Source organism: Bradyrhizobium dasycarpum (genome assembly GCF_042019905.1).
Lineage (GTDB): Bacteria > Pseudomonadota > Alphaproteobacteria > Rhizobiales > Xanthobacteraceae > Bradyrhizobium > Bradyrhizobium japonicum_B.
This window is the reverse complement of the sequence record NZ_CP169574.1, coordinates 284790-340955: the sequence shown is the minus strand read 5'-3', so window position 1 is coordinate 340955 and position 56166 is coordinate 284790. Positions and strand designations below refer to the sequence as shown.

50 protein-coding genes, 8 pseudogenes and 1 riboswitch (2 of these 59 running past the window's edge) are annotated in these 56166 nt (G+C 64.0%); of the genes and pseudogenes, 24 read left to right on the top strand and 34 right to left on the bottom strand.

What is annotated here, in order from left to right; all coding sequences use genetic code 11:
• The 5 genes and pseudogenes from ACETMP_RS01615 to ACETMP_RS01595 all read left to right on the top strand — a co-directional run.
• A protein-coding gene (locus ACETMP_RS01615) for an HpcH/HpaI aldolase/citrate lyase family protein (protein WP_375159661.1) crosses the window boundary here: on the top strand, positions 1–399 show its 3' portion. The gene continues 375 nt to the left of window position 1, outside the view; only the last 399 of its 774 coding nucleotides appear in the window; the start codon falls outside the window, past its left edge; it ends in the stop codon at positions 397–399.
• 266 nt (positions 400–665) lie between these two features.
• Positions 666–1433: an acyltransferase gene (locus tag ACETMP_RS01610; protein WP_375159660.1), complete on the top strand. Its 768-nt coding sequence runs from the start codon at positions 666–668 to the stop codon at positions 1431–1433.
• Between the two features lie 201 nt (positions 1434–1634).
• Positions 1635–2253 (top strand): annotated as a pseudogene (gene rpsD / locus ACETMP_RS01605) (30S ribosomal protein S4).
• A 317-nt stretch (positions 2254–2570) separates the two neighbouring features.
• Positions 2571–2807 carry a type II toxin-antitoxin system RelE/ParE family toxin gene (locus ACETMP_RS01600; RefSeq protein ID WP_375159659.1) on the top strand — a complete coding sequence of 79 codons (237 nt, stop codon included), beginning with the start codon at positions 2571–2573 and terminating at the stop codon, positions 2805–2807.
• Positions 2808–2839: 32 nt separating this feature from the next.
• Positions 2840–3907 (top strand): threonine aldolase family protein, encoded by a 1068-nt coding sequence (locus ACETMP_RS01595; RefSeq protein WP_375159658.1) that lies wholly within the window; start codon positions 2840–2842, stop codon positions 3905–3907.
• Positions 3908–4006: 99 nt separating this feature from the next.
• Here ACETMP_RS01595 and ACETMP_RS01590 read toward each other — a convergent pair whose 3' ends face one another.
• Genes ACETMP_RS01590 through grxD form a run of 4 tightly spaced genes read right to left on the bottom strand, consistent with a single transcriptional unit; the run spans position 4007 to position 7468 of the window.
• The gene (locus tag ACETMP_RS01590; protein ID WP_375159657.1) at positions 4007–5272 is read right to left on the bottom strand and encodes a serine hydrolase domain-containing protein; all 1266 of its coding nucleotides are present in this window, start codon (positions 5270–5272) and stop codon (positions 4007–4009) included.
• Positions 5253–6539, bottom strand: a complete 1287-nt coding sequence (locus ACETMP_RS01585) for a serine hydrolase domain-containing protein (protein WP_375161812.1) — start codon at positions 6537–6539, stop codon at positions 5253–5255. The genes ACETMP_RS01590 and ACETMP_RS01585 overlap by 20 nt, the downstream gene beginning before the upstream one ends.
• A 43-nt stretch (positions 6540–6582) precedes the next feature.
• A complete protein-coding gene (locus tag ACETMP_RS01580; RefSeq protein ID WP_375159656.1) occupies positions 6583–7137 on the bottom strand; it encodes an O-acetyl-ADP-ribose deacetylase in 555 nt (184 codons plus the stop codon).
• A gap of 4 nt (positions 7138–7141) precedes the next feature.
• Positions 7142–7468 carry a Grx4 family monothiol glutaredoxin gene (gene grxD / locus ACETMP_RS01575; protein WP_028137361.1) on the bottom strand — a complete coding sequence of 109 codons (327 nt, stop codon included), beginning with the start codon at positions 7466–7468 and terminating at the stop codon, positions 7142–7144.
• 240 nt (positions 7469–7708) lie between these two features.
• Between grxD and egtB the strand changes: the two genes are divergently transcribed.
• Positions 7709–9004, top strand: coding sequence for an ergothioneine biosynthesis protein EgtB (gene egtB / locus ACETMP_RS01570; protein WP_375159655.1), 1296 nt, complete (start codon positions 7709–7711; stop codon positions 9002–9004).
• Between the two features lie 52 nt (positions 9005–9056).
• Positions 9057–10028 carry an L-histidine N(alpha)-methyltransferase gene (egtD, locus tag ACETMP_RS01565; RefSeq protein ID WP_375159654.1) on the top strand — a complete coding sequence of 324 codons (972 nt, stop codon included), beginning with the start codon at positions 9057–9059 and terminating at the stop codon, positions 10026–10028.
• Between the two features lie 11 nt (positions 10029–10039).
• On the opposite strand, the gene ACETMP_RS01560 is transcribed toward egtD, so the two are convergent.
• Both ACETMP_RS01560 and ACETMP_RS01555 read right to left on the bottom strand, forming a co-directional pair.
• Positions 10040–11221, bottom strand: a complete 1182-nt coding sequence (locus tag ACETMP_RS01560) for a low temperature requirement protein A (RefSeq protein ID WP_375159653.1) — start codon at positions 11219–11221, stop codon at positions 10040–10042.
• Between the two features lie 23 nt (positions 11222–11244).
• Positions 11245–11499 (bottom strand): BolA/IbaG family iron-sulfur metabolism protein, encoded by a 255-nt coding sequence (locus ACETMP_RS01555; protein WP_028137365.1) that lies wholly within the window; start codon positions 11497–11499, stop codon positions 11245–11247.
• A 196-nt stretch (positions 11500–11695) separates the two neighbouring features.
• Between ACETMP_RS01555 and ACETMP_RS01550 the strand changes: the two genes are divergently transcribed.
• Positions 11696–12055: a DUF427 domain-containing protein gene (locus tag ACETMP_RS01550; RefSeq protein ID WP_375159652.1), complete on the top strand. Its 360-nt coding sequence runs from the start codon at positions 11696–11698 to the stop codon at positions 12053–12055.
• 100 nt (positions 12056–12155) lie between these two features.
• Here ACETMP_RS01550 and ACETMP_RS01545 read toward each other — a convergent pair whose 3' ends face one another.
• Positions 12156–12329: a DUF1328 domain-containing protein gene (locus ACETMP_RS01545; protein WP_027525383.1), complete on the bottom strand. Its 174-nt coding sequence runs from the start codon at positions 12327–12329 to the stop codon at positions 12156–12158.
• Between the two features lie 171 nt (positions 12330–12500).
• On the opposite strand from ACETMP_RS01545, the gene ACETMP_RS01540 reads away from it, so the two are divergent.
• Positions 12501–13688 carry an acyltransferase gene (locus ACETMP_RS01540; RefSeq protein WP_375159651.1) on the top strand — a complete coding sequence of 396 codons (1188 nt, stop codon included), beginning with the start codon at positions 12501–12503 and terminating at the stop codon, positions 13686–13688.
• Positions 13689–13812: 124 nt separating this feature from the next.
• On the opposite strand, the gene purL is transcribed toward ACETMP_RS01540, so the two are convergent.
• On the bottom strand, positions 13813–16023 hold the full coding sequence (purL, locus tag ACETMP_RS01535) for a phosphoribosylformylglycinamidine synthase subunit PurL (protein ID WP_375159650.1): 2211 nt from the start codon (positions 16021–16023) through the stop codon (positions 13813–13815).
• A 184-nt stretch (positions 16024–16207) separates the two neighbouring features.
• On the opposite strand from purL, the gene ACETMP_RS01530 reads away from it, so the two are divergent.
• Complete coding sequence (locus tag ACETMP_RS01530; protein ID WP_375159649.1) at positions 16208–16687, top strand: PaaI family thioesterase; 480 nt, start codon at positions 16208–16210, stop codon at positions 16685–16687.
• A gap of 75 nt (positions 16688–16762) precedes the next feature.
• Positions 16763–17729: pseudogene (locus ACETMP_RS01525) on the top strand (DMT family transporter).
• A 13-nt stretch (positions 17730–17742) separates the two neighbouring features.
• On the opposite strand, the pseudogene ACETMP_RS01520 reads toward ACETMP_RS01525, so the two are convergent.
• Positions 17743–18169 (bottom strand): annotated as a pseudogene (locus ACETMP_RS01520) (GFA family protein).
• A gap of 165 nt (positions 18170–18334) precedes the next feature.
• A pseudogene (locus ACETMP_RS01515) lies at positions 18335–18939 on the bottom strand (TetR/AcrR family transcriptional regulator).
• A 135-nt stretch (positions 18940–19074) separates the two neighbouring features.
• Here ACETMP_RS01515 and ACETMP_RS01510 point away from each other — a divergent pair.
• The gene (locus tag ACETMP_RS01510) at positions 19075–19473 is read left to right on the top strand and encodes a RidA family protein (protein WP_375159648.1); all 399 of its coding nucleotides are present in this window, start codon (positions 19075–19077) and stop codon (positions 19471–19473) included.
• A 28-nt stretch (positions 19474–19501) separates the two neighbouring features.
• Here ACETMP_RS01510 and ACETMP_RS01505 read toward each other — a convergent pair whose 3' ends face one another.
• Together ACETMP_RS01505 and purQ are read right to left on the bottom strand one after the other, a co-directional pair.
• Complete coding sequence (locus tag ACETMP_RS01505; RefSeq protein ID WP_375159647.1) at positions 19502–20476, bottom strand: tripartite tricarboxylate transporter substrate binding protein BugD; 975 nt, start codon at positions 20474–20476, stop codon at positions 19502–19504.
• Entirely contained in the window at positions 20473–21174 is a 702-nt protein-coding gene (gene purQ / locus ACETMP_RS01500; protein ID WP_375159646.1) for a phosphoribosylformylglycinamidine synthase subunit PurQ, read from the bottom strand. Before purQ ends, ACETMP_RS01505 begins: the two co-directional genes overlap by 4 nt.
• Positions 21175–21351: 177 nt before the next feature.
• On the opposite strand from purQ, the pseudogene ACETMP_RS01495 reads away from it, so the two are divergent.
• A pseudogene (locus ACETMP_RS01495) lies at positions 21352–22367 on the top strand (magnesium and cobalt transport protein CorA).
• A 106-nt stretch (positions 22368–22473) separates the two neighbouring features.
• On the opposite strand, the gene purS reads toward ACETMP_RS01495, so the two are convergent.
• Positions 22474–22716, bottom strand: coding sequence for a phosphoribosylformylglycinamidine synthase subunit PurS (purS, locus tag ACETMP_RS01490; protein WP_028137374.1), 243 nt, complete (start codon positions 22714–22716; stop codon positions 22474–22476).
• Between the two features lie 13 nt (positions 22717–22729).
• Positions 22730–23497 (bottom strand): phosphoribosylaminoimidazolesuccinocarboxamide synthase, encoded by a 768-nt coding sequence (gene purC / locus ACETMP_RS01485; protein WP_173015815.1) that lies wholly within the window; start codon positions 23495–23497, stop codon positions 22730–22732.
• 322 nt (positions 23498–23819) lie between these two features.
• Between purC and ACETMP_RS01480 the strand changes: the two genes are divergently transcribed.
• A complete protein-coding gene (locus tag ACETMP_RS01480; protein ID WP_028137375.1) occupies positions 23820–24143 on the top strand; it encodes a DUF1476 domain-containing protein in 324 nt (107 codons plus the stop codon).
• 108 nt (positions 24144–24251) lie between these two features.
• On the opposite strand, the gene cynS is transcribed toward ACETMP_RS01480, so the two are convergent.
• The 4 genes from cynS to ACETMP_RS01460 all read right to left on the bottom strand — a co-directional run bounded on the left by cynS (position 24252) and on the right by ACETMP_RS01460 (position 28055).
• Complete coding sequence (gene cynS, locus ACETMP_RS01475; RefSeq protein ID WP_375159645.1) at positions 24252–24740, bottom strand: cyanase; 489 nt, start codon at positions 24738–24740, stop codon at positions 24252–24254.
• Positions 24741–24756: 16 nt separating this feature from the next.
• On the bottom strand, positions 24757–25680 hold the full coding sequence (locus tag ACETMP_RS01470) for an ABC transporter ATP-binding protein (protein ID WP_375159644.1): 924 nt from the start codon (positions 25678–25680) through the stop codon (positions 24757–24759).
• Positions 25681–25685: 5 nt separating this feature from the next.
• Positions 25686–26525 carry a nitrate ABC transporter permease gene (gene ntrB, locus ACETMP_RS01465; RefSeq protein ID WP_375159643.1) on the bottom strand — a complete coding sequence of 280 codons (840 nt, stop codon included), beginning with the start codon at positions 26523–26525 and terminating at the stop codon, positions 25686–25688.
• Between the two features lie 147 nt (positions 26526–26672).
• Positions 26673–28055, bottom strand: coding sequence for a CmpA/NrtA family ABC transporter substrate-binding protein (locus ACETMP_RS01460; protein ID WP_375159642.1), 1383 nt, complete (start codon positions 28053–28055; stop codon positions 26673–26675).
• Between the two features lie 160 nt (positions 28056–28215).
• Between ACETMP_RS01460 and ACETMP_RS01455 the strand changes: the two genes are divergently transcribed.
• Positions 28216–30162, top strand: coding sequence for a sigma 54-interacting transcriptional regulator (locus tag ACETMP_RS01455; protein ID WP_375159641.1), 1947 nt, complete (start codon positions 28216–28218; stop codon positions 30160–30162).
• Positions 30163–30279: 117 nt separating this feature from the next.
• Here the strand turns inward: ACETMP_RS01455 and ACETMP_RS01450 are convergent, their stop codons facing one another.
• From ACETMP_RS01450 to ACETMP_RS01440, 3 genes are read right to left on the bottom strand one after another with little or no spacing between them, the layout of a single operon-like run.
• The gene (locus ACETMP_RS01450; protein WP_375159640.1) at positions 30280–31158 is read right to left on the bottom strand and encodes a sulfurtransferase; all 879 of its coding nucleotides are present in this window, start codon (positions 31156–31158) and stop codon (positions 30280–30282) included.
• Between the two features lie 51 nt (positions 31159–31209).
• The gene (locus ACETMP_RS01445) at positions 31210–32343 is read right to left on the bottom strand and encodes an acyl-CoA dehydrogenase family protein (protein ID WP_375159639.1); all 1134 of its coding nucleotides are present in this window, start codon (positions 32341–32343) and stop codon (positions 31210–31212) included.
• 35 nt (positions 32344–32378) lie between these two features.
• Positions 32379–32921, bottom strand: coding sequence for an OsmC family protein (locus tag ACETMP_RS01440; RefSeq protein ID WP_257175433.1), 543 nt, complete (start codon positions 32919–32921; stop codon positions 32379–32381).
• 247 nt (positions 32922–33168) lie between these two features.
• Here ACETMP_RS01440 and ACETMP_RS01435 point away from each other — a divergent pair.
• Positions 33169–33817 (top strand): annotated as a pseudogene (locus ACETMP_RS01435) (TetR/AcrR family transcriptional regulator).
• A 174-nt stretch (positions 33818–33991) separates the two neighbouring features.
• Here ACETMP_RS01435 and ACETMP_RS01430 read toward each other — a convergent pair.
• The 5 genes from ACETMP_RS01430 to ACETMP_RS01410 form a co-directional block, all read right to left on the bottom strand.
• The gene (locus tag ACETMP_RS01430; protein WP_375159638.1) at positions 33992–34771 is read right to left on the bottom strand and encodes a hypothetical protein; all 780 of its coding nucleotides are present in this window, start codon (positions 34769–34771) and stop codon (positions 33992–33994) included.
• Positions 34657–36039, bottom strand: a complete 1383-nt coding sequence (locus ACETMP_RS01425; RefSeq protein ID WP_375159637.1) for a helicase-related protein — start codon at positions 36037–36039, stop codon at positions 34657–34659. Before ACETMP_RS01425 ends, ACETMP_RS01430 begins: the two co-directional genes overlap by 115 nt.
• Entirely contained in the window at positions 35940–37016 is a 1077-nt protein-coding gene (locus ACETMP_RS01420; protein WP_375159636.1) for a DEAD/DEAH box helicase, read from the bottom strand. The genes ACETMP_RS01425 and ACETMP_RS01420 overlap by 100 nt, the downstream gene beginning before the upstream one ends.
• Before the next feature lie 46 nt (positions 37017–37062).
• Positions 37063–37719 (bottom strand): Hachiman antiphage defense system protein HamA, encoded by a 657-nt coding sequence (locus ACETMP_RS01415; protein ID WP_375161811.1) that lies wholly within the window; start codon positions 37717–37719, stop codon positions 37063–37065.
• Between the two features lie 311 nt (positions 37720–38030).
• Positions 38031–39236, bottom strand: a complete 1206-nt coding sequence (locus tag ACETMP_RS01410; RefSeq protein WP_375159635.1) for a TrmJ/YjtD family RNA methyltransferase — start codon at positions 39234–39236, stop codon at positions 38031–38033.
• Between the two features lie 342 nt (positions 39237–39578).
• Between ACETMP_RS01410 and ACETMP_RS01405 the strand changes: the two genes are divergently transcribed.
• Positions 39579–40793 (top strand): NADP-dependent isocitrate dehydrogenase, encoded by a 1215-nt coding sequence (locus ACETMP_RS01405; RefSeq protein WP_375159634.1) that lies wholly within the window; start codon positions 39579–39581, stop codon positions 40791–40793.
• 156 nt (positions 40794–40949) lie between these two features.
• Here the strand turns inward: ACETMP_RS01405 and ACETMP_RS01400 are convergent, their stop codons facing one another.
• Positions 40950–42176: a cyclic nucleotide-gated ion channel gene (locus ACETMP_RS01400; RefSeq protein ID WP_375159633.1), complete on the bottom strand. Its 1227-nt coding sequence runs from the start codon at positions 42174–42176 to the stop codon at positions 40950–40952.
• A gap of 6 nt (positions 42177–42182) precedes the next feature.
• Positions 42183–44865: pseudogene (gene alaS, locus ACETMP_RS01395) on the bottom strand (alanine--tRNA ligase).
• 315 nt (positions 44866–45180) lie between these two features.
• Positions 45181–45271: riboswitch (glycine riboswitch) on the top strand.
• 144 nt (positions 45272–45415) lie between these two features.
• Here alaS and gcvT point away from each other — a divergent pair.
• The 3 genes and pseudogenes from gcvT (at position 45416) to gcvP (ending at position 49825) form a co-directional block, all read left to right on the top strand.
• Positions 45416–46562 (top strand): annotated as a pseudogene (gene gcvT, locus ACETMP_RS01390) (glycine cleavage system aminomethyltransferase GcvT).
• 9 nt (positions 46563–46571) lie between these two features.
• Entirely contained in the window at positions 46572–46940 is a 369-nt protein-coding gene (gene gcvH / locus ACETMP_RS01385) for a glycine cleavage system protein GcvH (RefSeq protein ID WP_028137388.1), read from the top strand.
• A 17-nt stretch (positions 46941–46957) separates the two neighbouring features.
• A complete protein-coding gene (gcvP, locus tag ACETMP_RS01380) occupies positions 46958–49825 on the top strand; it encodes an aminomethyl-transferring glycine dehydrogenase (protein ID WP_375159632.1) in 2868 nt (955 codons plus the stop codon).
• A gap of 125 nt (positions 49826–49950) precedes the next feature.
• Here gcvP and ACETMP_RS01375 read toward each other — a convergent pair whose 3' ends face one another.
• Positions 49951–50865 (bottom strand): hypothetical protein, encoded by a 915-nt coding sequence (locus ACETMP_RS01375; protein ID WP_375159631.1) that lies wholly within the window; start codon positions 50863–50865, stop codon positions 49951–49953.
• Between the two features lie 102 nt (positions 50866–50967).
• Positions 50968–52056, bottom strand: coding sequence for a recombinase RecA (gene recA, locus ACETMP_RS01370; protein WP_375159630.1), 1089 nt, complete (start codon positions 52054–52056; stop codon positions 50968–50970).
• 378 nt (positions 52057–52434) lie between these two features.
• Here recA and ACETMP_RS01365 point away from each other — a divergent pair, with 378 nt between their 5' ends.
• On the top strand, positions 52435–52635 hold the full coding sequence (locus tag ACETMP_RS01365) for a hypothetical protein (protein ID WP_028137392.1): 201 nt from the start codon (positions 52435–52437) through the stop codon (positions 52633–52635).
• 149 nt (positions 52636–52784) lie between these two features.
• Positions 52785–52952, top strand: coding sequence for a hypothetical protein (locus tag ACETMP_RS01360; protein WP_063831431.1), 168 nt, complete (start codon positions 52785–52787; stop codon positions 52950–52952).
• Positions 52953–53611: 659 nt separating this feature from the next.
• Here the strand turns inward: ACETMP_RS01360 and ACETMP_RS01355 are convergent.
• On the bottom strand, positions 53612–53869 hold the full coding sequence (locus ACETMP_RS01355) for a DUF2798 domain-containing protein (protein WP_375159629.1): 258 nt from the start codon (positions 53867–53869) through the stop codon (positions 53612–53614).
• A gap of 341 nt (positions 53870–54210) precedes the next feature.
• Here ACETMP_RS01355 and ACETMP_RS01350 point away from each other — a divergent pair, with 341 nt between their 5' ends.
• A complete protein-coding gene (locus ACETMP_RS01350) occupies positions 54211–54444 on the top strand; it encodes a DUF6894 family protein (RefSeq protein WP_018316629.1) in 234 nt (77 codons plus the stop codon).
• A 23-nt stretch (positions 54445–54467) separates the two neighbouring features.
• On the opposite strand, the gene ACETMP_RS01345 is transcribed toward ACETMP_RS01350, so the two are convergent.
• Positions 54468–54722: a hypothetical protein gene (locus ACETMP_RS01345; RefSeq protein ID WP_375159628.1), complete on the bottom strand. Its 255-nt coding sequence runs from the start codon at positions 54720–54722 to the stop codon at positions 54468–54470.
• Between the two features lie 104 nt (positions 54723–54826).
• Positions 54827–55126 carry a hypothetical protein gene (locus ACETMP_RS01340; RefSeq protein ID WP_375159627.1) on the bottom strand — a complete coding sequence of 100 codons (300 nt, stop codon included), beginning with the start codon at positions 55124–55126 and terminating at the stop codon, positions 54827–54829.
• 341 nt (positions 55127–55467) lie between these two features.
• Here ACETMP_RS01340 and ACETMP_RS01335 point away from each other — a divergent pair, with 341 nt between their 5' ends.
• Complete coding sequence (locus ACETMP_RS01335) at positions 55468–55932, top strand: PaaI family thioesterase (RefSeq protein WP_375159626.1); 465 nt, start codon at positions 55468–55470, stop codon at positions 55930–55932.
• A gap of 106 nt (positions 55933–56038) precedes the next feature.
• Here ACETMP_RS01335 and ACETMP_RS01330 read toward each other — a convergent pair whose 3' ends face one another.
• Positions 56039–56166: the end of an HdeA family protein gene (locus tag ACETMP_RS01330; protein WP_028137398.1), read on the bottom strand. Its footprint extends 166 nt past the window's final position; 128 of the gene's 294 nt are visible here — the last part of the coding sequence; its start codon lies off the right edge, out of view — the gene reads right to left on this strand; the stop codon is at positions 56039–56041.

Genomic DNA, 56166 nt, shown 5'->3' with positions numbered 1-56166 from the left:
TTCCACGCCCCGTTCCGGTGGGGCCAGTCGATGCCGGATTACATGGCCAGCGCCGACGACGAGATGATCTGCATGGTCACCATCGAGCATGTCGATGCCGTCAACCGCATTGACGAGATCATGGCGACGCCCGGCATCGACGTCGCGGTGATCGGCCCCGGCGATCTCGCCACGTCCATCAACAAGCGCGGCCAGATGGACGACCCAGAGCTGCTGGAGCTGATCGCGCGCGCCGAGGCCGGCATCCTCAGAAGCGGCGTGCCGATCGGCGGCGTCGCCCGCACCGCAGATCAGGCCAACGCCCTGATCGACCGCGGCTACCGCGCGATCGCGCTCGGCTTCGACTGGTCGCTATTCCAGCGCGGCATCATGGCGGCATTCGAGGGAATCAAGCTCTGAATAGCCGCAACGAGGGTGATCGGCCTTGCCGGAACCGCGGGCGCTGCTGGAGAAATAGGCTGAAGCGACTTTGCGCGCATGACGCCAAGGCCAAGCAACAAGCCATTGAAAACGATATAGATTTTGTCACTAGCAAGCCGGCAGCCTCGCCAGGCGCCGTGATGCGGCGAACCAGCCGCCCCCAAGCGGGTTGGTTCATGCTAGAGCGAACGGGCGGGCCCCGCTCGCTGCCCATATTTTGATCTTTGATTTGGAACTGAAGACCAATGCGCGGGACGCCCAAAACCATATCGCTGCGGCGTCGCCTGATCTGCGACCTGATGCATGCCTCGATGGGCGTGCCTTTCGTTTCACTCTCCCGCTCGCTCAATATCCGTCCCCTGCTGGAGGCCCGCGCACGCACAACGGCGCCCGCCGGCTGGGCCGCGATATTCGTCAAGGCTTTCGCCCTGGTTGCGCGGGACGAGCCGATCCTGCGCACTGTCTACGTCAAATGGCCTTGGCCGGGCCTCTACGAGCTGCCGAAGAGCGTGGCGACGGTCGCGATCGCGCGGGTGGACGATGGCGAGGAATGCGTGCTGCCCCAGCGAATTGCCGCTCCCGAGGCCCTTTCACTCGCAGCGGTCGACGCCGAGATCCGGCGCGCCAAGACGGCGCCGATCGAGGACGTCCCGATGTTCCGCAAGATCATGCGGGCGACTCGCCTGCCGCTGCCGCTGCGCCGCCTGTCCTGGGCGATCGGCCTGAATTTCGGCCGGCAGCGCGGCAATTGGTTCGGTAGCTTTGGCGTCAGCTCCGTGGCCGCCTATGGCGGCGGCGAGCTCCATCCGATCACGCCCGGCCCCTTTGTCGTCAGCTATGGGGTGGTCGAGCCCGACCAGACCATCCGTGTCGTGATCCGCTGGGATCACCGGGTCACGGACGCTGCTCCGATCGCCCGGGTCCTGACCCGGCTGGAACAGGTCCTGAACACTGAAATCGCTGCCGAATTGGGGGCGGCCGGCGCCAAGCCAATTCGGGCGTTAAGAACCTGATTCTGGGTTCATTCGCATTGACAGTGAGCCCCAAACTCTCCTAAAAGCCGCCTGCTCGCGGGCCGATTTCGGCCCGCGAAGCGTTTCGCGACCCGTGGTCCTTTCCCTTAAGCTTTGGGGATCGGGCCTGTCGGTGCCGGGCCTAGGGTCCGTCACACAGGAGGGCGCGTTTCCTCAAACCATGCAACCGAAGAGGACGCGATGACTAAGCGCAGTGAGGCGAAGTACAAGATCGATCGCCGTATGGGCCAGAACATCTGGGGCCGCCCGAAGAGCCCCGTGAACCGTCGTGAATACGGCCCCGGCCAGCACGGCCAGCGCCGCAAGGGCAAGCTCTCCGACTTCGGCGTGCAGCTGCGCGCCAAGCAGAAGCTGAAGGGCTACTACGCCAACATCAGCGAGCGCCAGTTCCACGGCATCTATGTCGAGGCAAGCCGCCTCAAGGGTGACACCGGCGAGAACCTGATCGGCCTCCTGGAGCGTCGTCTCGACGCGGTCGTGTACCGCGCCAAGTTCGTCTCCACGATCTTCGCCGCCCGCCAGTTCATCAACCACGGCCACATCAAGGTGAATGGCCGCAAGGTCAACATCTCGAGGCTACCAGCTCAAGGTCGGCGACGTCGTCGAGGTCAAGGAAGCTTCCAAGCAGCTCGCCCACGTGCTCGAAGCCAGCCAGCTCCCCGAGCGCGACACGCCCGACTATCTCGAAGTCGACCACGGCAAGATGACCGCCAAGTACATCCGCATCCCCGGCCTCTCCGACGTGCCGTTCCCGGTGCAGATGGAGCCCCATCTGGTCGTCGAATTCTATTCGCGCTGATAGTTTCAGCCGATCGACGTAAAAAAGGCCCCGGTATCCGGGGCCTTTTTGTTGTGGGCCGCTCCCATGTCCCAACTCATCCGCGCTGTGCTTCGCGCAACGGAGTTGACCATGACGCGTCTTCTGGAAGAGGCCTTCAGCAAGGTTTCAGGCCTGCCCGATTCGCAGCAGGATTGAGTTGGCGCGAGCCCTGCTTGAACTCGCGGGCGTCGAGCAGCCTCCGCTCCAGCTGACGGCAGCCGAAGAGGCCGATCTCGCGGAGCCGAAGCTGAAATCACTCGCGGCGAGCTGGCTAGCCCCGACGAGGTCCGCGCGATGTGGGCCAAGCACGGGCTGTGAACGCGCTCGCCCCGGGCGCGGGCCACGTACGCGACCGCATTGTCGCGCTCATCGCCCTGCTTCAGGATCATCCTTATGCAGGGCGGCAGACCACTCGAGCATACGTCCGTCGCTTGCCGGTCAATCCTTATCTGATCGATAATCGTGTGACCGAGACAGAAATCGTTATTATGCGGTTTCGCCACGCCGCCCGGCGTCCATCCAGAACTCGCTGATCGCGAGTGAGTGCCATTCGAGGAGCAAGTTGATGCTCTACACCCCTCCCCCGATCGATCCCAAGGCGCCGCCGGTGCGCATCAATCTGCTCTCGGATACGCAGACTAAGCCGACGGCCGGGATGCGCGAGGCGATGGCGCGCGCGGAGGTCGGCGACGAGCAGGTCGGCGACGATCCGACCGTGAACGCGCTGTGCGAGCGCGTGGCCGATCTGCTCGGCAAGGAAGCGGCGGTCTACATGCCCTCGGGCACGATGTGCAACGTCACCGCGACGCTGGTGCATTGCCGCCCCGGCGACGAGATCCTCGCCCATGAGACCGCGCATATCATCGCGCGCGAAGGCGGCGCGCATGCGGCGATCGGCGGCTTCCAGGTCACCCAGCTCAAGGGACCAGACGGCCAGTTCACGCCGGAAACCCTTCGCAAGGCGCTGCATCCGCGCACGCGCTATCAGCCGCCGCAGACCGTCGTCAGCGTCGAGCAGACCGCCAATATCGGCGGCGGCACGATCTGGAAGAAGGCTGCGCTCGACGAGATCGTGACGATCGCCAGGCAGCATGGCCTCGTCACCCACATGGACGGCGCGCGCCTGCTCAACGCCACCGTGGCCAGCGGCATCTCCCCGCGCGACATGACGGCAGGCTGGGATTCGGCCTGGATCGATTTCTCCAAGGGTTTGGGCGCGCCGATCGGCGGCGTGCTCGCGGGCTCGCGCGCCTTCATCGATGCGGTCTGGCAGTGGAAGCAGCGCCTCGGCGGCTCGATGCGCCAGGCCGGCATTTGCGCCGCCGCCTGCATCTACGCGCTCGACCATCACGTCGAGCGACTGGCCGACGACCATGCCAATGCGCGCGCGCTCGCCCGCGGACTGTCGCAGATCTCGGGCATCGAGGTCCAGGAGCCCGAGACCAACCTTGTGTTCTTCAAGCCCGACGGCGCCGGCATTGCCGGCGACAAGATGGTCGCAGCGCTCCGTCAGCGCGGCGTGACGCTTGCGATGATGGACGGCCGCATCCGCGCCTGCACCCATCTCGACGTCAATGCGGCCCAAATCGAGGAGACGATCGGATACGTCCGCGAGATCGTGCGCGGCGCGTAAGCATGACCCGGAAAACTGCGAAGCGGTTCTCCGGAAAGATCGTGCGTAAACACCACCGTCAAGCGCGATGACGTTCATCCAAATCTCATCGCGCTTTAGTCAGCGGCCCATCGCCTCATAGACCAGCCGCTTCAGCTCGTCCTGGATCGGACCCCGCTGCGAAGGCGACTGCATCATGCAGATGACGAACATGTCGTCGGCGGGATCGATGAAGAAGAAGGTGCCGCCGACACCGTCCCAGCGATATTCGCCTGCGGGCAGCGGCGGCTTCGCGCGCGTGCGCACGGCAAAGCCAAGACCAAAGCTGCTGTCGGAGCCCGGAAAATAGAACTCCGCATCTCTCGCGATCCCATCGGCTCCGTTGAGCTGGTCCGACGCCATCAGCGCCACGGTCTCGCGCTTGAGATAGCGGCGACCTTCGAGCTCACCGCCATTGATCAGCATCTGTGCAAAACGGGCATAGTCGCCGATGGTGCCGACCATGCCCGCACCACCGGATTCCCAGCGGCGCTGCGCGGTCGCCTCGATGATTCCGGCGACCGGACGATCGAACCAGTCGCCGGGCAAGGGTTCGGCGATCAGCGGCCGCCTCGCATGGTCGGCGACGAAGAACGCCGTATCCCGCATGCCAAGGGGATCGAGCAGCCGCCCCTTCTCGAATTGATAGAGCGACCGGCCCGATGCCGCCTCGATCACCCGGCCCAGCACGTCCGTCGAATGGCCGTAGTCCCACAGCGTCCCCGGCTGCTCGGCCAAGGGCAATCGCGCGAGCCGCTCGGCGAATTGCGCATTGTCGGGATCGCCGTCGAACAGGCCGGCTTCCGCATAGAGCCTGCGGACGGGACTGCTGCCGTAGAAGCCATAGGTGATGCCGGACGTGTGCCGGAGCAGATCGCGCACCGTGATCGGTCGCGCCAGCGGCTGGAGGGCCAGCTTGCCGTCTGCTTGCGGGACGCCGACCTGCACATCGGCGAAGGCCGGAATGTATCTCGCGACGGGGTCATCGAGAGCGAGCTTGCCGTCGTCGACCAGCATCATCGCCGCCACCGAGGTGATCGGCTTCGACATCGAATAGAGACGGAAGATGGTGTCGTCCGTCATTGGCTGCGCCGCCGCGACGTTGCGCTGGCCGAACTTGCGGTAGAGTGCGGGCTTGCCGTGCTGCTGGATCAGAAGGATCGCGCCGGGGATCCTGCCGGCGGCGACCGCATCGTCAAGGAACGCACTGACGCGCGCAAGTCCCTTAGCCGAGAAGCTGCGGGCAGCCAGCGCTTCGGCGCGGAGCTGGCCCGCCGCGCCGATCAGCAGGACAAAGGCGGCGGCGAGGACGATCCGAACGAACGCCTCACTTCTCCATGGCTTCATAGACCAGCTGCTTTAGGGTTCGCTGCACGCGCTGGCGCTCGCTCGGGGTCTGCTCCAGCAGCAGGAAGAACATGTCCTGCTTGCGATCAACCACCAAATAGCAACCGCTGGCGCCGTCCCATTTCAATTCCCCGAGATCGCCGGGCGGCGGAGGTTTGGCATTACCCGGATCGGTGCGCACGGCAAACCCAAGTCCCATGCCAAAGCCGTCACCGGGAAAATAGAAGTAGTCCCGCTCAACGCCGGAGTCCTTGCCGGCATGGTCCGATGCCATCAGCTCAAACGTCTGCTGGGTGAGATAGGTCTTGCCCTCGAACGTTCCTCCATTGACCAGCATCTGCGCAAAGCGGGAAAAGTCCGCCATGGTCGAAACCATGCCGCCGCTGGCGGATTCCCACTTCTGGCGAACCTCAGTCCTGTACTCGCGGCCGACCCGGAAATTGCTGTCGTTCGGCAGCGGCTGGGCGAGCCGTTTCAGCCTCTCCGGTTCGGTGACGAAGAAGCCTGTATCGGTCATACCGAGCGGATCGAGCAGCTTTTCCTTCTCGAGTTCGAACAATGTCTTTCCGGACACGATTTCCATGATCCGCGCCAGAATGTCAGTGGAATGGCCGTACTGCCAGAGTGCGCCGGGTTGATTGTGCAGCGGCAGCTTGGCGATCCGCTCGGCGAACTCGGCGAGATCGAATTCGCCCGCATAGATGTTAGCGTCGCGATAGGCCTTGCGAACCAGACTATCGCCGTAGAAACCGTAGGTTATCCCGGAGGTATGGCGCATCAGATCGAGAACGGTAATGGGCCGGGCCAGTGGTACCAGCTCGAGCGTCTTGGTGCCGTCCTCCGCCTTCTTCTCCTCACCCACCTTCACATTTGCAAAGGAGGGAATGTATTTCGAAACGGGATCGTCGAGCTTGATCTTTCCGTCCTGGATCAGTTGCATCGCCACGACGGAGGTGATCACCTTGGTTAGCGACGACAGACGGAAGATGGTCTTGTCGGTGATCGGCGCCTTGCTGACCACGTCCTGCACACCGAAGACCTCGTGATAGACCGGCTTGCCATGCTGCTGGATCAGCACGTTCGCACCGGCAATCTTGCCGGTCGCGACCTCGTTCTTGAAGAACTCGGTGATCTTGGCGAGCTTGTCCTGATTGAAACGCGCGCCGGCCGGTATCTCGTAAGTGCCCTCCGCCCGCGCCAGCGATATCGCGCCAAGCGACACCAGCACGCCGCAAACCAGTGCACACAACCCAGATCGTGAAATCATATCCCCTCCCTGGAACATGGTCCGGCGGAGTGTACCGGCCGCCTCAGTCGGCACAAGGGCCGGCGTATCGCGCAAGTGCCTCGTCATGGAGTTTGGCGCTTGGCTCGGAGAAGCAGCAGAACACGACCCGGGTCACGGACGGCGCAGCCGTCAGGCCCTCGATCGTCGTGCGCACGGCGATGTCGGCCGCCCGGTCGGCGGGAAAACGGAAAATGCCGGTCGAAATCGCCGGAAATGCCACCGAGGTCAGCTCGTGCGTCCCGCACAGCTCCAAGGAGCGCCGATAGCAGGAGGCGAGCAGATCGTCCTCGCCAGACCTGCCGCCATTCCAGACCGGCCCGACGGTGTGGATCACGTGGGTGGCCTTGAGCCGGTAACCTTTTGTGATCTTGGCATCGCCGGTCTCGCAGCCGTGGAGCATCCGGCATTCGGCGACCAGATCGGGCCCGGCGGCCCGATGGATCGCCTCATCCACGCCGCCCCCGCCGAGGAGCGACGTGTTGGCGGCGTTGACGATGGCGTCAACGCCGAGTGTGGTGATGTCAGCGACGATGACCTCAAGCTCGGCGCCGCCAATCCGGCGCCTCAGCACGGTCACGTCATCAGGCCGCGACGACGACGCCCTTCTCGGAGAAGAGCTGCTGCAGCTCGCCGGCCTGGAACATCTCGCGGACGATGTCGCAGCCGCCGACGAACTCGCCCTTCACATAGAGCTGCGGAATGGTCGGCCAGTTCGAATATTCCTTGATTCCGTTGCGCAGCTCGGCGGATTCGAGCACGTTGAGGCCCTTATAGCCGACGCCGATATGGTCGAGGATCTGGACGACCTGGCCCGAGAAACCGCACTGCGGAAATTGCGGCGTACCCTTCATGAACAGAACCACGTCGTTCGACTTCACTTCGTTGGCGATGAATTCCGCGATGCTCATATCCGTGTCCTTCTGGGGCAGAGCCCTCACCAATATCCCTCGGGCCGGCTCAGCCGATCTAACCCGATACCTATCCATATATGTAGCCCAAACCGTTGTGCATCCAAAGTAAAATGGCGGCGAGAGGTCCCCGGCGACCGGTTTGGCCGGGGCCGGGCCCATAGGCTGACGACATCAATATCATCGCCGGAGAGGACTTTCATACCGTAGCGGAGCCCCTATCTAGGACGAACCTCGGTTGTGGAACCGGGCAACGCCAACAACGTTCTCTTGTCCTGTCTGGAGAAAAACGTGACGAAACAAGCCTCCGCCACGGCCGCCGCCCCGCTTTCGTCACTGTCCGGTCCGGGCGGCCTCGCCCGGAGGCTGCAGGACGCGTTCATTGCCGTCCGCAACGAGACTGAACGCCGGGCCGCGCCGCTCTCGCCGGAGGACCAGCAGATCCAGTCCATGCCCGATGCGAGCCCCGCGAAATGGCATCGGGCGCATACCACCTGGTTCTGGGAGCAATTCCTGCTCGGCGAGCACGCCGCAGGCTATCGGCCCTTCCACCCCGATTTCGCGTTTCTGTTCAATTCCTATTACGTCAGCGCCGGCCCGCGTCATGCGCGCAATCATCGCGGCGACATCACCCGTCCCAGCGCCGATCAGGTCGGCGCCTATCGCAAATATGTCGATGCGGCCATGGTCAAATTCTTTCGCGAGACCGGCGCGGACAAGCTGCGCGAGATCGCGCCGCTGGTCGAGGTCGGACTGAACCATGAGCAGCAGCATCAGGAATTGATGTTCACCGACATCCTGCACGCATTTGCGCAGAATCCAGTCTATCCGGCCTACGACCCGGACTGGCGTTTTCCCTCCGCGACGCGCACGGGCGATGAATGGCTGCAACTCAACGAGGGCATTCACACCGTCGGGCATGTCGACGACAGTTTCCATTTCGACAATGAGAAGCCCGCGCATCGCGCCCTCGTCGGCCCGGTCAGGCTGGCGCGCAATCTCGTCAGCAACGGCGAATGGCTCGCCTTCATGCGCGACGGCGGCTACCGGACCGCGACGTTGTGGCTGATGGACGGCTTTGCCGCGGCCAGCAAGGACGACTGGCAAGCTCCGGGCCATTGGCGTGAGGTCGATGGCGCATGGCAGGTCATGACGCTCGCCGGCCTCAAGCCGATCGATCCCGACGCGCCGGTCTGCCACATCAGCTATTACGAGGCCGACGCCTTCGCGCGCTGGGCCGGAAAGCATCTGCCGACCGAAATGGAATGGGAGGTCGCAGCGCGCACTGGCCAGCTCAACGACGCCTTCGGCATCGTCTGGCAATGGACCCGCAGCGCGTACGCGCCCTACCCCGGCTACCGCGCCATCGAAGGCGCGCTCGGCGAATACAACGGCAAGTTCATGGTCAACCAATTGGTGCTGCGCGGCTCCTCGCTTGCAACGCCGGAGGGCCATAGCCGTATCACTTATCGGAACTTCTTCTATCCGCACCACCGCTGGCAGTTCATGGGACTGCGGCTCGCCGACTACGAGTAGACATTCTATCCGACGACAAATGCGCGCCGGACAGCGCGTTCAGGAGAGTATCATGAATGTGCACGCCAGCGCTTTGGCCGAAGCCCATCTTCCCGACGAGCAGACCACCGCCTTCGCCCGCGAGGCCATCGCGGACCTGTCACAGCAGCCGAAGAAACTGTCGCCGAAATATTTCTACGATGCGACCGGCTCGGAGCTGTTCGAGGCGATCACGAAGCTGCCGGAATATTATCCGACGCGCACCGAGCTTGCGATCCTGAGGGAGCGCGGCAGCGAGATCGCAAAGATCATTCCGGAGCACGCCGCCCTGGTCGAGTTCGGCGCCGGCGCGACCACCAAGGTCCGCCTGTTGCTGAACCATTGCAGGTTCGCGGCCTATGTCCCCGTCGATATCTCCGGCGACTTCCTGAAGGCGCAGGCGAATGGCCTGAAGCGGGATTTTCCCTCGCTCGGCATCTATCCGGTCGCGGCCGATTTCACCACGCCGTTCGAGCTGCCAAAGCAGGTCGCGTCCATGCCCAAGGTCGGCTTCTTCCCGGGCTCGACGATTGGCAATTTCGAGCCGCAAGAAGCCCAGGCCTTCCTGAACAGCGCCCGCAAGATCCTGGGCCGGGGTGCGCAGATGATCATCGGCGCCGATCTCGAGAAGGACGAGCGCGTGCTCTATGATGCCTACAACGACGCCGCCGGCGTCACCGCGCGCTTCAACCTCAACGTTCTCGTGCGCATCAACCGCGAGCTCGGCGGCAATTTCGATCTGTCCGCCTTCACCCATCGCGCGATCTACAATCGCGAGCGGCACCGCATCGAGATGCACCTGATCAGCAGGAAGAGCCAGACCGTGCGCCTGCTCGGCACCAGCTTCTCGTTCAAGCCGGGCGAGAGCATCCACACCGAGAACAGCTACAAATACAGCATCGAGCGCTTCGCCGCGCTGGCGCAGGGCGCCGGCTGGCGGGTGCGGGAGAGCTGGACGGATGCGGCGAAGATGTTTTCGGTGCACGCGTTGGAGGTCGCGGAGTAGACCTTCCGCGCCTACTCCACCGGCTCCGACCGCAGCGATAGCGATTCCCATACCGCGACCACGATCATGATCGCGGTCGTCGCGACCGATAGCCAGAGCGGCGACAGGCCTGACGCGAACCAGCTCAGCACCAGCAGCAGCACGATCCCGACGCCGTGCGAGAGTTGGAGGAAGCCGCGGATCGCGTGCTTGAACAGGATCGTGCCGACCAGGAACACCAAGGGCCCACCGATCGTGCTCACGATCGTGCGCATGTCGGAGTGTCCGGCCGGATGCTTCAGCACCAATTCGTCCGATACGGCCGTGAGGATGATGCCGGCGACGATCGGCGTGTGCAGATAGGTGTAGGCGAGCCGCGCCAGGCGGCCGGATTCGGCGGACTTCGAGATCCGCTCGGCGCCGGCCTCGGCACCCCTGTGAAAATAGACCCACCACATCGCGATGGCGCCGATCAGCGCCGAGACGAAAGCGAGGATGTTGCTCGCGGTCCATTCCAGCTCGGCGAATGTTGCGCCGTTGACGATGATGGCTTCGCCGAGCGCGATGATGACGAAGAGAGAGCAGCGCTCGGCCATGTGCGCGCCTTCGACGGCCCAGGCCTCGACCGACGAGAAGCCCAGCTTCGGCACCCAGAACCGTGCGGCCGGCGCGATGTACTCCCAGCTCACCGCCGCGATCCACAGCCATAGCCGCGTGTCTCCCTCGGACAGACCGCCGGCAATCCACAACACGGCGGAGACCGAGAACCAGGTCAGGATGCGGATCGCGTTGTGTCGGACTGCGGACCGGTGATGCGGTGTCGCAAACATCCAGAACGCGGTCCGTCCGACCTGCAGGGCCACGTAGGCGATCGCAAACCACAGGCCGCGTCCCTCGAACGCAGTCGGGATCGTGGTCGACAGCACGAGGCCGCCCAGCATCATGGCAAAAAGCAGGATACGGACCGGCGTCAGCTCGGGATTGAGCCAGTTGGTGACCCAGGCGGTGAAGACCCACACCCACCACACCGCCAGAAACAGCACCATGACGTGCACCGCGCCCAACGGCGTGAAATGGTGCAGCAGCGTGTGCGATATCTGCGTGACGGCGAAGACGAAGACGAGGTCGAAGAACAGCTCGACAAAAGTAACGCGGCTGTGCTGGTTCGGACCGGTGACGCGAAACATCGCGCCGCGAGGATTGTCCGCAGCCATCGTCATCCCCCGCAGAGCTTGGATCAGGTGCCGGGTGCCCCGGGTCCGCCAGGCACCCCGGTTTGCAGCGCCAGCGCGTGCAGCACGCCGCCCATCTGGCCGCGCAGGGACTGATAGACGATCTGGTGCTGCTGGACGCGGGACTTGCCGCGAAAGGATTCCGAGATCACGGTCGCGGCGTAATGGTCGCCATCGCCGGCGAGGTCTCGGATGGTCACCTCGGCATCGGGGATTGCTGCCTTGATCATCGCCTCGATATCGTGGGCGTCCATGGGCATTCGGGTCGTGCTCCTTGTCTCGGCTGCGAATCAGCCTCGTCGTCGAATCGCTGCCGGGGTCCCCGGCCCGGCAGGGTCAAACTTAGCGTGAACGGCCTTCTAGGTCACGCTTTCCGGCACTATATCCCTGATCCCATCAGGATAAAGGCACGACAAAGTGCCGCGCTCCGCAGATCGATCGAAAAGGCGTGACCTCATGAAGCTTCCAGGGCCCGACCACCCCATCACCATCACCCCAAATCCCCGGCGTGTCCGCGTCACGGCTGGCGACATCGTGATCGCCGAAACCGACAAGGCGCTGACCCTGAAGGAAGCTAAATATCCGGCGGTGCAATATGTGCCGCGCCAGGACGCCAACATGGCCCTGCTCGAGCGCACCGAGCGCACCACCCATTGCCCCTACAAGGGCGATGCCAATTATTACAGCGTCAAGGCCAACGGCAGGACGCTCGACAACGCGATCTGGACCTATGAGACGCCCTTCCCCGCCATGACCGAGATCTCGGGCCATCTGGCGTTCTATCCCGACAAGGTGAAGATCGAGGAAGTGGGTTAGTTTGGGATGCGTCATTCCGGGGCGATGCGAAGCATCGAGGCCTGAATGCCGGGAGTCCGGGTTCGATCCTGCAGACCGTCCCGGAATGACGAAAGGAAGGCTACGCCCTGAAGATCGTCAGCCCGAGGACCAGCAGCACCAGGAAGATCACGACGAAGACGTAGAACAGGAAGCGGGCGACATCGGCGGAGGCGGCTGAGATGCCGGTGAAGCCGAGCACGCCGGCCACGATCGAGATCAGCAGGAAGATCAGCGCCCATTTCAGGATCGTCATCGCTAGCTCCGAACTACCGCGTCTCACGGCCTTCGCTGTTTTCGCGAACGCTAACATCGCTGCCAGGAACTGGTTCCTAGAGGTGGTCGGGGCGACCTACCGAACAAACTGCCCTTGCTGAAGCGAGTTCCCGGCGGCACAGTCCGGCCGGGACCAGGATCGGGGGCCACGATGACGATGTCACATTCGGCGACGATCGGCGCGGAGGCCCATGCCGCGCCCCAGAGCAAGGTGCGCAATATGGCGATTGATCGCGCCCGCACCTTCCTCACTTTGGTGGTGCTGCTGCATCATGCGGTGATCCCCTATACTTATTTCGGTCATACCGATCCGACGTATTTCTTCGGCTTCGACATGATCGTGCTCGCCACCGACAGTTTCTTCATGGCGATGTTCTTCTTCCTGTCGGGACTGTTCGCCTGGTCTGGCATCGCCCGGAAGGGAGCGCGGAGCTATCTGGCAGATCGCCTGCTTCGGCTTGGCCTACCCTTCGCGATCTGCGCCCTTACGGTCATTCCGCTCGCCTATTATGCGATCTCCCTGCGGCAGCATCCCGAGATCGGTTTTGCGGAATTCTGGTGGAATATGGTCACGAAGGGCCCGTGGCCGAGCGGGCCGATCTGGTTCCTGTGGGTCTTGTTCGCCTTCGACCTGATGGCCTGCCTTTTGTACCGGCTGTCACCCGATCTGCTCGATCCGATCAATCGCCTCTCCCTGCATGGTCGCCGTCGGCCCGCCGTGTTCTTCGCGGTCATGCTGGCCGTCACCGCAGCGTTCTACATTCCCGGGCTGGTTCACTACGGACACAGCAGCTGGTTCGAGTTTGGGCCGTTCTCGGTCCAGCACGGGCGCGTGATGCTGTACGCGACCTATTTCTTCTTCGGTGCCGGCATCGGCGTTGCGCAAATGGATCGCGGGCTGCTCGCTGTCGATGGCCGCATGGCGAAGGTCAGCTGGGACTGGATGGTCCTGGCGATCGTTCCGTATTGCCTGTTGTGGGGGCTGATCTTCATCAAGCGCCAAATACTGGGCAACCCGTGGCCGTTGCCGGACTGGTATGAAGCGCTCTATGCCATCTGCTTCACGGTCTTCAGCGTGGCCATCATGTTTCTGATCTTGGCCATTTTCCAGAGATTCAAGCAATCAGGCTCAGCCAGGCTGCTCGATCCGATGCAGGGCGACGCATTCGGCATGTTCCTGGTGCACTATCCGATCGCATTGTGGCTGCAATACTGGCTCTTCGACTATGACCTACCGGCGATCGTCAAGGCCACAATCGGGTTTGTACTGACTGTCGCAGCGAGCTGGGCGCTGACGCGAGCGTTGCGGCAGATCCCGGGCGCGTCGAAGGTGTTGTGAGCTAGTGAAATCCGTAGCCTGGATGGAGCGCAGCGCAATCCGGGGTCTTGCCGCAAGTGATAGCGGTCCCGGATTACGCTGACGCTCCATCCGGGCTACGAGTCTGGATTCGCGCGGCAGCGCCTTAGGCCGCCTTCCCGCTCATATAGTCCGGCAGCCAACGCTCGAACGAGGCGCGCAGCGTGTCGATCGCCACCGGTGCCTCGCCTGCGATCGCGATCGCATCGCCGCCGGTGGTGCCGATGCGCACGCAGGGCACCTCGCAGCCGCGCATCTTGGCGAGCACGCGGCCGGCTTCGGCTTCCGGCACGGTGACGAGATAGCGCGCCTGATCCTCGCCAAACCAATAGGCCTGCGGGACCAGCGCGGTCGGCGCCGCAAGCAGCTTGGCGCCGATGCCGCCCGCCATCGCCATTTCAGCCAGCGCGATCAGGAGACCGCCGTCCGAGAGGTCGTGCACTGCGGTCGCGGTGCCCGCATGGATCATGCCGCGCACGCAATCGCCGTTGCGCTTCTCGGCGGCGAGATCGACCGGCGGCGGCGCCCCCTCCTCGCGGCCGCAGATGTCGCGCAGGTAGACCGACTGGCCGAGCCAGCCATGGGTCTCGCCGACCAGGAGGATCGCTTCGCCCTCCGCCTTGAAGGCGAGCGAGGCAGATTTCGTGAAATCGTCGAGCAGGCCGACACCGCCGATCGAGGGCGTCGGCAGGATCGCACGGCCATTGGTCTCGTTGTAGAGCGAGACGTTGCCCGACACGACCGGGAAGTCGAGCGTGCGACAGGCCTCCGAGATGCCCTTCAGGCAGCCGACGAACTGGCCCATGATCTCGGGCCTTTCAGGGTTGCCGAAATTGAGATTGTCGGTGATCGCGAGCGGCTTGCCGCCGACCGCGGTGATGTTGCGCCAAGCCTCCGCCACAGCCTGCTTGCCGCCCTCGAACGGATCGGCCTCGCAATAGCGCGGCGTGACGTCGACGGTGAGCGCCAACCCCTTCGGCCCGTCCTCAACGCGCACCACGGCGGCATCGCCGCCTGGGCGCTGCATGGTGTTGCCGAGGATGACGTGGTCGTACTGCTCCCAGACCCAGCGCTTGCTGCACATGTCGGGCGTGCCGATCAGCTTCTCCAGCGCCGCGCCGAGGCCCATCGGCGCCGGCACCTCGCGCGCATGCACAACCGGTAGCGCGGCAGACGGGACATGCGGGCGGTCATAGACCGGCGCCTCGTCGCCCAGCTCCTTGATCGGCAGATCGGCCATGACGTCGCCGCCATGCTTGACCACGAAGCGCTTGCTCGGCGTGGTGTAGCCGACCACGGCGAAGTCGAGACCCCATTTCTTGAAGATCGCCTCGGCTTCCTTTTCCTTCTCGGGCTTGAGCACCATCAGCATGCGCTCCTGGCTCTCCGAGAGCATCATCTCGTAGGCGCTCATTCCGGTCTCGCGGGTCGGCACCGCGTCGAGATCGAGGTCGACACCGAGATCGCCCTTGGCGCCCATCTCGACCGCCGAGCAGGTCAGCCCCGCCGCGCCCATGTCCTGGATCGCGATGACGCAGCCCTTCTCCATGATCTCGAGGCAGGCTTCCAGCAGCAGCTTTTCGGCGAAGGGATCGCCGACCTGCACGGTCGGGCGCTTCTCCTCGGACTTGTCGTCGAACTCGGCCGACGCCATCGAGGCGCCGTGGATGCCGTCGCGCCCGGTCTTGGAGCCCAGATACACGATCGGCATGTTCACGCCGGAGGCCGCCGCATAGAAGATCTTGTCGGTATCGGCGAGGCCGACCGCCATCGCATTGACGAGGATGTTGCCGTCATAGCGGGTGTGGAAGCGCACCTGGCCGCCGACCGTCGGCACGCCAAAGGAATTGCCGTAGCCGCCGACGCCCGCGACGACACCGGAGACCAGATGCCGGGTCTTGGCATGCTCGGGCGCGCCGAAGCTCAGCGCATTCAGGCAGGCGATCGGGCGCGCGCCCATGGTGAAGACGTCGCGCAGGATGCCGCCGACGCCGGTGGTCGCGCCCTGATAGGGCTCGATATAGCTCGGGTGGTTGTGGCTCTCCATCTTGAAGACCACGGCCTGGCCATCGCCGATGTCGATCACGCCGGCATTCTCGCCGGGGCCCTGGATCACCCAGGGCGCCTTGGTCGGCAGCCCGCGCAGATGGATGCGGGAGGACTTGTACGAGCAGTGCTCGTTCCACATCGCCGAGAAGATGCCGAGCTCCGTGAACGTCGGCTCCCGCCCGATCAGCTTCAGGATGCGCTCGTACTCGTCGGGCTTGAGCCCGTGGGCGGCAACCAGCTCGGGGGTGATCTTGGGTTCGTTCTTCATGGCTTCAGGGGCTTTCGGCGGCGTTTGGCCGTTCTTAGGAAGATCGGAGGGCCGGGAAAAGCCCTTTATGGCGCATTTTCCCGCTGTCCCACGTTTTGCAGGCAGGGACGGCGGGAACAGGAATTGCACGGCGCGGACGGATCGGATTTAAGGGCTGAAGACCCGCAATTGAAGGCCCATTTCCTTGCACGAATTGACCAAAGCGCCCCCGCCCCGCCGCCCCGACCTCCACATCGCCACCGAAGGCGAGTTTGTGGGCTGGCGGACCTGGATTCGCGACAGTTTCGAGGCCCATGTCGGCCCCTTCTGGCATCAGATCGAGGCGGACGGCACGGTCCGCTGCGCCTTCCGGGTCGAGAAGAAGCACCTCAACGGCTCCGGGAACGTCCATGGCGGCTGCTACATGGCCCTTGCCGACTATTCCCTGTTCGCGATCGCCACCCATGTCCTGGACAGCCGGGCGGTGACGACCAATTTCGCCTGCGAATTCCTCGACGCGGCACGGGAGGGCGAGCTGATCGAATGCACCGGCGAGGTCACCCGCGCCGGCGGCTCGCTGATCTTCCTGCGCGGTAAGATGGTGTCCGGGGGGCGGGTGCTGCTGACCTTTTCCGGCACGATCAAGCGGATGAAGCGGAAGGCGCTCCCTCAGCCAAACGCATAGCTCGGCGCCTTCCCTTTTCGTACGCCCTCGCCCACAGTCGGAGCGAGCGCTTGTGCGCCGGGGAGCAGGAACAAGGTGCCGCAGAGCACACCGTCGAGGGGTCGCACAGCGGCCTCCGCAGCATCGCCGTTGCCGTCCATGCCCGCCACCGGCGCGCGTCATTGGCGCGACTATGCGCTGCTGCTCGCACTCGCCTGCTGCTGGAGCTCGACTTATCCGCTGACCAAGCTGGCGCTTCCCACCATCCCGCCCATCACCTTCATCTCGGCGCGCTCGCTGATCGCGGCCGCCTTCCTGTTCGCGATCCTGTGGATGCGCGGCATCAAGGTTTCGACCGATGCCAAGGCGTGGAAGCTGTTCGCGACCCAGCAATTGATCAACTCGACCTTCCCGTTCCTGGTCATCACCTGGTCGCAGCAATATGTGCCGGCATCGAACACGGTGGTGCTGGCCTCGACGACGCCGATCTTCGCCTTTCTGATCACCTCGCTGATCACGCGGCACGAGCCGGCAACGCTGCTCAAGCTCGCGGGCGCGATTTTGGGACTCGCCGGCACTGTCGCCATCGTCGGGCTCGATGCTCTGCATGGCCTTGGCAGCGAGATCGTGGCGGAGATCGCGATCCTGCTCGCCACCATCTCCTTTGCCTGCGCGACCATCTTCGGTCTCCGCCTCTCCGACTACGACCCGATGGTGGTGGCGGCCGGCTCGCTGCTGTTCGGCGGCCTCATCCTGCTGCCGCCCTCGCTGATCATCGACCAGCCCTGGACTCTGCACCCGACGCCGACCGCCATCGTCGCCACCATCGTCATGGGCATCGTCTCGAGGCGCGCTGGGATTGATGCTGTTCTACGTCTGCCTCGGCCGGCTCGGTACGCTGACCACGAACGCGCAAGGCTATCTGCGCATCCCGATCGGCGTCGGCCTCTCCGTGCTGTTGCTCGGCGAGAGCGTGCCGTCGAACCTGGCGCTGGGGCTGCTGCTGGTGATGGCCGGCGTCGCCGCCATGACGGTGCCTGCGGAGCGGTTGAAGTGGCGCTAGCCGATGGCGATGGTCAGTCCGCCGGAACAAAGTGGAGAGTACCCGCGCGGCGCGTCGGTTTGCCGGTGTCGTTGGTGTGATTGACGCCGTCCATGACGGGCACCTCAGTGAAATCGAACGGACTTACCCCATCAAGGCAAGCCACGTTGACAGCATACAGACTCTGGTCCGATCGACGCTGATGATGCGTGTAGATTCCGCAGCGGGAACAGAAGAAATGCTGCGCTGATCCGGTATGGAAGCGGTAGCTCGTCAGTGCATCCTCGCCCTTCAGGAACTTGATGCCGCCCATCTCCGCCATGACGACGACCGCCCCGCGCATCCGGCAGTAAGAGCAGGTGCAGCGGCGGATCAGAATCGAAACCGTCACTCAGCGTCGCCTCGAAACGCACCGCTCCGCAATGGCACTGACCAGCCCGGACGTTTGTGTCACTCACCATGCATGCTTCCCCGTTGGTGCGAACGACGAAGCCGTCTCGGCGACGTCAACGGGCAGGAACGTATCTCTCAAATGTGAGCCGAACAATCAAAAGGAAGCGCCCAAGGCATCGGAACAACTCGCGCGAGCCCGACTCCTCGCGCCGAGGAATCAGTCGCCGCAAAATCTAGGCAGGTTCGCGCGCGTCAGATAGCAATCCACTCGCCAGCGCTTGAAACGCATGGACGGCCTTGTTCATCACGCTCTTGGGATCGTCGGCGGCCGCGACCCACAAGGCGGCGCTGAGCGCTGCTCCGTTCAGCAAGCGCCCCGCCGCTTCGACGTCGACCGGCTTTACGACCCCTTGCTCGATCAGCGTGCGGATCGTTCGCATGGTGATCTCGGACAGGCGTTCTCGCCAGGCCATTTGGAGGGATCGCCGAGCACGGCAGGTCCATCCAGAAGCATGATGCGCTGGATCTCGGGGTCGAGCGCCATTTCGATATAGGCGCTTCCCTCCGCGAGCAGGCCCAGCCACAGGCTCGGCGCTTGCTCCCGGGCGATGCGGAGCCGCTCCGCCATTTCACTGTCGATCTGCTCGACGACGGCCCAGAGCAGCCCCTTCTTGTCTTCGAAGTTGTGATAGAGCGCGCCCCGCGTCAGACCGACGGCGGCAGTGAGCTCGTCCATCGACGCGTCTGTATAGCCCTGCGTGGCAAATGCCGCGCGCGCGGCGCGGATAAGCTTGGCCCGATTTTCCGCCATGGCCGCGGCGCGCTTTCCCTTTGCCATGCCTGATCCCCTTGACATACGCCTCGTATGCGAAATATATCTCACATACGCAACGTATCTGAAATTGCCGTGACGCGCGACCCATCGAGCGCCCCCACGTCCTCCCAGCCCATCCGTCGATTGAAAGGTCCTGCCATGCCCCAGCGAGAGGCAATCTTCCCCGCAAACCGCCACGCGCTCTACCAAGTGCATCGCTATTCCGCGGCGATCCGCTCCGGTGACTTGCTCTTCGTGTCGGGCCAGGTCGGCAGCCGCGAGGACGGCTCACCCGAGCCGGTGTTCGAGGACCAGGTCCGCCGCGCATTTGCCAATTTGCGCGCCGTGCTCGCGGCCGCCGGATGTACGTTGGACGATGTCATTGACGTCACCACGTTCCACACCGATCCGGCGAGCCAGATCGAGACGGTGATGGCCGTTCGCGCCGAGGAGATCGGCGAGCCGCCCTATCCGAACTGGACCGCCGTCGGGGTGAATTGGCTTGCCGGCTTCGACTTCGAGATCAAGGTCATCGCCCGCATTCCTGTGCTCCAGTAAGTCTTCTCGGCGGCGGCAACTTGGAAGGCTACTTGTTGGCGTCGTCCGCCAGCATCTTCCGGTACTTTTCGACATCGCGCGTCACGAGCTGTTGCAGCAGCTCGGGCGCGTGCTCGTTGGCATCGGGCGCGACGGTCGAGAGGTCGGCAAAGCGCTTCTTCACCGCGTCGGTCTCGACTGCCGTGCGCGCGGCGGCGTTCAGCTTGGCGATGACGGCCGGCGGCGTGCCCTTGGGCGCGAACAGGCCGTTCCAGCCCTGCGCCTCGAACTCGGGCAGGCCCGCTTCCGCCGAGGTCGGCAGATCCGGCAGCGTGGCGAGCCGAACGGTCGAGCCGACCACGATGCCCTTCACCAGCTTATCGTTGATCGACTGCGACACCGAGGCGGCCGCGTCGCAGACGCCGTCGATCTGGCTGCCGACCGCGTCGGTCAGCGCAGGCGCGGCGCCGCGATAGCCGACCAGCGTCGCGTCGATCCCGGCTGATGTGACGAAGCTCTTGCAGATCAGATAGTTCGAGGAGCCGACGCCGGCATGGCCGAGATTGATCTTGCCCGGATTGGCCTTGGCATAGGCGATGAACTCTTTCAGGTCCTTGGCCGGAAAGTCCTTGCGCAGCGCGATGATGCCGAACGTCTTCGCCACCATGGCGATCGGCACGAAGGAATCAGGCGTGAACGGCAGCTTCGGATAGATCGTGTAGCTCGCGGCATTGGTGCCGGCATTGCCGATCGCGATGGTGTAGCCATCGGGCTCGGCGCGCGAGGCGCGCGCCAGCGCGGTCGAGCCGCCGGCGCCGGCGACGTTCTCGATCACGATGGTCTGGCCGAGCGCGATGCCCATCTGCTCGGCCACCGCGCGCGCGATCACGTCCGAGGTACCGCCGGCCGCGAACGGCACGATCATGGTGATCGGACGCCTGGGATAGTCCTGGGCGAACGCGGCCGTCGCAAAAGCTGCGGCGGCGACAGCGACCGAGAGCCGCTTCAGCGCGAACGCAATCACGCGGCCTTCTCGAGATGCTGGACCAGGCCGGCGAACAGGCCGCGGCCGTCGGTGCAGCCCATGATGTCTTCGACGTGGTTTTCCGGATGCGGCATCATGCCGAGCACGTTGCCCTTGTCGTTAATGATGCCGGCAATCGAATGCGCCGCGCCGTTGATATTGTTGAAATCGTCGACCTCGCCGGCGGCGGAGCAATAGCGATAGAGCACTCGCCCCTCGCCTTCGAGCCGCTTGATGGTCTCCTCATCCGCCTCGTAATTGCCCTCGCCATGGGCGACCGGCACGCGGATGACCTGCCCGGCATTGTAGCCGCGGGTGAACGGGGTGTCGGAGCGCTCGACGCGCAGGTGCACGTCGCGGCAGATGAATTTCAGCCGCGCGTTGCGCATCAACACGCCCGGCAGCAGGCCGGATTCACAGAGGATCTGAAAACCGTTGCAGACGCCGAGCACGAGGCCGCCCTTGGCCGCATAGTCGCGTACCGCGTCCATCACCGGCGCGCGGGCCGCGATGGCGCCGCAGCGCAGATAATCGCCGTAGGAGAAGCCGCCCGGCACCACCACAAGATCCGTCCCCGGAGGCAGCGACGTCTCGGCGTGCCACACCATCGCCGGCTCGGTGCCGGAGATCAGCCTCAGCGCACGCGCCATGTCGCGTTCGCGGTTGATTCCGGGAAAGACGAGGATGGCGGCTTTCATGGCAGAGGTTCCGACGAGGCTGGGAATCGGGGTGGCCAACAGGCCATTTCGTGAAGAGACATAACCATTTGACGGGGATTTTACCAGTGCTAGCCTCCGCAGAGGGCCTTGTACACAGGCCATGCACATCGGTCGGCGACGCGCCGCTCGGCCGATCGATTGCCCGGGATTGAAGCCATGAACGTCCCGTCGCTGCCCACCTCCCCCTCAGAGCCGGTCTCCGCCGAGGGCGTCGTCGCGGCCGGCGCCTATGTCGATGGCCGGCGCGTTGCCAATATCGCGATCAGCGAAGCCTCGAGCTGGCGGGCCAAGCCCGGCCACGTGGTCTGGATCGGCCTGCATGAGCCGGACATGGCACTGCTCGGCGCGGTGCAGAAGCAGTTCGATTTGCACGAGCTCGCGATCGAGGACGCCAACCACGCCCATCAGCGGCCGAAGATCGAGCAATATGGCGAAGCCCTGTTCATCGCGGCGCGCACCGCGCAATTGATCGAGGGCCGTATCGCCTTCGGCGAGACCCATATCTTCGTCGGCGAAGGCTATCTGGTCTCGGTACGCCACGGCGCTTCGACCTCGTACGCGCCGGTGCGCGAGCGCTGCGAGGCTGCCCGCGGGCGCTGGCCCGCGGCGAGGATTACATTCTCTACGCCATCCTCGATTTCATCGTCGACAATTACTCGCCCGTGCTCGAGAGCATTCACGACGAGGTCGAGGGCATCGAGGACGACGTGCTGTCCAAGCCGCTCAACAAGGTGCAGATCGAGCGGCTCTACATGCTGCGCCGCGACCTGTTGCGGCTGCGCAACGCGATCGGGCCGCTGGTGGAGGTCTGCCGCCGGCTGGAGCACGACGAGCTGGCGATGGTACGGCAGGCCATGCAGCCGCTGTTCCGCGACGTCACTGACCACGTCCGCAACATTCAGGAGCGCATCGATTCCATGCGCGAGGTGCTGGCCTTCGCCTTCGAGGCGAGCCTTTTGGTCGGTCAGGCGCAGGAAACCGCAGTGTCCAAGAAGCTCGCCTCCTGGCTAGCGATCATCGCCATCCCGACCGCGCTCGCCGGCATCTACGGCATGAACTTCAAGCACATGCCGGAGCTGGAATGGGAGTACGGCTATTACATGCTGCTCGGCTTGATGCTGACGGCATGCACCACGCTGTACTGGCGTTTTCGCAGCGTCGGATGGCTGTGATGGAATTGCCCCGTAGCCCGGATGGAGAGAAGCGCAATCCGGGACAGTGCCTCCATGGATGCAAACCCGGATTTCGCTTCGCTCCATCCGGGCTACAAGGACTGACCTAGCTCAGCAACTCCACCCGATAATTCTCGATCACGGTGTTCGCCAGCAGCTTGTCGGCGGCTTCCTTCAGCGCAGCTTCCGCCTTGGCCTTGTCGGCGCCCGCGAGCTCGATGTCGAACACCTTGCCCTGGCGGACGCTGGCGACGCCGTCGACGCCGAGCGACTTCAGCGCGCCTTCGATGGCCTTGCCCTGCGGATCGAGGATGCCCGTCTTCAGGGTAACGGTGACACGTGCCTTCACGTCAGGATCCTCTTCAGCTCTTCACCAGCACCGGGCCGGAGCCCTGCGGACGCTCGTTCTCCATGAGGATGCCGAGGCGCTTTGCAACTTCCGTATAGGCTTCCAACAGACCGCCGAGGTCACGGCGGAAGCGGTCCTTGTCGAGCTTCTCGTTCGACTTGATGTCCCACAGCCGGCAGCTGTCCGGCGAAATCTCGTCGGCGACGATGATACGCATCATCTCGTTCTCGAACAGGCGGCCGCACTCCATCTTGAAGTCGACGAGGCGGATGCCGATGCCGAGGAAGAGGCCGGTGAGGAAGTCGTTGACACGGATGGCGAGCGCCATGATGTCGTCGATCTCCTGCGGCGTCGCCCAGCCGAAGGCGGTGATGTGCTCTTCCGACACCATGGGGTCGTTGAGCTGGTCGTTCTTGTAATAGAATTCGATGATCGAACGGGGCAGCTGGGTGCCCTCCTCGATGCCGAGACGCTGCGACAGCGAGCCGGCGGCGACGTTCCGAACCACCACCTCGAGCGGCACGATCTCGACCTCGCGAATCAACTGCTCGCGCATGTTGAGGCGGCGGATGAAATGGGTCGGCACCCCGATGTCGTTGAGGTGCTGAAACAGGTACTCCGAGATCCGGTTGTTGAGGACACCCTTGCCCTCGATCACCTGATGCTTCTTCGCATTGAACGCGGTGGCGTCGTCCTTGAAGTGCTGGATCAGGGTACCGGGCTCCGGGCCTTCATAGAGAACCTTTGCCTTGCCTTCATAAATGCGACGCCGACGGCTCATGGGGATGTACCGTGTTTTGTTGAAATCCATGTATTTGGTGTGCTCCGATTACCAGGATTTGCGACCCACAGCGGAGCTGCCGTGAACGGCCCGGAACCCATCCATAAGCCCTTGGAAACAGAACGGGAACCAAGCCTTCAGGCAACCTATCCGATTGGCTGTCCGAGCACAATCGATCCGGCCGTCCGGCGCCAACTTATACCGTCTTGCCTGCGGCTTAACGGCCCGTTGTTTTGCCGATTCGTGCTATCTATGTAGGCATGCAGCCGGGGCGCCGCAACGGAAGGCTCCCGCGCCATTCAGCAGGGATTTGGAACAAGGCATGAGCGAGTTCGACAAGCGCCAGGAAGGCTTCGAGAAGAAATACGCCCTCGACGAGGAGCAGAAGTTCAAGGCGGAGGCCCGCCGCAACCGGCTGCTCGGGCTGTGGGCGGCCGAAAAGCTCGGCATGTCCGGCGATGCCGCCACCGCCTATGCCAAGGAAGTGGTCGCGTCCGATTTCGAGGAGGCCGGCGATGCCGACGTCGTGCGCAAGCTGACGGCCGATTTCGCCGCCAAGAACGTCGCCGTCACCGAGCAGGCGATTCGCGCCAAGATGAGCGAGCTGCTCGCGGTGGCCGCCGCCGAGGTGAAGGCGGGGAAATAAGCGCCCGCGCATCCCCACACACCGTCATTCCGGGGCGGTCCGTAGGGCCGAACCCGGATCTCGGATTCCGGATCGCCGCTGTCGCGGCGTCCGGAATGACCCCAAACCTCACTCCTCCTTGAAGCCGTATTCCGGCACGTTTCCGCTGGCGCCGTAATATTTGTACGGCAGGAACTTGCCACTCATGGTGATCTTGACCCGGTCCCCCTTCGGGTTGGCGACGCGTTCGAGCGCCATGTCGAAGTCGATCGCGGACATGATGCCGTCGCCGAACTCCTCTTCGATCAGCGCCTTCCAGGCCGGACCGTTAACCATCACCATCTCGTAGAAGCGGTAGATCAGCGGATCGGTCGGCGGCATCGGCGTGCCGGTGCCGCGCATCGGCACCTCGTTGAGCATCGCGGTCTCGGCCTTGGTCAGACCGAACAGCTCGCCGGCATTGGCCGCTTGCGGCTTGGTCAGCTTCATCTGGCCCATGATCGCGCCGACGATCAGCACCTCCGAATAGCCGCCGATCTTCTCGCAGATGTGCTTCCAGCTCCAGCCCTTCTCGCGCTTGATGTCGAGCAGCTTCTCGGTGAGGTCTTCGCGTTTCATGTCAGGGGTCTCCGTGTCAGGCAGTCAGTCCGGGACTGGTCCCGGGGGTCCAGGTCTGGCGTGGCTCCTCGCCGTTCGAGGCGACCGTCAAGCCGGGCTTGCCGATGTGCACCATCGGCACGTTGCGTGGATCGTGATCGGGTGCCTCGGCGGCAAAGGTCTTGCTGCGCGTCACCAGGAAATCGATGATGTGGTTGCGCAGCGCGTAGTAGAGCGGATGGCGATGCAGATCGGTGCGGCCGCGATCCCGCGGCAGCGGGTTCTCGACGACCTCGGCCAGCACCGCGCCGGGACCGTTGGTCATCAGGAAAATCTTGTCGGCGAGATAGATCGCCTCGTCGACGTCATGGGTGATCATGAACGCGGTCTGCCCGGTCTCCAGACAGATGCGACGCACCTCGTCCTGCAGCGTGCCGCGCGTCAGCGCGTCGAGCGCCGAGAACGGCTCGTCCATCAGCATCATCTTCGGCGTGATCGACAGCGCCCGCGCGATGCCGACGCGCTGCTTCATGCCGCCCGACAGTTCCGAGGGGCGCTTGTGCTCGGAGCCGGTGAGACCGACGAGATCGATGAAGGTCTGCGCATGCGCCCTGACCTTGGCGCGATCCCAGCTCCGCCATTTCGAGCTGACGGCATAGGCGACGTTACCGAGCACGGTACGCCAGGGCAGCAGTGCGTGGCTCTGGAAGATCACGGCACGGTCGAGGCTGGTGCCCGAAATCGCCTGCCCGTCGACGATGACGGCCCCTTCGCTCGGCGCATCGAGCCCCGCGAGAATGTTGAGCACCGTGGTCTTGCCGCAGCCGGAATGGCCGATCACGCAAGCGAACTCGCCGCGCGCCATCGAAAGCCACAGGTTCTCGAACACGGTTGTCGTCGCGCCGCCCGCACCGGGATAACGCTTGGCGATGCCTTCGATGGAGACGAATTTGTCGGTCACTTGCCCTACTCCGGAAACGTGACCATGCGCGTGAAGCGCGCGAGGATCTGGTCGAGCAGCATGCCGACGACCCCGATCAAGAGGATCGCGATGATGACATTGGTGATCGAGAGGTTATTCCACTCGTTCCAGACGAAATAGCCGATGCCGGTGCCGCCGACGAGCATCTCGGCGGCGACGATGACGAGCCAGGCGATGCCGATCGAGATGCGCATGCCGGTCAGGATCGTCGGCGCCGCCGCGGGCAGGATCACGGTGAAGGCGCGCCTGACGGTGCCGACCTCGAGCGTGCGCGCGACGTTGATCCATTCCTTGCGCACGCTGGCGACGCCGAACACAGTGTTGAGCAGCATCGGCCAGATCGAGCAGATGAAGATGACGAAGATCGCCGAGACCGAGGAATCCTTGATGGTGTAGAGCGCGAGCGGCATCCAGGCCAGCGGCGAGATCGGCTTCAGCACCTGGATGAAGGGATCGAGCGCCTTGCTGAGCAGCGGCGACATGCCGATCAGGAAGCCGAGCGGAATCGCGACCAGCACGGCGAGCAGATAGCCGGTGCCGACGCGCGCGATGGAATAACCGAGCTGGATGCCGAGCCCCTTGTCGTTCGGCCCGTTGTCGTAGAACGGCCGCCGCAAATGCTCCCAGAGCTTGGCGCCGACATCGAGCGGCCCGGGCATGGCGGATTTGCCCTGCGTCGCGGTGAGGCCCATCAGCTTGGCGTATTCGGGGCTCATCGTCGTGGTTGCGCCGGTCGAGCGCGTCGCCAGATGCCAGATGCCGAGGAAGGCGGCGAGCAGCACGATCGAGACGAGGCCGGCGCGGAAGCGGAGGGAGGATGTCATCGCGTCAACCCCACTGCTTGTGTCCCGGACGCGATGCAGCACGGAGTGCTGCTTCGCAGAGCCGGGCCCCAGTCGGCCGTATGGGTCCCGGTTCTGCGTCGCGCCGCTTTGCGCTGCGTCGCGCCCGGGACACGAGAGCGGAGATCATCACGACGCCTTCCTGATCTTGAAGCTCGCCACGTAATCCTCCGGCTTGGCCGGATCGAAATTCTTGCCCATCACCGCGAACGATTTGTAGGCGCTCGCGGGCGGCGACAGGCCCATCTCGGTCATCAGCTTCTTGGTGTCGGTGGCAAGATAAACCTGCTCGGCGACCGCCTTGTAGTCGACGTCGCCCTTGATCTGGCCCCAGCGCTTCATCTGCGTCAGCATCCAGACCGCAAAGGACTGCCAGGGGAACGGATCGAAATCGACGCGCTTGGGATCGGTCTTCACCCCGCCGAGGCCGTCGGCATAGGTGCCGGTCAGGACCTGCTCCAGCACCGTGACCGGCGCGTTGATGTAATTGGCCGGCGCGATCGCCTCCGCGATCTGCTTGCGGTTCTCCGACTTCGACGCATAGGCGGTGGCATCGACGATGGCACGCGTCAGCGCCGCAAAGCTGTTCGGGGCACTGGTCATGAATTCGCGGCTGGCGGCAAAGCTGCAGCAGGGATGGCCGTCCCAGATTTCCTTCGACAGCAGATGCATGAAGCCGACGCCGTCATAGATCGCGCGCTGGCAGATGTTGTCGGGCGCGAGGAAGCCGTCGATGTTGTCGGCACGCAGGTTCGCCACCATCTCCGGCGGCGGCACCGAGCGCAGCTGCACGTCGGTATCGGGATCGATGCCGTGCTCGGCGAGATAATACCGCAGCAGGTAATTGTGCATGGAATAGTCGAAGGGGATCGCGAACTTCAGGCCTTTCCAGTCCTTCGGATCGCGCTTGTCCTTGTGCTTGGTCGCGAGCACGATGCCCTGCCCGTTGATGTTCTCGATCGCAGGCACGGCGAACGGAATGGCGTTGGCGCCAAGGCCCAGCGAGATCGCGATCGGCATCGGCGCCAGCATGTGCGCGGCGTCGTATTCCTTGTTGATAGTCTTGTCGCGGATCACCGCCCAGCCGGCGGTCTTGACCACTTCGACATTGAGGCCGTGCTTGGCATAGAAGCCCATCGGCGCCGCCATGATGATCGGCGTGGCGCAGGTGATTGGAATGAAGCCGACCTTGAGGTCCTTCTTCTCGGGCGCGCCGGTCGCGGCAAAGACTTCCGTCGCCGTCTTGAGCGGGAAGAATTGCGACAGCGCCGCAAGCGCGGTCGACGCACCGACCGATTTCAGGAAGGCGCGGCGCGCCACGTCCTGCGGAAACATCGCGCGCATCACGGCAGAAGCGACGACGCCTTCGTAGCGCTTCTCCTCGCTCTCGACGGGCTCGCAACGCAGCGCCGCGGCTGCCTGGTCATGCTCTGCCGCGGATCGGTGCTGGCCACAGGCGCAGCCGGCCCGAAGGTTGCGGTCGGGATCAAACGGATTGTCGAACGTGGACATCAGCCCTCCTGCGCGTCGTTGCGAGGAAGGATTACGCAAGGAGCATGCCACGGCCTCCAGATCGGCCAGCGCCTTGACGACGCAACACTTTCCATCCCGCTTGGTCACTACGAAAATTCGTGATAAACGAGATTTCGTAGTTCAATTACGAGATTTCGCAATGGCAACGACGCCAATGCCCGCCCACGACGAGGTGGCTCCCCCGCTCGATCCGCGCGTCGCAGCGTTCGAATCCTCGGTCGAGGCGACACTGCTGGTCGATCCCTTCGGCGACCAGATCGTCGATGCCAATCCCGCCGCCTGCGCCCTGCTCGGCTATGACCGCGCACTGCTGCGGCAGACCAGGCCCAGCACGCTCCACGCCGGCGAGCTTCCGGCCCTCACCGTCTTCACCCAGGCCGTGCTGCACAAGGGCGCCTACTGGACCACGGCGCTCACTCCGCGCCACGCGACGGGGCAAGACCTCCAGCTCGAATATGCAGGCTGCGTGCTGCCGCATGACGGCCGCACGCTGCTGCTGCTCACGCTGACCGATCTCGACGCGCGCCGCCGGCGCAATGTCGATGCCGCCGCCGAGGATCACATGCGCAGCGGCATATCGACCTGGCAGCGGGTCGAGCGCGTCTTTCAGGATATCGAGCGCGAGAACCAGCTGATCCTGCGCGCCGCCGGCGAAGGCATCTATGGCGTGAACGCGGAAGGAAAGACCACCTTCGTGAACCCCGCGGCGGAGCGGATGCTGGGCTGGACCGCCGAAGAGCTGGTCGGCAAGGAGATCCACCCGATCGTGCACCACACCCACCACGACGGCCGCCACTACCCCGATCACGCCTGCCCGATCTATGCGGCGTTCCGTGACGGCGCCGTGCATCAGGTCGATGGCGAGGTGTTCTGGCGCAAGGACGGCTCGCCGGCCTGGGTCGAATACACCTCCACGCCGATCCGCGACCGCGGCGTCGTGGTCGGCGCAGTCGTCGTGTTTCGCGACGTCAGCCAGCGCCGCGAGGCCGACGAGAAGCTGCACGCGGCGCTCGCCGAGGTCGACCGCCTGCGCGAGCGGTTGGAGCTGGAGAACGCCTATCTCCAGGAGGAAATCCGCATCGAGACCAATCCGCGCGGCATCATCGGTGGAAGCGAGGCGATCCAGAAGACGCTGCGCCAGGTCAAGCTGGTGGCGCCGACCGCGGCGGCCGTGATGATCACCGGCGAATCCGGCACCGGCAAGGAGCTGATCGCGCGCGCCATCCACGAGGACTCGACCCGCAGCGACCGGCCGCTGATCCGTGTCAACTGCGCCGCGATCCCGCGCGAATTGTTCGAGAGCGAGTTCTTCGGCCATGTCCGCGGCGCCTTCACCGGCGCAATGCGCGATCGCATCGGGCGCTTCGAACTGGCCGACGGCGGCACGCTGTTTCTCGACGAGGTCGGCGAAATTCCGCTCGAGCTCCAGGGCAAGCTGCTGCGCGTGTTGCAGGAAGGCCATTTCGAGCGCGTCGGCGAGGCACGCACGCGCGCGGTCGACGTCCGCGTCATCGCCGCGACCAATCGCGACCTCAAGCAGGAAGTCCAGCGCGGCCGTTTCCGCGAGGACCTCTACTTCCGCCTCAACGTGTTCCCGATCGAGACCGTCCCCTTGCGCGAACGGCGCGAGGATATTCCGTTGCTCGCCCAGCACTTCCTGACGCGCGAGGGCAAGGCGCTGAAGTCGAACCTGCGTCTGTCCGAGGGCGATGCGCGGCGGCTGACCCGCTACGACTGGCCCGGCAATGTCCGCGAATTGCAGAATGTGATCGAGCGCGCCGCGATCCTGTCCCAGAACGGCCGTCTGCGCATCGATCTGCCCGACGGCTCCGGCGCGCAGGCTCTGACCGGCGCCGCACGTCCGAAGGCCGATGCGCGACCGGCGGTCATGACCTCATCCGAGATGCGCGAGCACGAACGCGCCAACATCCTGGCTGCACTCGAGGTCTGCGCAGGCAAGGTGTTCGGCCCCGGCGGTGCCGCCGAGATGCTCGACGTCAAGCCGACCACCTTGGCCTCGCGGATCAAGGCGCTGGGAATTGCGCCTCGTCCGCGGGCACCACATCCTTCGAGACGCCCGCTTTAGGCGGGCTCCTCAGGATGAGGGCGGAGTGCGCGGCAGCAGTTTCAACACGCACCGATGCCGCTTAGCGTCATCCCGAGGAGACCGCGAAGCGGTCGTCTCGAAGAACGAGGCGTGCACTCACGCCGCCTTGGTCGTGACACCAGCTGCAATCGGCAAGCCATGCTCGATCGGCAGCGACGGATCGCGCGACCATTCGTTCCAGGAGCCGAAGTACATCCGCACGTCCTTCACGCCGGCGTTCTTCAGCGCCAGGAAGGTGTTCGAGGCACGCGCCCCCTTGAAGCAGTAGAGATAGACCGGTGTCGCCGGCGTGATGCCGACGGTGGCACATTCGGCCAGGATCTCGTCCTTGGACTTGAAGCGCGGGCCCTCGGCGGTCGGCTTCATCATGCGGTACCATTCCAGCCACACCGCACCGGGGATACGGCCCTTGCGCGGGCAGAAATCCTTGCCGTACGGGGACGAGCTGTCGCCGATCCACTCGTCGACGTCGCGCACGTCGAGGATGGCGATGCCGGGCTTGCCGACGGCGGCGAGCATGGTCTTGGCGTCGATCAGGATCTCGCCGGCCTCGGGCACGATCGCGAACGAGGCCTTTGCCGGCGTCGGAACGTCCTTGGTCACGGGAAGACCCGCGGCGGCCCAGGCGTCGAAGCCGCCATGCAGCACCTTGACCTTGGGGTAGCCGAGCATGGTGAGCAGATAATAGCCGCGGCAGGACTGGCCGAAGCCGGAATTCATCGATTGCTCGTAGACCACGGCCGTTTCCTTGCCGGAGAGGCCGGCCGCGCCGAAGGCGTCGGCGAATTTGGTCTTCAGCTCGCTGATGCCCTCGGGCGTCGAGGTCGCAAGAAAGGTGAAGATCTCGTGCACGTTCACGGCGCCCGGCAGGTGCCCGGCGGCATAGGCGTCGGGATTGCGGGTGTCGATCACGACACACGGCTCCGTCTTCAAGAGATCGGCAAGTTCGCTGGCAGAGATCAGAACGTCCGTCATTGGCAGCCTCTCCGTTGAGGTTAAGTGGTCTTCTGGGGTGGACTCGTGAGCTCAGGAATCAGCGAGCATCTTGCGCAGCTGCTTGGTGGCCGGCGTGACGATCGCGATGAAATAGGCCTCGCGCAGGCGCCGCTGCGCGCGATGGCCCTTCAAATAGCCGCGCGCGCCACAATGCAGCATCGCCGCATGCGCCGCCGCGACGCTGGCTTCGCCGGCGCGCAAGCGCAGCGCGATCACCTGGCGCCAGTAAGCCTCCTCCTCGTTGTAGGGATCGCGCGCCAGCGCCATGGTCTCGGCCTCGATCTCCGCGGCGAGATCGCCGAAATGCACCGGCTGTTGCGGCAGATAACGGTTGATATGGCCGAGCGGACCATCAACCTCGCCCATGATGTTGATGCAGTCCTTGATCAGCCCGAGCGCCATGCCGGCCTGCAGCAGGATGAAGCCGGCGCGGATCTTCTTGACGAAGGGCCCGGCGGGATCGGCGAGGATCAGCTCGTCCGGCACGAAGACGTCGCGGAACTGGACGCCATAGGTGCCAGTGCCGTCCATCGCGAGGAACGGCTTGCACGGCGTCAGGGTAATCGCGGGATCCGAGCAATCGGCGAGAAACATCACGGTGCCGGGCTCGCCGCTCGCGGTGCCCTGGTCGTCCTCACGCTCGAAGATGGTGCCGAAATAATGGTCGGGGCCGAGATTGGAGACCCAGGGCAGCGCACCGCGCACGATGTAGCCGCCCTCGACCTTGCGCCCCTTCAGCTTGAGCTTCTCGATGCCGAAGAAGCTCTTCATCGGGTTGGAGAGGCCGGTGCCGCCGAGCACCCGGCCGGTCGAGAAGGCATCGCCGAAGCGTTTCGCCAATTTCATATTGGTCGAGTTGGCGGCGTACCAGACCAGTGTGTCCTGGCACCAGGCCATGAAGGCGGTCGCCCCGCAGACCTCGCCGATCGCCGCCATGGTCTGGATGGCGCAGCGCAGATCGGCGGGACCTTCGTGAGGCACGTGACTGCCCCACGCCCCGACCGCGCCCAACTTGCGCAGCACCTCGGCCGGATAGACCGAACCGTCGTCGATGCCGGCCGCGAGCGGAGCGAGCTGCTCGCGCGCGATCCGCGCCACCTCGCCCGCAATGGACGGTGCGGGCTGATCCAGAACTGCGGCCCGCGATAAAGCCAGTGAACCCATGATCGTCTCCCGCACCTTGTCCTGATTGCCGCCTGCTAGATGCCGACCTCGAGATTGACCGGCCGGGTGAAGGTGTTGGCGACCGGCGACCATTTCTTCACATGCGCGACCAGCGCGTTGATCTCATCCTGCGCGATGCCCTCGCATTCCATGTCGACCTTGACGCGCACGTCGGTGAAGCCGACCGGCTTGTCCGAGGTGTCGCCGGTGCCCCAGACCGCGGTGATGTTGAGGTCGCCTTCGAGCTCGAGCTCGAGCTTGTTGACGATCCAGCCGCGGTGCACGGCGTTGGCGTGCAGGCCGACGGCGAGGCAGGAGCCGAGCGCGGCGAGCGAGGCTTCCGACGGATTGGGCGCGGTGTCGTCGCCGAGCAGCCCCGGCGGCTCGTCGACGATGTAGGGCGGCAGATTGCGGATGTAGTTGGCGTGGCGGAATTTTCCTTCCGCGACCGTCTTGCACTTCAAGGTCTTGACCACCTTCGGATTCGCCTTGCCGTTGGCGATCAGCTGCTCGAGCCCATTCTTGTCGATGGGCGCGAGGCACCCCGTCAGCACTGTCTTCTGAACGACCGCAGTCATCGTCTTCTCCCTGGCAGAAGTGGAAATCGGCAGGATACCGAACGGTCTGTTTCCTTGCATGGAGCGTGCCAGAACCGGCCAGAAAGCGAAAGGCGAAGCATTGGAGCCGCTTAGCGTCGCTGCCGGTGGATTGATCAGCCCACCTCCTGCTCAAAGGCGGAGCAGATGCTTGAGCGGGTGCAGATCTTTTCAGCGCCAACCAGATGCGGCTTGCTGATGTGATGCAGCTGCGATTAAGTTGCAGCTTATGGCAAAGACGTCATCGAAGAAGACTTCGCCCCACGCCGCCACCGGCGACGACAGATCCGCACGCGGGCGCCTGCTCAGCGCCGCGTCGCATCTGTTCTGCAAGAACAGGAATCAACGCCACCGGCATCGATGCGATCATCGAGGAGGCCGGCACTGCGAAGACCACGCTCTACAAATTGTTCGGCTCCAAGACCAACCTTGTCAACGCGGTGCTGGAAAGCGAAGGCAAGCAATGGCGCGAATGGTTCATCGCCGCCATGGAGCAAGGCGGCGGCGACGCGCAGGCCAAGCTGACGCGCATCTTTCCGGCGCTGAAGAGCTGGTTCGCCGAAGAGCGGTTCTACGGCTGCCCCTTCATCAACGCGGTCGGCGAGCACGACAAGGACGCCAAACAGTTCCGCAACATCGCGCTGAAGCACAAGAAGATCGTGCTCGGCCACATCGAGAAGCTCGCCGGCGAGCTCGGCTCGAGCGAGCCCGCCGTGCTCGCGCACCAGCTCGGCCTCCTCATCGACGGCGCGATCGTCGCCGCGATGATCTCGCGCGACCCGGGCGTGGCGGATACGGCGGCACTGACGGCAGGCCCGCTGCTCGGGCAATCGAAGACGAAGAAGAAGCGCGGGGCGGATCAGCTGGAGGCGGTCTGATCGGCCTCATCCGTAGCCCGTATGAGCGCAGCGACATGCGGGAACACCGGACACGCGGTTGTCTAGCTATCATCCCTCCGAGGTGCAGCTCGGACGGGACAAGTCAGCCACCAACACAGATTAGAACTCAAATATCGTCAGCTCCGCGACTCGCGCAAACTGCGATCTCTACGTTCAAGCCAACAACTCATCGAGTACGGCTTGGAAATACCGTGGAAACGGGGCAATAACGGCCCGGGTAAAATCGCCATTTGCGCGCACCCACGCTCGCGCACTCCCGAAATTCGTTACTTGCGGAAAATGTTCTCCAATATCCTTGGCGATCTCGCGGTCGGCAAATCCAACTTCGTACATGCCGAGCGCCGGCCCAGTCGCGAGTCCGGCTTTCATCTGGCGTTGCAAAATCTTGAACGCTTCGTTGATGGAGCCATCCAGATCCTCCGCAAGGTCGGCAAGGGTAGCAACAACCATGGCGCCTTCGTAGCCGAATCCACCTTCGCAAAGTGCGACCGCGTCCTCAATTTTCGGTTTGCGATTGTTGCCGCCAATTCGAACGTCTGCCTCGATCATGCGACCGAAGATCGTCGCGAAGGTCTCACCAGAGAGCCACGCTTGCACCAGAGACGGAAGAATCTCCTGCGTTGACAAAGCTGCAATTGTTGAGTGACGGTTGTGCTGAAGCATCATTGGAACGACAGCAGAAGCGAAGCTCCCTGCAACGGCCGCCTGCTTCAGCGTCTCGACATTGGCTTCAAGCCACGCGCGCAATGCTTCGACTGACCGTGGCGCCAACGGCGAGCGGCGCAGCGTCTGCCGGACGTCCTCAGTAGTAGCGCGCGCTACGAGGCTCGCTGCGATATTGCGAAAGACGCTTTCGATCTGTAAGCGCCGCACATCATCAGCCAGAAAATGCGCAAGCGTATTCTTAGCCAGCTCCACCGCGCGTTCGGGCAATCCTCCTCTTCGAAATTCAAGTGCGCCAAAAGGAACGATGCGATCCCCTGGACGATGCGCGCTCGCTCCTGCAAGAACTTGATGAAATCTCTGGATTTTACGTTTGGGTTCCTCGTGCGGGCGAGCTCGGCTGATCCTGCCAACTCCGCGTTATCATCAGAGTATAGGAGTTGATGTAATTCCCCAGCGTCGATACGCACAACCTGCTTTTCGCGCTGCCCGTAAGCAAACGGCTCAAACATCGCCGAAATACTACTTGCCGACGGCTCCGAATTGCTAGCGTCCAGCAGCTCTTTTGCACCCCTCCAACGCCAGCGCCCCCTGCGCTGCCCCTTGTCGTCAAAGATCGAGTTGTCCGCAAAGATTACGCTACCTTCAGTATACATTCCGGCGCGACCGGCACGTCCGATAAGATTATGAAAATCGCGAACGAGAATGCGATCCTTGCCCTGATTGACGCTTGTTACGATTAGGTACTTGATCGGTAGGTTAACACCTTGAGCGAGGGTGGACGTACATACAACAAACCGGATCGAGCCAATCTTCATTGCATGTTCGATTGCAAGCCGCAGGCCGTGCGGCACGCTCGCGTGATGGGGGAAGATACCACGCGCAGCGGAACGAGAAGCCGGAGCGCCCTCACCAAGCTCCCTACCAAATAACGCCGCAATTCTTTCTGCCTCATGAGTATCCGACATTTCAAGCGGCTCATCGAACTGCTCAGTTCGTTCGAATAAATCCGCAGCGTCCTCGCAGATCTTGGCCGCAGCGTCCTTGCGGCCACAAAATAGCGCTACGTTTCCGTTGCGGACGAGCTTGAGACCGAGATAAAGACCAACTGAAGGACCGTTCTTCGGGCGAGGAAACTCGCTCGACTTCTTGGGCCTCGGATCAAGAATACTCTTCTCGATCACACGCGGAACGAAGAACTCGACATCGTCCGGGTCGAGCGGATCTACATACTCAAGCCGCCCAAGGGGATGACGCCAACTCGCAAATGCAATGCTTCGCGAGGTCGGAAGAAGGCCAGTCCCGTCCACAACCAAGTTGGCGTCGCCCAAAAGCCATTCGGCAATGCGCGCCGCATTAGCGATGACGGCAGAAATCAGAACGACCTGCGTTTCTGAACCGAGAAGAAGTTTCAAGGATGTAAGGAGCAACTCGTAGGTCACCCCGCGCGCACCGCTATCGAATTGATGTCCTTCGTCATACACGACCAGTCCGATCTGATCGGCGAGTTCAGGAGTACGACGAAGCAGGTAAAGCAATTTCTCTGGCGTGACGATAAGAATGGTCTTCTGCTCGAACAGCGCCTCGATCGACAGATCCTCTTGAAGCTATCGGTCGCTTCATTGATAGCTACGTTGTCGCCAGCAAAGGCGTAGGCCATATCGCTACGAATGTCGTGACAGAGAGAACGGAATGGGCACACCATCACAACGAGCGAGAACCGGTTCGCAAGAAAGCCACTGCGCAATATTAGCTGCGTAGCGCGAGTCTTTCCGGCGCTCGTCGGCATTTGGATTAAGGCAGATCTTCCAGACAGAACGCCGGCCTCGCATATTCGCTGCTGTGAAGGCCAGAGCTCGCGAGGAAACTCGTCCCGGCCAAGGAATGGCCGCCAAGTATCGATGTCGACGCCTGACGCATCGGGTAAGATCGTCACGGCGGCTGCGTTGATTTTCTTGCTAATGATCGCAGTGATCAAATCCGCGTAAAGCAATTCGCGACCGTCGCCACTCTCATAAGCGTCTTTGCGGATGGACGCGGCGGGATTGAAGACAGCTTCCACGCCTCCTTCGCCACTAAGATAGGCCGACAAGTTGAGAAGCGCCGATGTCCCAGGCTGCTGATAGGGGCCGACAGGAAGTCCGTCATAGTCCCCCCGCAGCAGCATGTAGGTCAGTAGGGCAAGGCCAGAGCCTAGGCTCTGCGCAGGCGGCGCAGCCTGATTAATGAGGACTTTCGAACTGCCGGGATTGCCGCTGAGGTAAAAGCTCGCCGAAGCGAGGAGAGGAAATTCGCTTTCGGCAAAATCATCTAGTTTGCTTTGCAGATAGGCATCGAAGTAGGTGCCGGCAAACATGAGCGCTTCCGGCTGAACTTGCTGACGCGCACTACTCGAAGAAGTGTCAGCAATTGCCGCAGCTGCATCGCCCAACAGCCCGACCGCCAGCGAGAAGAGCTTATTTGGCGATTGAGTAAGTTCGATGTGCTCATCTTCTGGCACGTCGTACTCATACATCTTCGCCTTAGAGCGCGTCGTTGAGAGGAGACGGCGTGCTTCGCGTTCAGGCCTCATCTACAGCCCTCTGATAAAGTGCATGAACGAGCTGCATCATCGCAGGCCCCATAACTACGATCAGTTTCAGATTTGGCCCATTGAAATGCGCGGCTGTCGTGACCGTCGACGCCTGCACTGGATCAAACGTCTCTATATCGTGAACGGCTGCCGCTCCGCTAATACGCTTGAATGGCCTGTCAGTCTCGTTTTGGAATCGCTCGATTTTGGTAGCCGGCGCGCGTTCGCCCCGTTCAAGGAAGCGTTGCTTCAATGCATTGAGCGTCATCCCCTCGCGCAGCTTATCTTTATTCGAGTCATCGATCGCAACCTGCAGCCGATTTTGCGGCGCGCCCGGTGCCAACTGCGCTTTTGCTTCGAAAACAAACAGTTCGTCTTGCGGGCTCACAGCACCGTCTTGTACGAATTTAAATCCAACTATGTCGCATCCTTTGGTGGACTCGTTGCGGTTCCACTTGAACTCGTATCGCAGCTTACGCGGACACCAGTAACCCAGTTTGTATTCAATGTAGTCGGCAACGATAATTTCGGCGAAATCGCCGGAGCGGACGCTCGGCCCTGGCGCAGCCGCGGCATCCGGAAATTTCATCTCTGTCAAGAACTCCCCCTTCGTGAGACCAGTCCCGTTCGCTAGCTCCGCTAGCATTGGGTCGTCACAATAATGCTCGCGAAAATGCTTCGCCCAGGACGAGAGGACCGCTGCGTCGCCGGCGTGGTTTAATTCCCAGAGCTCGACCCTGTGACCGTCGGCAGTAGTAATTGTGTTGCCCGTATTGACGAGCCAATCGAGGTGCGCCGGTGCTGACATAGGAGGTTACGAAGATGGAATCGCTGTCAGAACTCCATCACACGTTGAGACGGCGACCTTAAAGTGAACGAAACCAGAATATGGACATTACCCAAGGGAAATCCTGATAGTGGTCAGCTAGGCCCGCTCGTACCGTAGGCTTTCTCCTCTTAATCGGTCGATCCTTGCTCCATCATCCCAGCAAGCCGCACCAGCTCCGCCTCCAGATCGCGCTCCACATCCACTGCCCGAATGTCGAGCACGCGATAGTCCCGCGCTTCCAGCCAGGTCCGCCGCCCGGCGCGGTCGGCCGCGATCGCCTCGCCCTCGCCCGGGTTGACCAGCTCGATCGCGATCCGGTGCGGGAACGAGACGAAGTCCGGGATGTGGCGCCCCACAGGCGTCTGACGCTTGAATCCACCTGCGAAGCGGCGGTCGCGCGTCAGCGCCTGCCAGAGCAGGCGTTCGGCGTCGGTCGGGTTGCGGCGGAGCAGGCGGGCGAGGCCGCGCACGGTCGAGCCGCTGTCGGGGACGCCGCCGCCCTGCCCGTGCTCGGCCAGCAGCGCGCGCAGGCGCGTCGCCTGCTCGCCGTCGAGCACGCCGCCCTTGGCCGGGCCCTTGCGCCCCTCGGCGATCGCCATCACCACCCCGTGCAGGGTGTGCATGTCCTGCTTGGTCGGCTCCATCCGGGTGAAGATGTTACGCAGGTTGACCAGCATGGTGTCGCGCTTCTCGGCCGGGCGCAAAAACTCCACCTTGTCGAGCTCGCGCACGAGGTTGTCGAAGAAGGCCTGCATCTGGTGCTGCGAGGCGCGCTCGGAGCGCTCCGGCATGGCGTGCGGCAGCTCGCCCGAGGTTATCCGCTTGAACCATTCATAGCCGACCAGCAGCACGGCCTGGGCGAGGTTGAGTGAGGCGAAGCCCGGATTGACCGGGAAAGTGATGATGCGGTTGGAGAGCCCGACCTCCTCGTTGGTCAGCCCCCAGCGCTCCCTGCCGAACAGGATACCGGCCCTGCCTCCCGTGGCGATATGCCCGGATATTTCAGCGGCTGCCGCTTCCGGCCCGACCACGGGCTTGGCCTGGTCGTGCGGGCGCGCGGTGGTGGCGAACAAGAGGTCGAGGTCGGCCACCGCCTCTTCCACCGTGCCGAACAATTCGACCTTCTCCAGAATGTGGTCCGCGCCGGCGGCGGCGCGCTGGGCGGCGATGTTGGGCCAGCCGTCCCTTGGGTTGACGATGCGCAGCCGGCTCAGGGCAAAATTGCCCATGGCGCGCGCGGCCATGCCGATGTTCTCGCCGAGCTGCGGCTCGACCAGGATCACGATGGGACCGTCGAGGGAAAGTCCCGCCTTGCTCTTGTCAGTCCCCGACATCTCGCTTCGCTTTCACTCTCAAGGCCTTGGCAAGGCGCTCTCAGGAATTGATTCAAGCCGGCCTTTCAGGCTCGCGCTGGGCCGGCCGGGTTGTCCGCCCGTCGTTTGCCTGTCCTGACGAAATTCTCAAGGGAAATAACGGGTTGGATTCGACTTTTGAATCTCGCCTGAAACCTCACCCCTGCCGGTCCGCCGCGGCCGGGCCTTGCTCCCCATCTGTGGGGGCTGGATCGGCTAAAAGTGCATAATCCCTTGGCTTTCGCCCGTTGCTATCAGGTGCTAAGAGGCGGCGGATATTCACGTGGCGCCGATGGCGCCGTTCCCAAGAGGGCTTCCCCGATCATGGCAAAAATCAAAGTATCCAATCCCGTCGTCGAGCTCGATGGCGACGAGATGACCCGGATCATCTGGCAGTACATCAAGGACAAGCTGATCAACCCGTTCCTGGATGTCGAGCTGCTCTATTTCGACCTGGGCATGGAGTACCGCGACCACACCAACGATCAGGTCACCATCGACGCGGCCGAGGCGATCAAGAAGGTCGGCGTCGGCGTCAAGTGCGCCACCATCACCCCCGATGAAGCCCGGGTGAAGGAGTTCAACCTCAAGCAGATGTGGAAGTCGCCGAACGGCACCATCCGCAACATCCTCGGCGGCGTGATCTTCCGCGAGCCGATCATCTGCAAGAACGTGCCGCGCCTGGTTCCCGGCTGGACCAAGCCGATCATCATCGGCCGCCACGCCTATGGCGACCAGTACCGCGCCACCGACATCAAGTTCCCGGGCAAGGGCACGCTCTCGATGAAGTTCGTCGGCGAGGACGGCACCGTGATCGAGAAGGAGGTGTTCAAGGCCCCCGGCGCCGGCGTCGCCATGGAGATGTACAATCTCGACGATTCCATCATCGACTTCGCCCGCGCCTCCTTCAACTACGGCCTGCTGCGCGGCTACCCGGTCTACCTGTCGACCAAGAACACGATTCTGAAGGTCTATGACGGCCGCTTCAAGGACATCTTCCAGGACATCTTCGACCGCGAGTTCAAGAAGGACTTCGACGCCAAGGGCCTGACCTACGAGCACCGCCTGATCGACGACATGGTGGCCTCGGCGCTGAAATGGTCCGGCGGCTATGTCTGGGCCTGCAAGAACTACGACGGCGACGTGCAGTCCGACACGGTTGCGCAGGGCTACGGCTCGCTCGGCCTGATGACCTCGGTGCTGCTCACCCCTGACGGCAAGACCGTGGAAGCGGAAGCCGCCCACGGCACGGTGACCCGCCACTACCGCGAGCACCAGAAGGGCAAGGAGACCTCGACCAACTCGATCGCCTCGATCTTCGCCTGGACCAGAGGCCTCGCCCACCGCGCCAAGCTCGACAACAATGCCGAGCTCGCCAAGTTCGCCAACACGCTGGAGAAGGTCTGCGTCGACACCGTCGAGGCCGGCTACATGACCAAGGACCTCGCGCTCCTGGTCGGCGCCGACCAGCGCTGGCTCTCGACCACCGGCTTCCTCGACAAGGTCGCCGAGAACCTCGGCAAGGAGTTGGCGGCGTAAGCCGCCAACCACGCCGTCATTGCGAGCAAAGCGAAGCAATCCAGAATCCCTCCGCGGAAACAGTCTGGATTGCTTCGTCGCATCAGCGCAAAATTGCTCCGCAATTTTGTCGCGGGCTCCTCGCAATGACGAGCCTCCCTTGATGTGAGCCGCCGCTCAGCGGTCGGTGCCTTCCTTCTCCGCCTGCGCCAGTTCCGCCAGCGCGAGGTCGCCGGTATCGGCGAGCCTCGCCTTCGCGGTTTCGTGGACGTGGTCGGCGAGCGTCGGCATGCGCGCGATCAAGGCGTGAAAATCCTGGGCGTCGAGCACCAGCAGCCGCGTCTTGCGTGTCGCCGTCACCGTGCCGCTGCGCTTGGTCTTGTGCAATAGCGCGATCTCGCCGAAGAAGGTGCCGTCGCTAAGGCGCACATGCTGGCTCGGCAGCGCGATCTCGACCTCGCCGGCGGCGATGAAATACATCGACGAGGCCGCATCGCCCCGCCGCACCAGGACCTCGCCCTGCTCGATGGTGCGTGCGCGGAGCAGGCGCATGATGTCGGCGATCTCCGCCGCCGACAGATGCGAGAACAGCGGCACCCGCGCCAGCATGCCCCAGGTGACGACGAAGTCGCGCCGCTTGACCTCTTCCGCGAATGCGGTGGAGATGATCGCGACCGGCAGCGCGATCATGGCGAAGCCGCTGACGATGGCGAATGTGGAGATCAGCTTGCCGAGTGGCGTCACCGGCACGACGTCGCCATAGCCGACGGTGCCGAGCGTCACGATTGCCCACCACATCGCCTGCGGGATGGTGCCGAGCTTGTCCGGCTGCACGTCGCGCTCGATGGCGTAGAGCAGCGAGGCGAAGGTCAGGACCGCGCCGATCAGGATCACGATGCAGCCGATCAGCGCCCGCCGCTCGGCATGCACGGCGGCGAGCAGCGAGCGCATCGCCGGCGAATAGCGGACCAGCTTGAAGAACGGCAGCACCCCGAGCGCCGCCAGCGTCGGGTGCTCGCCGGTGGCCAGCACGATGGCCGCGGGCAGGAACGCCATGAGGTCGATGAGGCCGAGCGCCGAGAAGGCATAGCCAAGCCGGTCGGACAGTGCGGATCCCTTGCGCTGGGTGTGGCCGGCCACCGTCCACAGCCGCGCGGCATATTCCAGCGCGAACACGATCACGGCCAGGATGGTGGTGGCTTGGAACAGCGTGCCGAACCGGGCATCCAGCTCCGGCACGGAGGCGAGGATCATCGCCGCCACATTGAGCACGATCAGGCCGATGATGAGCTGGATGAAGCGCGACCCGGCCGAATAGGCCAGCGGGTCGTGCTCCAGCAATTCGTAGAGGCGATCCCTCACGTTGGGATCGCGAAGCCCACGTCCTCGCGGAACGGAGGACATGGCGACTTAAGCGCCTGCCATCGCTTTTTCGATCGCAGCTAATGCCTCGGTCGCCTTGGCGCCGTCGGGGCCGCCGGCCTGCGCCATGTCGGGCCGGCCGCCGCCGCCCTTGCCGCCGAGCGCCTCGGAGGCAATGCGGACGAGGTTCACGGCGTTGAAGCGCGCAGTGAGATCTTGCGTGACGCCGACCACGATTCCGGCCTTGCCGTCCTCGGTGACGCCGACGATGGCGACGACGCCGGAGCCGATCTGCTTCTTGCCGTCGTCGGCCAGGCTCTTGAGATCCTTCATCTCGATGCCCTCGACCGCGCGCGCCATCAGCTTGACGTCGCCGACCTCGCGCACGGCCGAAGCCGCGCCATTGCTGCCGGCGGAGGTACCGCCGCCCATCGCCAGCTTCTTGCGCGCGTCGGAGAGCTCGCGCTCGAGCTTCTTGCGCTCCTCCATGAGCGCGGCGATGCGCGCCGGAACGTCGTCGAGGGAGGTGCGCAGCTCGTTCGCCGCGGTCTTCACCAGCGCCATGGTCTCGTTGGCGTGCCTGCGCGCGTAATTGCCGGTCAGCGCCTCGATGCGGCGCACGCCGGACGCCACCGCGCTCTCGCTCGTCACCGTGATCAGGCCGATGTCTCCGGTGCGCCTGACATGCGTGCCGCCGCACAGCTCGACCGACCAGCCGAGCGCGTTGGCGCCGCGCTCGCGCGCCGTTCTGCCCATCGAGACGACGCGGACCTCGTCGCCGTATTTCTCGCCGAACAGAGCGCGAGCGCCGGCCTCGCGCGCCTCGTCGACGCCCATCACCCGCGTGGTGACCTCGTCGTTCTCCAGCACCACCTCGTTGGCGATGTCCTCCACGCGTGCGAGCTCCTCCGCCGTGATCGGCTTCGGATGCACGAAGTCGAAGCGCAGCCGGTCCGGCGCGACCATCGAGCCGCGCTGGGCGATGTGGTCGCCGAGCACCTGGCGCAGCGCCTCGTGGATGAGATGCGTCGCCGAATGATGCGCGCGGATCGAGGAGCGCCTGCTATGATCGACCTCGAGGCTGCAGCGCGGTGCCGAGCTTCACTTCGCCTTGCTCGACCTTGCCGATATGGACGAAGAAATCGCCGAGTTTCTTCTGCGTGTCGGTGACGCGGAACTTGATGCCACCCTCGCCCGTCAGCACGCCGGTGTCGCCGACCTGGCCGCCGGACTCCGCGTAGAACGGCGTCTGGTTCAGCACGATGGCGCCGATGTCGCCGACCTTCAGGCTGGTGACCTCAGTGCCGTCCTTGACCAGCGCCGACACCACGCCCTCGGCGCTCTCGGTCTCGTAGCCCAGGAATTCGGTGGCGCCGAGCTTCTCGCGCAGCGGAAACCAGATCGCCTCGGAGGCCGCCTCGCCCGAGCCTTTCCAGGACTCGCGGGCCTTCGCCTTCTGCCGCTCCATCGCGTCGGTGAACGCGGCCTGGTCGACGCCGATGCCGCGCGACTTCAGCGCGTCCTGCGTCAGGTCGAGCGGGAAGCCGTAGGTGTCGTACAGCGTGAAGGCGACGTCGCCGTCAAACATGTCACCCTTCTTTAAGGAAGCGCTCTTCTCGTCCAGAATCGCCAAGCCACGCGACAGCGTCTTGCGGAAGCGGGTCTCTTCCAGCCGCAGCGTCTCCTCGATCAAATTCTCCGCGCGCATCAAATCGGGATAGGCCTGTCCCATCTCGCGCACCAGCGCCCAGACCAGCCGATGCATCAGCGGCTCTTGCGCACCGAGCAGCTGCGCATGGCGCATCGCGCGCCGCATGATCCGGCGCAGCACGTAGCCGCGGCCCTCGTTCGAGGGCAGCACGCCGTCGGCGACGAGGAACGCGGAGGAGCGCAGATGGTCGGCGATGACGCGGAACGAGGCGACGTTCTGCTCGTTCGGCCCGCTGCCGAGCGCGGACGAGGTCGCGTCGATCAGATGGCGGAACAGGTCGGTCTCGAACACGCTCTCGACGCCCTGCAGAATGCAGGCCATGCGCTCCAGGCCCATGCCGGTGTCGATCGAGGGACGCGGCAGCGGCTGGCGCTCCTCCTTCGTCACCTGCTCGAACTGCATGAACACGAGATTCCAGAATTCGAGGAAGCGGTCGCCGTCCTCTTCCGGCGAGCCCGGAGGCCCGCCCCAGATGTGCTCGCCGCGATCGATGAAGATCTCCGAGCACGGACCGCACGGCCCCGTATCGCCCATCGCCCAGAAATTGTCCGAGGTCGGAATGCGGATGATGCGGTCGTCGGAGAAGCCGGCGATCTTCTTCCACAGGCCTGCCGCCTCGTCGTCGGTGTGGTAGACCGTGACCAGCAGCTTGTCCTTCTTGAGCCCGAACTCGCCGGTGATCAGCTTCCAGGCAAGCTCGATCGCGCGCTCCTTGAAATAGTCGCCGAACGAGAAGTTGCCGAGCATCTCGAAGAAGGTGAGATGGCGCGCGGTGTAGCCGACATTGTCGAGGTCGTTGTGCTTGCCGCCGGCGCGCACGCATTTCTGCGAGGTGGTGGCGCGCTGGTACGGCCGCTTCTCGACGCCGGTGAAGACGTTCTTGAACTGCACCATGCCGGCATTGGTGAACATCAACGTCGGATCATTGCGCGGCACGAGGGGCGAGGACGCCACGATCTCGTGGCCGTTCTCGGCAAAGAAGTTCAGAAAGGTCGACCTGATCTCGTTGACGCCGCTCATGTTCATCCAATCGGGTGTGCTAGAGCATGATCCGGAAAAGTGTGAAGCGGTTTTCCGAAAAGATCATGCTCAAACAAAGAGCTAAAGCGCGATGACGCGCTTTAGAACCCGCTTCTCGCCATCCAAACCGTAACGTTAAGGCTGATATCTGCGGGCCAAAGCGCTTTTAGACAAGGCCAGCTTTCCTGTCCAGAAACTGTGCAAGCAGATCAGAGGGTTGCCGCAGCCGCTCAATTCCGCTGCAATCCCGTTGATAGGGCGCACGGACGCGTTGACAGGCTTGGCTGGCCTGTGGTCTCTACCCATCTGTATCGTACGGCCACGTCGGGAGAGACCGGCTTTAGGCAGCCGGCGCCGAAGGAGCAACCGCCCCGGAAACTCTCAGGCAAAAGGACCGCGTGGCTTTGACAGCATCTGGAAAGAGGCGCCGACGGGTCTAGACCCGGACTGCGTCCGCCGACGGGATAATACTCTCAGGCACAGCGACAGATGGGGCTTCGACTGGTGTCCTCAGGGAATCGTCCCCGGGGAACCGCCGAGGGCCCCTCAGATGCTAGCGCACGACCAAGACTCTCTGAAACGTACGCCCCTTCATGGGCTTCATGTCTCCCTGGGCGGCAAGATGGTGCCGTTCGCGGGCTATGACATGCCCGTGCAATATTCCGCGGGCGTGCTGAAGGAGCACCTCCATACCCGCAGCGCAGCCGGCCTGTTCGACGTCTCCCATATGGGCCAGGTCGCGCTCCGGCCGAAGTCCGGCAAGGTCGAGGACGCCGCCCGCGCGCTGGAGCGGCTGGTCCCGCAGGACATCGTGGCGATTGCGCCGGGACGGCAGCGCTATGCCCAGTTCACCAACAAGGACGGCGGCATCCTCGACGATCTCATGGTCGCCAATTTCGGCGATCACCTGTTCCTGGTCGTCAACGCCGCCTGCAAGGCGGAGGACGAGGCGCATCTGCGGGCAGAATCTGTCCGACGACTGCGTGATCGATCCCCTCGCCGACCGCGCGCTGCTCGCGCTGCAGGGCCCGAAGGCCGAAACGGTGCTGGCGACTTTGTGTGCGGCGGCGCCGTCCATGAAGTTCATGGACGCCAGTCCGCATGAGGTCGCCGGCATCAAGTGCTTCGTCTCGCGCTCCGGCTACACCGGCGAGGACGGGTTCGAGATCTCGGTTCCATCAGGCGATGCCGACCGTCTCGCCAGAACGCTGCTGGACAATCCCGACGTGCTGCCGATCGGCCTCGGGGCCCGCGACAGCCTGCGGTTGGAAGCCGGTCTCTGTCTCTATGGCCACGACATCGACACCGCGACCACGCCGGTCGAGGCCGCCCTGGAATGGTCGGTGCAGAAGAGCCGCCGCAGCGGCGGCGCGCGCGCCGGCGGCTTTCCCGGCGCGGACAAGATCCTCGCGCATTTCGACAACGGCGCGTCCCGCCGCCGCGTCGGCCTGCGTGCCGAGGGCCGTGCCCCGGTGCGCGAGGGCGCGCTGCTGTTTGCCGACGCCAATGCCGGCGAGCCGATCGGACGAGTCACCTCGGGCGGTTTCGGCCCGAGCCTGAATGCGCCGGTGGCGATGGGCTACGTGCCCACCAATCTGAGCGCGCTCGGCACCAAGCTGTTCGCCGAGGTGCGCGGCCAGCGGCTGCCGCTCGCCGTCGCCGCCATGCCCTTCGTCAAGAACACCTACAAACGCTGAGGATTCGTAATGACCACGACGCTGTACACCTCCGACCACGAATGGCTGGCGATCGACGGCGATGTCGCCACCGTCGGCATCACCGACTACGCCCAGCAGCAGCTCGGCGACGTCGTGTTCGTCGAACTGCCGAAGGTCGGGCGGAGCTTGAAGAAGGCCGAAGCCGCCGCCGTCGTCGAGTCGGTCAAGGCCGCCTCCGACGTCTACGCCCCGATCTCGGGTGAAGTGCTCGAGGCCAATGCCGAGCTCGCATCCGAGCCGGCGCTGGTGAACTCGGACGCGCAGGGCAAGGCCTGGTTCTTCAAGATCAAGATTGCCGACAAGAGCGAGCTCGGCGGCCTCATGGACGAAGCCGCCTACAAGGCCCACACGGCTTAAGGACGATGGAGCAAGCGATGACCGCGCACCGCAAGACCAACGGCGACACCGCCGCCAGTTTCGTTCGCCGCCATATCGGCCCGTCGGCGCGCGACGTCACCGCCATGTTAGAGACCGTCAGCGCCAAGAGCGTCGACGCCCTGATGGCGGAAACGCTGCCGGCCGCGATCCGGCAGGCCGCCCCGCTCGATCTCGGCAAGCCGCTGAGTGAGACCGAGGCGATCGCGCATATGGGCGAGCTGGCGCGGCAGAACCAGGTCTTCACCTCGCTGATCGGCCAAGGCTATTCCGGCACCATCCTGCCCGCGGTGATCCAGCGCAACATTCTGGAGAATCCGGCCTGGTACACGGCGTACACGCCTTACCAGCCCGAGATCAGCCAAGGCCGGCTGGAAGCGCTGCTCAACTTCCAGACCATGATCTGCGACCTCACCGGGCTCGACGTCGCCAACGCCTCGCTGCTCGATGAGGCCACCGCCGCCGCCGAAGCCATGGCGCTGGCGGAGCGGCACTCGCAGGTCAAGGCAAAGGCGTTCTTCGTCGACCAGGACGTGCACCCGCAGACGCTGGCGGTGATGCGCACCCGCGCCGAGCCGCTCGGCTGGAGCCTGATCGTCGGCGATCCCCTCACCGATCTCGACAAGGCGGACGTGGTCGGCGCGCTGCTGCAATATCCGGGCTCCTCGGGCGCATTGCGCGACCTCAGGCCCGCGATATCGACGCTGAAGGCCAAAGGCGCGCTCGCGATTCTCGCCGCCGATCTCTTGGCATTGACGCTGATCGCCTCGCCCGGCGAGCTCGGGGCCGACATCGCGATCGGCTCGGCGCAGCGCTTTGGCGTGCCGATGGGCTATGGCGGACCGCACGCGGCCTATATGGCGGTGCGCGATGCGCTGAAGCGCTCGCTGCCCGGCCGCATCGTTGGCCTCTCCGTGGATTCGCGCGGCATGCCGGCCTATCGGCTCGCGCTGCAGACCCGCGAGCAGCACATCCGCCGCGAAAAGGCGACCTCCAACATCTGCACCGCGCAGGTCCTGCTTGCCGTGATCGCCTCGATGTATGCGGTCTATCACGGCCCCGAAGGCCTCTCGCAGATCGCGCGCAACGTGCATCGCCGCACCGCGGTGCTGGCGAGCGGCCTGCGCAAGCTCGGCTTTGCGCCGCAATCGGAGACGTTCTTTGACACGCTGAGCGTCGATGCCGGCGCCAAGCGCGCCGAGATCGTCGCGCGCGCGGCCGCCGAGAAGATCAATCTCGGCGTAGGCGAAACCGCCTTGCGCATTGCGCTCGACGAGACCACGACGCCTGCGACGGTCGAAGCGGTCTGGCGCGCCTTCGGCGGCACGCTTGCCTATGCCGAGATCGACGCGACCACGCGCGAAGCGCTGCCGGAGGCGCTGAAGCGGACCACCGCGTTCCTCACCCATCCGGTGTTCCATGCGCATCGCTCCGAGACCGAGATGCTGCGCTACATGCGCAAGCTCTCAGATCGCGACCTCGCGCTCGACCGCGCCATGATCCCGCTGGGATCCTGCACCATGAAGCTGAACGCGACCACCGAGATGATGCCGCTGACCTGGCCGGAATTCGCGACGCTGCATCCGTTCGTGCCGCGCGAGCAGGCCGCGGGCTATCACGCCCTGTTCGCACGGCTTTCGAGCTGGCTGTGCGACATCACCGGCTATGACGCGATCTCGCTGCAGCCGAACTCGGGCGCGCAAGGCGAATATGCCGGGCTGCTCGCGATCCGCGGCTATCATGCCGCGCGCGGAGAGACGCACCGCAAGATCTGCCTGATCCCCTCCTCCGCCCACGGCACCAATCCCGCTTCGGCCGCGATGGCCGGCATGGACGTGGTGGTGGTCGCCTGCGAGAAGAACGGCGACGTCGACGTCAATGATCTCCGCGCCAAGGCGGAGAAGCATTCGAACGACCTCGCCGCTATCATGATCACCTATCCCTCGACCCACGGCGTGTTCGAGGAGCATATCCGCGAGATCTGCGAGATCGTGCACGGCCATGGCGGCCAGGTGTATCTGGACGGCGCCAACCTCAACGCCCAGGTCGGGCTCTCCAGGCCCGGCGATTACGGCGCCGATGTCAGCCACCTCAACCTGCACAAGACCTTCTGCATCCCGCATGGCGGCGGCGGCCCCGGCATGGGTCCGATCGGCGTGAAGGCGCACCTTGCGCCGTTCCTGCCCGGACACCCGGCAACGCAGGCGGATGCCCCGGTCGGCCCGGTTTCGGCCGCGCCGTTCGGCTCGGCGTCGATCCTGACCATCTCCTACATCTACATCCTGATGATGGGCGGCGAAGGCCTGAAGCGCGCCACCGAGATTGCGATCCTCAACGCCAACTACATCGCAGCCCGCCTCGATCCGCACTTCCCGGTGCTCTACAAGAACGAGAAGGGCCGTGTCGCCCACGAGTGCATCGTCGATCCCCGTCCGCTGAAGGTGACGTCCGGCGTCACCGTAGACGACATCGCAAAACGCCTGATCGATTACGGCTTCCACGCCCCGACCATGAGCTTCCCGGTGCCGGGCACGCTGATGATCGAACCGACCGAGTCGGAATCGAAGGCCGAGCTCGACCGCTTCTGCGACGCCATGATCGCGATCCGCAAGGAGATCGCCGAGGTCGAGGCCGGCCGCTTCAAGATCGAAGCCTCTCCGCTGCGTCACGCGCCGCACACCGTGCACGACATCGCCGATGACGACTGGACGCGCGCCTACAGCCGCAGCGAGGGCTGCTTCCCCGCCGGCACCTCGCGCACCGACAAGTACTGGAGCCCGGTCGGCCGCGTCGACAACGTCTATGGCGACCGCAACCTGGTGTGCTCCTGCCCGCCGGTGAGCGATTACGCGCAAGCCGCGGAGTAGGGTTTGTAGGGTGGGTTAGCCCCGCCTACGGTTCCGAACGCGCTTCAAGGCGCAACCAGCAACCGGCTTTCGCGATCCCACCGCCACAGCCGCTCATTGGTGAGCAGCGTACCGCCCCACCAACGTCAGATCGGATTGTGGCGACGGAAATCTTCGCGGCCTTCCAGAACCGCTTTGCCAAATTCAGTCAGCGACAACCGGCTCCGACGATAGGCGGCGTTGCGACCTCGCGCATCGTGCGGGGCGAGCGTCGCGAGTTTCGGATCGAGACCTGCGACCGCCGGCATCGGGCCCGACGCAAGCCCTTCGAGCAACGGACCCAGCTCCCACTGGTCGAACACGCGCGTTTCGAGCAGCCCGCCCGGCTGAAACAGTTCTTTAGTACGGTTGTGCCCCCTTGCAATCAGCTCGATAAGCCGCGCCTCCGTCGCGCCCAATCCGGTGATTGGTGACGGCAGTTCAGCTAGCAACGCTTCCAGAGCCGGCTTCAGGAAAGGTAGCCTGGGTAAATCCCTTGTCAGCAACCCAAAGCAAAGTTCAGGCGTCGGCGCCCGATACGCCTCCCAGGCCATGTTGGCTATCTCGAAGTCGCACTCTGCGATCTCCGATTCCCGCACCGTACGATCGCGAAGTTGCGGGCCGTCCGCTTCGCGCAGATCGAAATTGACCCGTCGCAGTCTCAGACAATGGGTGATCGATGGATGGGACCGCAAATAGTCCAGGATCCAGATCAATTGCAATTGACTGTTAGGCTCAGGGTCGAACCACAGCTCGATGAGCTCGACACCATAGGTCTCGCAAAACCGAACCAGGCCAGTTTCCTTGTGCGCGAGACCGGTCTGAGGCAACCGGCCAACAAGATCGGACCACCGCACCTCCGGATCGCCCCTGTAATAGCCTCCCGTAAGATAGGCCTCGAGGTGGTGCGACGTAGGCAACGGCCCCCAAACGAACCGAAAGATCAACGGGATGACCATGTCAGCACGACCGGCATAGGTGAGACCAACGCCGGACGAACTAGTCAGAATGACACGCTTCATCTCGACGCGCCCTTGCCCATGCAAACCGAAACGGGCACCGAAGACGTCGGCAACTCAACGTCCTCAGTGCCCGCTCCTCGCGAAAAACTTTCGCGTCAAATCTTACTCGTCCGCCGGCTCCTCGCCGTCGGCATCGCGCTCGGGCGTGCCGGCCAGGATCTGCTCGGCGATCAGGCCGGAGTTCTGGCGGATCGCGGTCTCGATCTTGGCGGTGATGTCGGGGTTGGCCTTCAGGAACGCTTTCGAGTTCTCGCGGCCCTGGCCGAGGCGCTGGCTGTCATAGGAGAACCAGGCGCCGGACTTCTCGACGATGCCGGCCTTGACGCCGAGATCGAGGATCTCGCCCATCTTGGAGACGCCCTCGCCGTACATGATGTCGAACTCGACCTGCTTGAAGGGGGGCGCCAGCTTGTTCTTGACCACCTTGACGCGCGTGGTGTTACCGACCACCTCGTCGCGCTCCTTGATCGCGCCGATGCGGCGGATGTCGAGGCGGACGGAGGCATAGAATTTCAGCGCGTTGCCGCCCGTCGTGGTCTCCGGCGAGCCGTACATCACACCGATCTTCATGCGGATCTGGTTGATGAAGATCACCATGGTGTTGGACTTGTTGATCGAGGCCGTGAGCTTGCGCAGCGCCTGGCTCATCAGGCGGGCCTGCAGGCCCGGCAGCGCATCGCCCATCTCGCCCTCGAGCTCGGCCTTCGGCACCAGCGCCGCGACCAGATCGACCACCAGAACATCGACCGCGCCCGAGCGCACCAGCGTGTCGCAGATCTCCAGCGCCTGCTCGCCGGTATCGGGCTGCGAAATCAGGAGCTCGTCGATGTTAACCCCGAGCTTGCGCGCATAGACCGGATCGAGCGCGTGCTCGGCGTCGATGAAGGCGCAGATGCCGCCCTTCTTCTGTGCCTCAGCGACCGTATGCAGCGCCAGCGTGGTCTTGCCCGAGGATTCCGGCCCGTAGATTTCCACGACCCGGCCCTTCGGCAGGCCGCCGATGCCGAGCGCGATGTCCAGCCCGAGCGAGCCCGACGACACCGCCTCGACATCCATCGACCGGTCGTTCTTGCCGAGCTTCATCACCGAGCCCTTGCCGAACTGGCGCTCGATCTGCGAGAGCGCGGCGGCCAGAGCTTTACTCTTGTCCATGGAAGATCCTTCGACGATACGCAGGGCAGTGGCGGACATTGGTCGTGCTCCTTATGGCGAGGATTCGCGCGAGGGACAAACAGTTGCGAGGCGGCGCGGCGATAAAGGCAATGTACCCTATTTGTTCTAGGTTCGCAATATGTTCTTTTACGATTGGACGGCTGTCCCGTGTTTCAGCCTAACCCCAGGTTGAATGCGGGAGGTCCTTATTGCCGGTGAGGTTGCTCGTCGTGAGCAAACAGCGCCACCGCGATGGTCAGCCATCCGGCTCGTCCGTGCGCTGTGCACACAACTGAACAGACGCCGTTCCGTTTATGGATCCTAATCAATCATCACCCCGCGCGGGACCGCGGCGGCTACCGATGATGAGAACCCCGATTGCGCTCACGTCCTTCCGCGCACGGACAGGATCGTGCCATGTTCAAGCGGCGACGTTTCAAGCAACAACTGACCCTTCAAGACCGGCTCTCCGCATGGGTGAAGCAGGTCAAGGAGGACGCCGCCAGCCTGCCTCCCGGCCCCGAGCGGGATGCCCTGCTCAAGAAGGCGCGCCAGGCTGAATTAGCCAATCATCTGCACGACTGGGTCAAATCCCCCGGGCTGCAACCGCCGAAATAGTCGCGCGGCCGCAACATCCCGCCCCCGGACGAAGCTGGCGCGCATCGACGAGGCTGGCTCGTCGTCATAATTTCGCAATCCTGCGGCACCGAACCTTTTCGCGGTCCCAGGCCTTCTCCAGGGCGAGACCGCAACTCTGGGGATCAGTCATGACCGACAACGAGCACCGCGAAACGATCAGGCGCAAACCTCTGCCGGAGGCGGCGCTTGAGGAGATGATGAAGTTCGAGCGCACGGAAAACGAGTTCCGCAGGAAGGATCGCGAAGAGCGCGCCAGCGAGCTCCATCTTCCCCTGAATGACATCAAGATCCACTAGAGCCTGCAGCGACCGGCTTCGGAACCGACAGCGGCGCAGCGGCTGACGCTTCCAGCCGGTTCGGGATCGACCGACCTGCAGGGGTGCGTCATGGCAGGGCGGCGAGACGGCCGCCGCGTGGCTTTGCTGGCGTCACAAATCATTGAGGTATTTAAACACCTCGATCACCACTGAAAGAACAGCAGAATTTCCATGCAACCTACTGTGCATGGGGTTGCTTTCCAATTTTTGAGATTGGCCGCCTGCCGCGACCTGCGATCATCGCAGGCCACGACGGCCGGCAGTGCCCACGCTACAGCAGCGCCAGCAGCACCAGGCCGATCACCAGCACCACGAAGCCAGCCGCTGTCGCGGCGGCGAACGACCGCTCTACGTTATCCATGATGCCACCCCATCGTCGGCGAGCCACGTTTCCCCCATGGCTGCGCCGAACGGTCTAAAATCTTGCCGACCTGTGTGACCGCAGTTGTGCGAACGGATGTCGAAATTGGGACCGCTGCGGGGCCAGTCTGCGGCCATAGCTCGGGCCCGCAAGCCTGCGGCCTGTCAGGCTGCCGTAAGCGGAGCCGGCTAGGATGATGCGGCTATGGTGTTGCAGCCCAGCACCTCAGCCTCCAACAACTCTCTGCCCCGCTTGGCTCTCCCCAGGCGGGGCCTTTTCATGCCTGGCTGCCGGCGCGCGGGTCGCTCTCCTCCCGGGTCAGGCGCAGCGCGAAGGCGCGGATCGCGGGCGCCGCCAGCAGCACGATCGGCAGCATGGCGGCCCAGGCGATTAGCCACGACGCCATCCAGTGGCCGAGGAAGATCGTCGCGCTGCCCGCGGGCAAGCTGGCGATCCCCGCCGCGATCAGCGAGGTCAGCCCGGACTGGATGATCCCGAACACGAAATGACTGTAACGGCGGGGAATGCCGAGCATGGCGGACCCATGTTGTTTGCCGTCATCACGCAAGCAAGGCACATGCCGCCGCGTGCATCGGAAGCCGTTGGCGGGGACTGGTCTGCGTCGCGTGTCGGCCATCGGCGAAGAACGCGACCGGATGCAGCCCAGGAACTCTGTTCATGGTCGGAGAACCACGGGGTAACCGACCGTCAACCAACAGATTTCCTTGTCCCGGGAATAGGATGACGACCAGCATGTTTGCAGGCGGCGGCATCATCCGTAGCCGCCCGGAATTGATCTGACGCGGGTTTGGGATTGGACTGCGCGCGCCCGTGGCCTTGGGGACGAGGCCGTCACGCGCGCGATCGGTGCCAGCCATGCCGCTCTATTTCTTTCGTATCCGGAATGGCCGTTATTCCGGCTGCGCCGACCAGGCGACGGAATTTGCCGATCGCGATTCGGCCTGGAAAGAGATGACCAATGTCTGCGCCGACATGACCGCCGGCATTGCCCGCAAGCTCCAGGAAAATTCCGAATGGCACATGGAGCTGCTGGACGAGGCCAAGGAGCCCGTCTTCCGGATCCGCATCGTCGCCGAAACCCTCGACTAGGAAGAGGCTCGAGCAGGCCGGCTTCAGTCCGCGCTGGGCAGCCGCCGCATGGTGAATTCGATGTCGCCGCCCGGCAGCTCGCGCCAGGTCTCGACCGCGCTCATATAGCCGGCCTTGGGGTAGCGGGCGAAGAAGGCCTGAGCGCGTTCCCGCGCCGCCGCGCGCGGCAGCGTGAAGGTCTCGCGCAGATAGCCATCGCCGAAAGTCTGGCCGGGCTTGCCGGCCGCCTTGCGCCGTCGCGCCATCCGCTCGGCGAGATCCCGCGGACGATCGGCCATGTCCTGCCCTCCTCTACGCGCTACGCTCAGAGGCAAATGTAGGACGCGGGCCGGCCGAAGAGGAGTCCTGTAAGGCCTGTGCCGCCTCCCGGACGAAGCCGTGGTCAGTTGGCGGCCGTGCCGCTCTTGGTCTTCTTCGGCGCGCTCGTCGCGGCCGATGCCTTCGGCGCCGCCGGCTGCTTCGGCGGATCGGCGCGCATGCCGCCCCAGGGATCACTGGACGCCTTGGACTCCGGGATCTTCTTCAGCGTTTCCTTGTAGGCCTTCTCGCGCTCGGCTTCCGCGGCCTTCTCCTCGGGGGACTTGCTCGGGCCATCCTGCATCAAATTGATATTGGGCATTTGCGCATAGGCAGGTCCCGCCAGCGCCGCCAGCAGCACCGCCGCCATACGGAAAAGCTTCATCGTCTACTCCTTGATCATCCATGAGGCACGGATCGCCCGCGCCGGGGCCGTCAGGGGCCCGCTAGGACCGGTCCGACCGGCACGATTTGGGCCCATGCAGCCAATCGTCCCAGATCGGGCCGCATTTGGTGCACCCGCTCAGCGCGAGGCCGAGGGCGATCATACAAAAGGCGAGGACACACCGACGCAACATCATCCACCCGTTCCCAAGCAAGGCATCATACCGGGCCAAGTCGGGCATTTTCAAGCCGACGGGACCGCCGCGAGACCGGGTGACTTTGCCGCGCCGATGCGCACACAATGGGACGAAACATCCGGCAATACAGGAGAGCACGACAGCAATGCAAAGGCAGCCAGACGCCGAATTCGGCCTCCCCGACGCCAGACGCATCCTCGGCGAGGTTTTTGCGCCCTGGGTCCAGGACCTCAACCTCGCGGTCGAGCGCCTCGAGCACGTGCAGCCGGCCGACGCGCCGGACTGGCAGCCGGGCGCGCTGCTGCGCATGCCGTTTTCGGAGCGGCTATGCCGCAACGGCGGCGTGGTCTGCGGCCAGGCCCTGATGGCGCTCGCCGACACCGCGATGGTGATCGCGATCCTTGCGGCCAATCGCGGCTATCGCCCGATGACGACGGTCGACCAGACCACGCATTTCATGCGCGCGGTATCCTCGTCGGACGTCCTGGCGGACGCGCGCGTGGTGCGGCTCGGGCGCACCATGAGCTTCGGCCGCGTCACGCTGCTGTCGGCGACCGACAACAAGCCGGCCGCGATGATATCCAGCGCGTTCGCGATGTTGCCGGGCTGACCAAAAAGCGAGAGCCGCGCGCGCGCAAAGCGCACCGCGGCTCTCCATCACGTTCGCATCGAGACCCCAGGCGCGACGGCGCCGGCGCTTCGGTCCGCTCTTCCAGCTACTTGCCGAGCACCTCGTCAGCCGCCGTGACGATGCTGGCGGTCGGATTCTTTCCGCAATAGGCACCAAACTTCTTGGCGTTCGCGATGAACACGTCGGTGTCGATGATCGCGTTGTCCTCGTCGC

Coding starts and splice junctions, on each gene's coding strand:
- ACETMP_RS01410 (WP_375159635.1), bottom strand. CDS start 39,236: ATGTCGGGGACTGACAAGAGCAAGGCGGGACTTTCCCTCGACGGTCCC.
- ACETMP_RS01560 (WP_375159653.1), bottom strand. CDS start 11,221: ATGGCTGCGGACAATCCTCGCGGCGCGATGTTTCGCGTCACCGGTCCG.
- purL (WP_375159650.1), bottom strand. CDS start 16,023: ATGAAGAACGAACCCAAGATCACCCCCGAGCTGGTTGCCGCCCACGGG.
- ACETMP_RS01585 (WP_375161812.1), bottom strand. CDS start 6,539: ATGATTTCACGATCTGGGTTGTGTGCACTGGTTTGCGGCGTGCTGGTG.
- ACETMP_RS01340 (WP_375159627.1), bottom strand. CDS start 55,126: ATGAAGCTTTTCCGTATGGCGGCGGTGCTGCTGGCGGCGCTGGCGGGA.
- ACETMP_RS01345 (WP_375159628.1), bottom strand. CDS start 54,722: ATGGCCGATCGTCCGCGGGATCTCGCCGAGCGGATGGCGCGACGGCGC.
- ACETMP_RS01445 (WP_375159639.1), bottom strand. CDS start 32,343: ATGGGTTCACTGGCTTTATCGCGGGCCGCAGTTCTGGATCAGCCCGCA.
- egtD (WP_375159654.1), top strand. CDS start 9,057: ATGAATGTGCACGCCAGCGCTTTGGCCGAAGCCCATCTTCCCGACGAG.
- ACETMP_RS01360 (WP_063831431.1), top strand. CDS start 52,785: ATGACCGACAACGAGCACCGCGAAACGATCAGGCGCAAACCTCTGCCG.
- recA (WP_375159630.1), bottom strand. CDS start 52,056: ATGTCCGCCACTGCCCTGCGTATCGTCGAAGGATCTTCCATGGACAAG.
- grxD (WP_028137361.1), bottom strand. CDS start 7,468: ATGAGCATCGCGGAATTCATCGCCAACGAAGTGAAGTCGAACGACGTG.
- ACETMP_RS01405 (WP_375159634.1), top strand. CDS start 39,579: ATGGCAAAAATCAAAGTATCCAATCCCGTCGTCGAGCTCGATGGCGAC.
- ACETMP_RS01350 (WP_018316629.1), top strand. CDS start 54,211: ATGCCGCTCTATTTCTTTCGTATCCGGAATGGCCGTTATTCCGGCTGC.
- ACETMP_RS01450 (WP_375159640.1), bottom strand. CDS start 31,158: ATGACGGACGTTCTGATCTCTGCCAGCGAACTTGCCGATCTCTTGAAG.
- ACETMP_RS01550 (WP_375159652.1), top strand. CDS start 11,696: ATGAAGCTTCCAGGGCCCGACCACCCCATCACCATCACCCCAAATCCC.
- ACETMP_RS01455 (WP_375159641.1), top strand. CDS start 28,216: ATGGCAACGACGCCAATGCCCGCCCACGACGAGGTGGCTCCCCCGCTC.
- ACETMP_RS01420 (WP_375159636.1), bottom strand. CDS start 37,016: ATGTATGAGTACGACGTGCCAGAAGATGAGCACATCGAACTTACTCAA.
- gcvP (WP_375159632.1), top strand. CDS start 46,958: ATGACCGCGCACCGCAAGACCAACGGCGACACCGCCGCCAGTTTCGTT.
- gcvH (WP_028137388.1), top strand. CDS start 46,572: ATGACCACGACGCTGTACACCTCCGACCACGAATGGCTGGCGATCGAC.
- purQ (WP_375159646.1), bottom strand. CDS start 21,174: ATGAAAGCCGCCATCCTCGTCTTTCCCGGAATCAACCGCGAACGCGAC.
- ACETMP_RS01355 (WP_375159629.1), bottom strand. CDS start 53,869: ATGCTCGGCATTCCCCGCCGTTACAGTCATTTCGTGTTCGGGATCATC.
- purC (WP_173015815.1), bottom strand. CDS start 23,497: ATGAGCCGTCGGCGTCGCATTTATGAAGGCAAGGCAAAGGTTCTCTAT.
- ACETMP_RS01595 (WP_375159658.1), top strand. CDS start 2,840: ATGCTCTACACCCCTCCCCCGATCGATCCCAAGGCGCCGCCGGTGCGC.
- ACETMP_RS01510 (WP_375159648.1), top strand. CDS start 19,075: ATGCCCCAGCGAGAGGCAATCTTCCCCGCAAACCGCCACGCGCTCTAC.
- ACETMP_RS01440 (WP_257175433.1), bottom strand. CDS start 32,921: ATGACTGCGGTCGTTCAGAAGACAGTGCTGACGGGGTGCCTCGCGCCC.
- ntrB (WP_375159643.1), bottom strand. CDS start 26,525: ATGACATCCTCCCTCCGCTTCCGCGCCGGCCTCGTCTCGATCGTGCTG.
- ACETMP_RS01540 (WP_375159651.1), top strand. CDS start 12,501: ATGACGATGTCACATTCGGCGACGATCGGCGCGGAGGCCCATGCCGCG.
- cynS (WP_375159645.1), bottom strand. CDS start 24,740: ATGAAACGCGAAGACCTCACCGAGAAGCTGCTCGACATCAAGCGCGAG.
- ACETMP_RS01590 (WP_375159657.1), bottom strand. CDS start 5,272: ATGAAGCCATGGAGAAGTGAGGCGTTCGTTCGGATCGTCCTCGCCGCC.
- ACETMP_RS01400 (WP_375159633.1), bottom strand. CDS start 42,176: ATGTCCTCCGTTCCGCGAGGACGTGGGCTTCGCGATCCCAACGTGAGG.
- ACETMP_RS01480 (WP_028137375.1), top strand. CDS start 23,820: ATGAGCGAGTTCGACAAGCGCCAGGAAGGCTTCGAGAAGAAATACGCC.
- ACETMP_RS01610 (WP_375159660.1), top strand. CDS start 666: ATGCGCGGGACGCCCAAAACCATATCGCTGCGGCGTCGCCTGATCTGC.
- ACETMP_RS01555 (WP_028137365.1), bottom strand. CDS start 11,499: ATGCCCATGGACGCCCACGATATCGAGGCGATGATCAAGGCAGCAATC.
- ACETMP_RS01335 (WP_375159626.1), top strand. CDS start 55,468: ATGCAAAGGCAGCCAGACGCCGAATTCGGCCTCCCCGACGCCAGACGC.
- ACETMP_RS01375 (WP_375159631.1), bottom strand. CDS start 50,865: ATGAAGCGTGTCATTCTGACTAGTTCGTCCGGCGTTGGTCTCACCTAT.
- ACETMP_RS01415 (WP_375161811.1), bottom strand. CDS start 37,719: ATGCTAGCGGAGCTAGCGAACGGGACTGGTCTCACGAAGGGGGAGTTC.
- ACETMP_RS01460 (WP_375159642.1), bottom strand. CDS start 28,055: ATGTCCACGTTCGACAATCCGTTTGATCCCGACCGCAACCTTCGGGCC.
- ACETMP_RS01545 (WP_027525383.1), bottom strand. CDS start 12,329: ATGACGATCCTGAAATGGGCGCTGATCTTCCTGCTGATCTCGATCGTG.
- ACETMP_RS01365 (WP_028137392.1), top strand. CDS start 52,435: ATGTTCAAGCGGCGACGTTTCAAGCAACAACTGACCCTTCAAGACCGG.